Annotated in this window: 51 protein-coding genes and 1 riboswitch (2 of these 52 running past the window's edge); of the genes, 21 read left to right on the plus strand and 30 right to left on the minus strand. The window is 70.3% G+C overall.

The features are described from left to right. The 4 genes from ACTWQN_RS26490 to ACTWQN_RS26505 all read right to left on the minus strand — a co-directional run. Positions 1-506, minus strand: partial view of an XdhC family protein gene (locus tag ACTWQN_RS26490; protein WP_443206286.1) — the start only. It extends 613 nt beyond the left edge of the window; only the first 506 of its 1,119 coding nucleotides appear in the window; its start codon is at positions 504-506; its stop codon lies beyond the left edge, outside the window. A 90-nt stretch (positions 507-596) separates the two neighbouring features. Next, entirely contained in the window at positions 597-1,736 is a 1,140-nt protein-coding gene (locus ACTWQN_RS26495; RefSeq protein WP_443206287.1) for a vWA domain-containing protein, read from the minus strand. Positions 1,737-1,755: 19 nt separating this feature from the next. Further along, positions 1,756-2,640 (minus strand): AAA family ATPase, encoded by an 885-nt coding sequence (locus tag ACTWQN_RS26500; protein WP_443206288.1) that lies wholly within the window; start codon positions 2,638-2,640, stop codon positions 1,756-1,758. A gap of 48 nt (positions 2,641-2,688) precedes the next feature. Further along, on the minus strand, positions 2,689-3,264 hold the full coding sequence (locus ACTWQN_RS26505) for a TetR/AcrR family transcriptional regulator (RefSeq protein ID WP_443206289.1): 576 nt from the start codon (positions 3,262-3,264) through the stop codon (positions 2,689-2,691). 62 nt (positions 3,265-3,326) lie between these two features. Between ACTWQN_RS26505 and ACTWQN_RS26510 the strand changes: the two genes are divergently transcribed. From ACTWQN_RS26510 to ACTWQN_RS26520, 3 genes are all read left to right on the plus strand, one after another. Then, positions 3,327-3,830 carry an SRPBCC family protein gene (locus tag ACTWQN_RS26510; protein WP_443206290.1) on the plus strand — a complete coding sequence of 168 codons (504 nt, stop codon included), beginning with the start codon at positions 3,327-3,329 and terminating at the stop codon, positions 3,828-3,830. 108 nt (positions 3,831-3,938) lie between these two features. Then, positions 3,939-4,496: a suppressor of fused domain protein gene (locus ACTWQN_RS26515; protein WP_443206291.1), complete on the plus strand. Its 558-nt coding sequence runs from the start codon at positions 3,939-3,941 to the stop codon at positions 4,494-4,496. Between the two features lie 88 nt (positions 4,497-4,584). Beyond that, on the plus strand, positions 4,585-4,833 hold the full coding sequence (locus tag ACTWQN_RS26520; protein WP_443206292.1) for a PspC domain-containing protein: 249 nt from the start codon (positions 4,585-4,587) through the stop codon (positions 4,831-4,833). 54 nt (positions 4,834-4,887) lie between these two features. Here ACTWQN_RS26520 and ACTWQN_RS26525 read toward each other — a convergent pair whose 3' ends face one another. The 6 genes from ACTWQN_RS26525 to ACTWQN_RS26550 form a co-directional block, all read right to left on the minus strand. Beyond that, entirely contained in the window at positions 4,888-6,906 is a 2,019-nt protein-coding gene (locus tag ACTWQN_RS26525; protein ID WP_443206293.1) for a glycoside hydrolase family 84 protein, read from the minus strand. 127 nt (positions 6,907-7,033) lie between these two features. After that, complete coding sequence (locus tag ACTWQN_RS26530) at positions 7,034-7,696, minus strand: copper homeostasis protein CutC (protein WP_443206294.1); 663 nt, start codon at positions 7,694-7,696, stop codon at positions 7,034-7,036. 175 nt (positions 7,697-7,871) lie between these two features. Further along, positions 7,872-9,500: a chaperonin GroEL gene (groL, locus tag ACTWQN_RS26535; RefSeq protein ID WP_443206295.1), complete on the minus strand. Its 1,629-nt coding sequence runs from the start codon at positions 9,498-9,500 to the stop codon at positions 7,872-7,874. 237 nt (positions 9,501-9,737) lie between these two features. After that, positions 9,738-10,994 carry a serine/threonine-protein kinase gene (locus ACTWQN_RS26540; protein ID WP_443206296.1) on the minus strand — a complete coding sequence of 419 codons (1,257 nt, stop codon included), beginning with the start codon at positions 10,992-10,994 and terminating at the stop codon, positions 9,738-9,740. 564 nt (positions 10,995-11,558) lie between these two features. Beyond that, entirely contained in the window at positions 11,559-11,762 is a 204-nt protein-coding gene (locus ACTWQN_RS26545; RefSeq protein WP_093268692.1) for a cold-shock protein, read from the minus strand. Positions 11,763-11,989: 227 nt separating this feature from the next. Beyond that, on the minus strand, positions 11,990-12,673 hold the full coding sequence (locus ACTWQN_RS26550; RefSeq protein WP_443206297.1) for a TIGR00266 family protein: 684 nt from the start codon (positions 12,671-12,673) through the stop codon (positions 11,990-11,992). A 189-nt stretch (positions 12,674-12,862) separates the two neighbouring features. Here ACTWQN_RS26550 and moeA point away from each other — a divergent pair, with 189 nt between their 5' ends. From moeA to ACTWQN_RS26575, 5 genes are all read left to right on the plus strand, one after another. Continuing rightward, complete coding sequence (gene moeA / locus ACTWQN_RS26555) at positions 12,863-14,107, plus strand: molybdopterin molybdotransferase MoeA (protein WP_443206298.1); 1,245 nt, start codon at positions 12,863-12,865, stop codon at positions 14,105-14,107. 187 nt (positions 14,108-14,294) lie between these two features. After that, positions 14,295-16,262: a M48 family metalloprotease gene (locus ACTWQN_RS26560; protein ID WP_443206299.1), complete on the plus strand. Its 1,968-nt coding sequence runs from the start codon at positions 14,295-14,297 to the stop codon at positions 16,260-16,262. A 619-nt stretch (positions 16,263-16,881) separates the two neighbouring features. Continuing rightward, positions 16,882-17,598 carry a phosphatidylserine decarboxylase gene (locus ACTWQN_RS26565; RefSeq protein WP_443206300.1) on the plus strand — a complete coding sequence of 239 codons (717 nt, stop codon included), beginning with the start codon at positions 16,882-16,884 and terminating at the stop codon, positions 17,596-17,598. After that, positions 17,595-18,539, plus strand: a complete 945-nt coding sequence (pssA, locus tag ACTWQN_RS26570) for a CDP-diacylglycerol--serine O-phosphatidyltransferase (RefSeq protein WP_443206301.1) — start codon at positions 17,595-17,597, stop codon at positions 18,537-18,539. Before ACTWQN_RS26565 ends, pssA begins: the two co-directional genes overlap by 4 nt. A 159-nt stretch (positions 18,540-18,698) precedes the next feature. After that, positions 18,699-20,963 (plus strand): AAA family ATPase, encoded by a 2,265-nt coding sequence (locus ACTWQN_RS26575; RefSeq protein ID WP_443206302.1) that lies wholly within the window; start codon positions 18,699-18,701, stop codon positions 20,961-20,963. Here ACTWQN_RS26575 and ACTWQN_RS26580 read toward each other — a convergent pair. Next, on the minus strand, positions 20,926-21,549 hold the full coding sequence (locus ACTWQN_RS26580; RefSeq protein WP_443206303.1) for a LytR C-terminal domain-containing protein: 624 nt from the start codon (positions 21,547-21,549) through the stop codon (positions 20,926-20,928). The two genes, ACTWQN_RS26575 and ACTWQN_RS26580, sit on opposite strands and share 38 nt — an antisense overlap. Next, a complete protein-coding gene (locus tag ACTWQN_RS26585) occupies positions 21,549-21,851 on the minus strand; it encodes a DUF3263 domain-containing protein (RefSeq protein ID WP_443206381.1) in 303 nt (100 codons plus the stop codon). Before ACTWQN_RS26585 ends, ACTWQN_RS26580 begins: the two co-directional genes overlap by 1 nt. 327 nt (positions 21,852-22,178) lie before the next feature. On the opposite strand from ACTWQN_RS26585, the gene ACTWQN_RS26590 reads away from it, so the two are divergent. After that, positions 22,179-22,757, plus strand: coding sequence for a peptide deformylase (locus ACTWQN_RS26590; RefSeq protein WP_443206304.1), 579 nt, complete (start codon positions 22,179-22,181; stop codon positions 22,755-22,757). A 4-nt stretch (positions 22,758-22,761) separates the two neighbouring features. Here ACTWQN_RS26590 and ACTWQN_RS26595 read toward each other — a convergent pair whose 3' ends face one another. Further along, positions 22,762-23,418 (minus strand): Uma2 family endonuclease, encoded by a 657-nt coding sequence (locus ACTWQN_RS26595; protein WP_443206305.1) that lies wholly within the window; start codon positions 23,416-23,418, stop codon positions 22,762-22,764. Positions 23,419-23,619: 201 nt separating this feature from the next. Between ACTWQN_RS26595 and thiC the strand changes: the two genes are divergently transcribed. From thiC to ACTWQN_RS26615, 4 genes are all read left to right on the plus strand, one after another. Further along, complete coding sequence (gene thiC, locus ACTWQN_RS26600; RefSeq protein ID WP_443206306.1) at positions 23,620-25,263, plus strand: phosphomethylpyrimidine synthase ThiC; 1,644 nt, start codon at positions 23,620-23,622, stop codon at positions 25,261-25,263. Between the two features lie 106 nt (positions 25,264-25,369). Beyond that, on the plus strand, positions 25,370-26,236 hold the full coding sequence (thiD, locus tag ACTWQN_RS26605; protein ID WP_443206307.1) for a bifunctional hydroxymethylpyrimidine kinase/phosphomethylpyrimidine kinase: 867 nt from the start codon (positions 25,370-25,372) through the stop codon (positions 26,234-26,236). 226 nt (positions 26,237-26,462) lie between these two features. Beyond that, positions 26,463-28,436 (plus strand): FUSC family protein, encoded by a 1,974-nt coding sequence (locus ACTWQN_RS26610; RefSeq protein ID WP_443206308.1) that lies wholly within the window; start codon positions 26,463-26,465, stop codon positions 28,434-28,436. 43 nt (positions 28,437-28,479) lie between these two features. After that, positions 28,480-29,058, plus strand: a complete 579-nt coding sequence (locus ACTWQN_RS26615) for a hypothetical protein (RefSeq protein ID WP_443206309.1) — start codon at positions 28,480-28,482, stop codon at positions 29,056-29,058. 160 nt (positions 29,059-29,218) lie between these two features. On the opposite strand, the gene ACTWQN_RS26620 is transcribed toward ACTWQN_RS26615, so the two are convergent. The 3 genes from ACTWQN_RS26620 to thiO form a co-directional block, all read right to left on the minus strand. Then, complete coding sequence (locus tag ACTWQN_RS26620; protein WP_443206310.1) at positions 29,219-29,983, minus strand: thiazole synthase; 765 nt, start codon at positions 29,981-29,983, stop codon at positions 29,219-29,221. A gap of 151 nt (positions 29,984-30,134) precedes the next feature. Then, positions 30,135-30,335 (minus strand): sulfur carrier protein ThiS, encoded by a 201-nt coding sequence (gene thiS, locus ACTWQN_RS26625; protein ID WP_443206311.1) that lies wholly within the window; start codon positions 30,333-30,335, stop codon positions 30,135-30,137. Beyond that, positions 30,332-31,450: a glycine oxidase ThiO gene (thiO, locus tag ACTWQN_RS26630; protein WP_443206312.1), complete on the minus strand. Its 1,119-nt coding sequence runs from the start codon at positions 31,448-31,450 to the stop codon at positions 30,332-30,334. The genes thiS and thiO overlap by 4 nt, the downstream gene beginning before the upstream one ends. Continuing rightward, positions 31,441-31,546, minus strand: a riboswitch (TPP riboswitch). It overlaps the preceding gene by 10 nt. 105 nt (positions 31,547-31,651) lie before the next feature. On the opposite strand from thiO, the gene thiE reads away from it, so the two are divergent. Beyond that, complete coding sequence (thiE, locus tag ACTWQN_RS26635) at positions 31,652-32,323, plus strand: thiamine phosphate synthase (protein ID WP_443206313.1); 672 nt, start codon at positions 31,652-31,654, stop codon at positions 32,321-32,323. 38 nt (positions 32,324-32,361) lie between these two features. Here the strand turns inward: thiE and ACTWQN_RS26640 are convergent, their stop codons facing one another. The 3 genes from ACTWQN_RS26640 to ACTWQN_RS26650 all read right to left on the minus strand — a co-directional run bounded on the left by ACTWQN_RS26640 (position 32,362) and on the right by ACTWQN_RS26650 (position 35,536). Then, a complete protein-coding gene (locus ACTWQN_RS26640; RefSeq protein WP_443206314.1) occupies positions 32,362-33,486 on the minus strand; it encodes an alpha-lytic protease prodomain-containing protein in 1,125 nt (374 codons plus the stop codon). Between the two features lie 160 nt (positions 33,487-33,646). Further along, a complete protein-coding gene (locus ACTWQN_RS26645) occupies positions 33,647-34,612 on the minus strand; it encodes a superantigen-like protein SSL4 (protein ID WP_443206315.1) in 966 nt (321 codons plus the stop codon). Between the two features lie 168 nt (positions 34,613-34,780). Then, the gene (locus ACTWQN_RS26650) at positions 34,781-35,536 is read right to left on the minus strand and encodes a GntR family transcriptional regulator (RefSeq protein ID WP_443206316.1); all 756 of its coding nucleotides are present in this window, start codon (positions 35,534-35,536) and stop codon (positions 34,781-34,783) included. 328 nt (positions 35,537-35,864) lie between these two features. Here ACTWQN_RS26650 and ACTWQN_RS26655 point away from each other — a divergent pair, with 328 nt between their 5' ends. From ACTWQN_RS26655 to ACTWQN_RS26670, 4 genes are all read left to right on the plus strand, one after another. Continuing rightward, positions 35,865-37,133 carry an extracellular solute-binding protein gene (locus tag ACTWQN_RS26655; protein WP_443206317.1) on the plus strand — a complete coding sequence of 423 codons (1,269 nt, stop codon included), beginning with the start codon at positions 35,865-35,867 and terminating at the stop codon, positions 37,131-37,133. Between the two features lie 51 nt (positions 37,134-37,184). Continuing rightward, complete coding sequence (locus ACTWQN_RS26660; protein WP_443206318.1) at positions 37,185-38,060, plus strand: carbohydrate ABC transporter permease; 876 nt, start codon at positions 37,185-37,187, stop codon at positions 38,058-38,060. After that, a complete protein-coding gene (locus tag ACTWQN_RS26665; RefSeq protein ID WP_443206319.1) occupies positions 38,057-38,878 on the plus strand; it encodes a carbohydrate ABC transporter permease in 822 nt (273 codons plus the stop codon). The genes ACTWQN_RS26660 and ACTWQN_RS26665 overlap by 4 nt, the downstream gene beginning before the upstream one ends. 132 nt (positions 38,879-39,010) lie before the next feature. Further along, positions 39,011-40,060, plus strand: coding sequence for an SIS domain-containing protein (locus tag ACTWQN_RS26670; protein ID WP_443206320.1), 1,050 nt, complete (start codon positions 39,011-39,013; stop codon positions 40,058-40,060). Between the two features lie 231 nt (positions 40,061-40,291). Here ACTWQN_RS26670 and ACTWQN_RS26675 read toward each other — a convergent pair whose 3' ends face one another. Next, positions 40,292-41,134, minus strand: a complete 843-nt coding sequence (locus ACTWQN_RS26675; protein ID WP_443206321.1) for an amidohydrolase family protein — start codon at positions 41,132-41,134, stop codon at positions 40,292-40,294. A gap of 351 nt (positions 41,135-41,485) precedes the next feature. On the opposite strand from ACTWQN_RS26675, the gene ACTWQN_RS26680 reads away from it, so the two are divergent. After that, positions 41,486-42,439, plus strand: coding sequence for an N-acetylglucosamine kinase (locus tag ACTWQN_RS26680; protein WP_443206322.1), 954 nt, complete (start codon positions 41,486-41,488; stop codon positions 42,437-42,439). Positions 42,440-42,533: 94 nt separating this feature from the next. Here ACTWQN_RS26680 and dapA read toward each other — a convergent pair whose 3' ends face one another. The 4 genes from dapA to ACTWQN_RS26700 all read right to left on the minus strand — a co-directional run bounded on the left by dapA (position 42,534) and on the right by ACTWQN_RS26700 (position 46,510). After that, positions 42,534-43,376, minus strand: coding sequence for a 4-hydroxy-tetrahydrodipicolinate synthase (gene dapA, locus ACTWQN_RS26685; RefSeq protein ID WP_443206323.1), 843 nt, complete (start codon positions 43,374-43,376; stop codon positions 42,534-42,536). Between the two features lie 105 nt (positions 43,377-43,481). Further along, complete coding sequence (locus tag ACTWQN_RS26690; protein ID WP_443206324.1) at positions 43,482-44,144, minus strand: DUF3159 domain-containing protein; 663 nt, start codon at positions 44,142-44,144, stop codon at positions 43,482-43,484. 71 nt (positions 44,145-44,215) lie between these two features. Next, a complete protein-coding gene (locus tag ACTWQN_RS26695; RefSeq protein ID WP_443206325.1) occupies positions 44,216-44,950 on the minus strand; it encodes an ESX secretion-associated protein EspG in 735 nt (244 codons plus the stop codon). Positions 44,951-45,025: 75 nt separating this feature from the next. Beyond that, complete coding sequence (locus ACTWQN_RS26700; protein WP_443206326.1) at positions 45,026-46,510, minus strand: hypothetical protein; 1,485 nt, start codon at positions 46,508-46,510, stop codon at positions 45,026-45,028. Between the two features lie 493 nt (positions 46,511-47,003). Here ACTWQN_RS26700 and ACTWQN_RS26705 point away from each other — a divergent pair, with 493 nt between their 5' ends. After that, positions 47,004-47,807, plus strand: a complete 804-nt coding sequence (locus ACTWQN_RS26705; RefSeq protein ID WP_443206327.1) for an SGNH/GDSL hydrolase family protein — start codon at positions 47,004-47,006, stop codon at positions 47,805-47,807. 563 nt (positions 47,808-48,370) lie between these two features. Here the strand turns inward: ACTWQN_RS26705 and ACTWQN_RS26710 are convergent. Beyond that, positions 48,371-51,208: an AfsR/SARP family transcriptional regulator gene (locus ACTWQN_RS26710; protein WP_443206328.1), complete on the minus strand. Its 2,838-nt coding sequence runs from the start codon at positions 51,206-51,208 to the stop codon at positions 48,371-48,373. 325 nt (positions 51,209-51,533) lie between these two features. Here ACTWQN_RS26710 and ACTWQN_RS26715 point away from each other — a divergent pair, with 325 nt between their 5' ends. Then, positions 51,534-52,568: an ADP-ribosylglycohydrolase family protein gene (locus ACTWQN_RS26715; RefSeq protein WP_443206329.1), complete on the plus strand. Its 1,035-nt coding sequence runs from the start codon at positions 51,534-51,536 to the stop codon at positions 52,566-52,568. 41 nt (positions 52,569-52,609) lie between these two features. Here ACTWQN_RS26715 and ACTWQN_RS26720 read toward each other — a convergent pair whose 3' ends face one another. From ACTWQN_RS26720 to ACTWQN_RS26740, 5 genes are all read right to left on the minus strand, one after another. Continuing rightward, positions 52,610-53,110, minus strand: coding sequence for an ion channel (locus tag ACTWQN_RS26720; RefSeq protein ID WP_443206330.1), 501 nt, complete (start codon positions 53,108-53,110; stop codon positions 52,610-52,612). Positions 53,111-53,220: 110 nt separating this feature from the next. Continuing rightward, positions 53,221-54,099: a metal ABC transporter permease gene (locus ACTWQN_RS26725; RefSeq protein WP_443206331.1), complete on the minus strand. Its 879-nt coding sequence runs from the start codon at positions 54,097-54,099 to the stop codon at positions 53,221-53,223. Then, a complete protein-coding gene (locus ACTWQN_RS26730; protein ID WP_443206332.1) occupies positions 54,096-54,941 on the minus strand; it encodes a metal ABC transporter ATP-binding protein in 846 nt (281 codons plus the stop codon). The genes ACTWQN_RS26725 and ACTWQN_RS26730 overlap by 4 nt, the downstream gene beginning before the upstream one ends. A 3-nt stretch (positions 54,942-54,944) precedes the next feature. Then, the gene (locus tag ACTWQN_RS26735) at positions 54,945-55,892 is read right to left on the minus strand and encodes a metal ABC transporter solute-binding protein, Zn/Mn family (protein ID WP_443206333.1); all 948 of its coding nucleotides are present in this window, start codon (positions 55,890-55,892) and stop codon (positions 54,945-54,947) included. Between the two features lie 483 nt (positions 55,893-56,375). After that, on the minus strand, positions 56,376-56,727 hold the 3' end of the coding sequence (locus tag ACTWQN_RS26740) for an ABC transporter ATP-binding protein (protein ID WP_443206334.1). The gene runs 743 nt beyond the window's last position; 352 of the gene's 1,095 nt are visible here — the last part of the coding sequence; its start codon lies off the right edge, out of view; its stop codon occupies positions 56,376-56,378.

The raw sequence follows: 56,727 nt of genomic DNA on the forward strand, positions 1-56,727 counted from the left end.
AGCATGCCGCGCGCATCGTCGACCACCGCGTCGTCGATCCGCGACGAGCCCAAGCCGCCGCTGGTGCGATCCCGCCAAACCAGCAGGTGCGCGCCGACCCTGGCGGCGTCGGGGTGCTCCAGGACGGTGGCGATGGCTACTGGCTCCTCGGCGCGCACCGACGCGGCGACGGCGTCGAGCTCCGGGAACGTCTCCTGATCCACCCGTTCTACGAAGATGTCGAGGATCCCGCCGCAGGTCAGGCCCACCGCGAAGGCATCGTCGTCACTGACGCCGTAGCGCCGCATGACCGGCTCGGCGCCTTCCAGCACACCGGTGGCCTCCTCGTAGACCGCGCCCTCGACGCAACCGCCGGAGACGCTCCCGACGGCTTCGCCACCGCTGGTCACCAGCATCGACGCCCCCGGCGGTCGCGGCGCCGACTTGAACGTGGCGACCACGGTGCCCAGTCCGACGGCCTCGCCCGCCTCCCACCTCTTGGTCAACTCGTCCAGCACATCGCGCACAGCGCACCTCCGCTCCTCGGCGCCTCCCGGCGCTGTGTGCCAGCTTCAGGCAAAACTGGCACGCTCCCACCCGGCTTCCAGCCGCCGGTTTCAGCCAGCACTGGCCGGTACCCGGGCCGGCTCGTCCCCGCACTGGGACAGCCGCCGAACCCAGGACCACACGTCCTCCAGCGATCGCAGGCTGTGTCCGGCCACCATTCGGTCAACGTGCGGCATGGCCGCCACAATTCCGGATTGCACGGGTTGATATCCGTCGTGCCCGGCATGCGGGTTGGCCCAGATCACCGCTCGGGCCAGCCTACGCAGCCGACGCATCTGCTCGGCGAGCTCCGCCGCGTCGCCGCGTTCCCAACCGTCGGAGAACAACACGACCACCGAACCCCGCGCGATGCCCCGCTGCCCCCACCGGTCCAGGAACACCCGCAGCGTCTCGCCGAGCCTGGTACCGCCGGAGAAGTCCGGTACGGCGCGGGAAGCCGCCAACAGCGCGGCCTCCGGGTCGCGCTGCCGGAGCTGCCTGCTCACCCGCGTCATCCGGGTGCCCAGGGTGAAAACCTCGGTGCTGACCGGTGATCGCCGCACCACGACGTGCGCGAACCGCAGCAGCGCATCGGCATAGGGACTCATCGAGCCCGAAACGTCGATCAGCAGCACCACTCGGCGGGGTCGCCGAGAACGCTTCTGGCGCGGCAGCCGAACCGGCTCACCGCCGGAGCGCAGCAGCTCGCGCAGCGTCGCGCGCGGGCTGAGCGCGCCGCGCTTGTTGCGGCGATGCCGCAGCGCGGGCCGCGAGGGCGGTTCCGGGCGCAGCATCGCGAGCATGCGGCGCAGGTGCTCGCGCTCGGGCGCTCCGAGCTCCCCGAGGTCGCGGCGGCGGAGCACCTCCGCATCGCTGGCGGCGGCGGCCAGCGGTTTGTCCGCGTCGCCGTCGCCCTGGCCGTCGGTTGCGGTCAGCGCCGCGATCCGCGCCGGGCGCGGCAGCGGACGGCCCGGCTGCTCGGTGGACAGCTGGGCACCGCCGAACCAGCTGTCGAAGGCGGCGTCGTAGCGGGGCACGTCGTCCGGGTCGGAGCACAGCGTGAGGCGGCCTGCCCAGTAGACGGCGTCGCGGTCGTCGATGCCGACGTGCTCGGTGGCGGTTAGGAAGGACTGGACGCGGGTGGGGCCGCAGGCCATCCCGGAGTGACGCAGCGCACGGGCGAACCCGACCAGGCCGGTCACGGTTTGCATTTCGCCCCTTCCGGTCGACTCACGGTGCCACGATGCCCGCGGCGCGGACTCGTTCGGCGTCCTCCCGGTACTTCAGCACCGCGCCCAACGTGGTCGCGGCGGCCTCGGTGTCCAGTTCGTTCTGGTCGAGCGCCTGCAACGCCTGCGCCCAGTCCAGCGCCTCGGCCACCCCCGGCGGCTTGAGCAGCTCCATCTGCCGCATCCGCTGCACCGCGGCGGCCACCTGTTCCGCCAGCCGGGTCTCCAGCCCCGGCAGGCGCCGCCGCAGGATCGCCACCTCTCGATCCAGGTCCGGGTGCTCCAGCCAGTGGTAGAGGCAGCGGCGCTTCAGCGCGTCGTGCACCTCGCGGGTCCGGTTCGACGTCAAGATCACGATCGGCGGTTCCGGCGCCGTCACCACTCCGAACTCCGGAATGGTGACCGCGTATTCCGACAGCACCTCCAGCAGGAACGCCTCGAACTCGTCGTCGGCGCGGTCGATCTCGTCGACGAGCAGCACGCAGGGCGCCTCCTGCAACGCGCGCAACAACGGCCGCGCCAGCAGGAACCTCGGGGTGTACAGCGATGATTCGGCGGCGTCGGCGTCCAGCTCACCGTCGGAGGCCGCCTCCAGGGTGCGCAGGTGCAGCAGCTGGCGCGGGAAGTCCCAGTCGTAGAGCGCCTGCGCGGCGTCGATCCCCTCGTGGCACTGCAACCGGATCAGATCCACCCCGAGCGCCGTGGCCAGGGCCTGCGCCAGCGCCGTCTTCCCGGTGCCGGGCTCGCCCTCGCACAGCAGCGGGCGACGCATCCGCATCGCCAGGAAAGCCGCCGTCGCAATGCCATCGTCGGGCAGGTACCCGGTCTCGTCCAACGCCGTCGCGACCTCGGCCGGGGACTTCATCTCAAACGCATCCACCGCCATGCTGCCGAGCGTATGCGAACAACCGGCCCCGGGGCGATCATCCGATCATCAGGAGAGCAGGTCCCGAACCGCATCCGCCACCGTGCCGACCTCCAGGGCGGGGACCGCCTTCCCGCGCCCCAGATACCGCCGAACCACGGCGTAGGGCAGGTCCACGACCGCGAGGACGACTCGGGACAGTCCGCGCTCGTCGGTCCGCCCGAGCTGTTGGGCCAGGTCAGCCAGGGCCTGCTCGACCTGTGCGTGCCCGGTCGCCAAGCGGTCGCGCGCCTCCTGGGACCACTCGGCCGCACCGAAGGCCCCGGCACCCGCCAGCAGCACCCGCGCCTCGTCCGGATGTGCGCGACACCACTCGACCACGTACCGGGCCGCCGCGACGGCGGCTTCCGGCGGCGGCCCGTCGAGCGCCGCGAAGAACCCTTCCTGGAACCGGGAAGCGGTGCGCAGCCAAAGGCCCGACAACAGCGCGGCCTGGTCCGGGAAGCGGTGGTAGACCGAGCCGCTCGGAGCGCCCGCCGCCCGCGCGACCGCGGCCATCGTCACACCGCGCGGACCGGTTTCCGCGACGAGCGCCACAGCGGCATCGAGAAGTCGGTCGGCGTCGTGCCGGGGAGGCCTACCCATGTATTGGAGGATATGCTCTAATACGATTTTAGAGGTAATCCTCTAAAACCGGGGAGGCCGCGATGGCAATCCGAAACACGCACGTCAGACACCTACCGGTCGACGAAGGCACCGCCGGGGCGTTGATCGACTCGCTGGCGAGCTCGCACGACCGGCTGTGGCCGCACGACGATTGGCCACCGATGGAGTTCGACGGTCCGCTCGGGGTGGGTGCCGCTGGTGGCCACGGCCCGATCCGATACCGGGTCATCGCCTACGCGCCCGGCCGCTGGGTGCGGTTCGGCTTCACCGGGCCGCGCGGCTTCGACGGGTTCCACGAATACACCGTGCACCGCGAACCGGACGGCACCGCACTGCACCACCTGCTTTCCATGCACGCCCGCGGCGCAGCCCGGATCACCTGGCCACTCGTGTGGCGCCACCTGCACGACGCGGTACTCGAAGACAGCCTCGACCGCGCCGAACGCGCCACCACGGGAACGGTGCGGGCGGCGGCGCGCTGGTCGTGGTGGGTGCGGACGTTGCGCGCACTGGCTGCCGCAAGCACTCGTCTTCGAAGCGCTTAGCGCCGCTGGTCCCGGCTGGGGAACCGGGCCCTCAACCCGCGGCGGGCGAGCACTGCCCGGCCCCTGGAAAGACAGGCCTTAGGCTCTCGGGGGCTTCGGAGGTGGCGCATGAGCCGGTTCAGCGGGTTTCCCGCGCATGTCGAGACGCACATCGGCGAGGTCCGCGGGGCCGACAGCCCGAGCGCGGGTGGCCGGGAGCGCGGCTACCACCTCGTCTACTGCGACCACCCGGACGGCGCGCACGTCTCGGTGCTCACCAGCGGCCTGCGCGACCGCACCGCTGGAGCGCCGCTGCCGCAGGAACTCGTGTGCACGTTGCAGACCTCCCAGGAGCGCTACGCACGGCACCTGACCGGCGTGATCGCCGAGCTGCTGACCGAGAGCAACAGCCGCGTCGGTTACGGCGCGCTCATCATGAACGACCGAATCCTGTTGCCCGACACCGAGATCTGCGGTGCGCTGGCCGCGCCGCACCCCTACCTCGGCGACTCGTTCGACGTCCTGCTGGACGACACCGGGCAACCCGCCCTGCAACTCATCACCCTGATCCCGATCACCCGCAACGAGGCGCAACTGGTGTCGCGCTACGGTCGCGACGCCCTGTACGACTGCTGGGAACGGCACAGCAGCAACCTCCTCGACATCCACCGCCCCTGCGCCGCCTGACCCGGGCCAGGGTCGGCAAGGGTGGAATCGGGGGCGGGCCAGGGATGTTCCGGAGGTTCCCGGGGCGGCCCGAGTCCAGGCTTGGGGCATGACCGAGAACATCTCCGCCATCGGCAGCACCAACACCACCGGTGCCGGGGCCAGCGAGGCTCCGGCGCGCAAGTTCCGGCGCAGCCTGGACGACGCCATGATCGCCGGGATCTGCAGCGGCGCGGCCAAGACGTCCGGCGTGGACGCGACGATCATCCGCGTCCTGCTGGTCGCCGCCACGCTGCTCGGCTTCGGCACCGGGATCGTGATCTACCTGGTCTGCTGGCTCATCATCCCGCAGGAGTGAACCGCGCTCCCCGCCTGGCCGACAACACCGGCAGGTCGACGAAACCGCCCGGCATCAGCGCAGGTTGGGAGCCTGGTCGAGGAAGGTGTCCAGGACGCCGTCGGCCACCAGGACCTGGCCTTGGGGGCGGACCTCGCCGGGCTCGGTCCGGATCTGCCTGGCCTGATCGGCGAACTGCCGGGCGGCGTTGAAGCGCTCGGTGGCGCGCCCCTCGTCGCCGTCCGCCCGCGCCTGCAAACCGTCCGTCGTGGCCACCAGTGCGTTGCCCCAGAATCCGGTTGCCGTCAGCCACGGCTTCACGTCCGAGACGAAGTCCGCCGGCGCGCCCGAGCTGATCTGCTGCGGTGCGTCCGCGATCGACTGCGCGTAGCCGCGCAGGTCCCGCACCGCGCCCGCGCGGTCGCCGGAGTCCCACGCCGCGCGGAAGGCGTCGATCCGCCGCGCCAACTCGGGTGCGGGTGGCAGCCACGGCCGCCCGCTGGCCAGCGGCGCCATGTGCTCCAGGTCGAAGAACACCAGCAGCGCGGCGACGGTCCTGGGGTCGGCGACCAGCCCCGGCGAACCGCCCGCCAGCCGCCTTCCGGCCAGGTACTCGGCCGCCGCGTGCCACGCCCGCTGCGGGTCGAAAGCCGCGTCGTTCCAGGCGAAATCGGCCGCACCGATCTCCACGACCTTGCTCGCGGCCGCCTGGTTCATCGGGTTCACCACGTCACCCGTGAGCTGTCCGCTCAGCCCGGACTGGCGCTTGTCGTACGGCCCGAGCATGACCCGCCCAACGGAGCCGTCGAAGTCGTTGACCGGGTAGTTGTCCCACAGGAAGACCTTGCGCCCCCAGACCTTTTCGGCCTGCTGCGCATCCGCGACGGTGATCTGCCGGGGAATCACGCCGTCACCGGTCCACATCACCAGCACCCGGGGGTCCAGCGCCGAGCGGATCGCCGTCTTGTACCCGGAATCCGCCACGTCGGAGTACTCGGTCGGCACGAACTGCAGCGGCGCCACGCCGGGATGGGTGTCGACGAACTCGCGCTGCACGCGGCCCAGCAGCTCCGCCTGCGCCCGCCCGGCCGCGCCTTCGGACGGCTGGCCGTACTTCGCCTGGTCGCCGGGGCAGTTCCAGCGGGTGTAGGAGATGTCGTCCAGCGGCACCGAGAAGTCCCGCACCCCCGAGTCGTACATGACCTGCAGTTTCGCCACCAGGGCGCGGAAATCCGCGTCCTCGCTGTAGCAGATCGAGGTGCCCGGCGAGAGCGCGAAGGTGAACTTCACGTGGTGCGCCCCGGCCTGCCGGATCAGCTCCTGCACCTGGGCGAGCTTGTCCGGCGGATACGCCTCGCGCCACTGCTCCCGGTGGTAGGGGTCGTCCTTGGGTGCGTAGATGTAGGTGTTGAGCTTGACGTCGCCGTAGAAGGCCAGCTGGTCCATGCGTTCGGCGTGCGTCCAAGGCGGCCCGTAGAAGCCCTCGACGCTGCCGCGCAGCGGCATCGACGGGTGGTCCACGATGCCCACCCCGGCGATCCGGCCCGGCGAGGCGATCTGCCGCAGCGTCTGCACGCCGTAGTAGGCGCCAGCGGCGTCCGAGGCGCCGATGAACAGGGTCGGATCGCCGCCACCGCGCCCGGCCAGCACGTAGCCCTCGGCGGGCAGCGGCGCGGGTGCGCCGTAACCCAACTCCTGCAGGCCCTTGACCACCGAGGGTGACACCCGGTCGCCGATGCGGATGCGCAGCGTGGCGTCTTGGGCGGGCTGTCCAGGATCGCGCACCACGACGTCGCTGGCACCAGCCAGCCGCAGCACCTGGACGGCGAGGTCGCGGGTCGGCTGGTCGACGAGCGGATCGACGACCACTTCGACCTTGCCGTGCACCGGGATGTCGTCGCCGAGCCGCTCCATCTCCTGCGGCTGCGGGGTGACCTGCGGCAGACCGGTGGCGGGCAGCGACTCCTGCTGCGACTCCTGCCGCTGCGCGGTCGGCTCCGGCGCCTGCGGCGCGGTGTTCGTGCAGCCCGCCAGCACGGCGCACACCAGTGTCGCGGCTGCCGCGAACCGCGGCCGGGCATTTCGACCGAGCATGGCTCCTACCTCGTCTGGACTCCCATCCGGCCCCCAGGAGATCACACGCCGGTCTTGGTCGCCGCCGCACCCGAAGCTGACACCCGGCAATCATTCACACTGGCAACGATTCACCGGGGCCGCCCGCTCAGGCGGCGAGCAGCGACCGCCAGCCGCGCACCAGATCGGGGCGCACCGATCCGTTCGCGCGAGCGCCGCCGCCGATGTGGAAGGCGCGCACTCCGGCGGCCCGCAGGTCGGGTACGTGTTCCTGGCGCAGGCCGCCACCGGCCAGCAACGTCACCCCGTCGATGTCCTGCTGGGCGGCGAGTTCGCGCAGGTTGGCGATGCCCTCGCCGACACCGTCGGGATGACCGGCGGTGAGCACGGTGTCCGGGCCGAGCGATACCGCGTGGTCCCAGGCGAGCCGGTAGTGGGCGGCGTGGTCCACGGCCCGGTGGAAGGTCCACGGGCAGCCGTCGAGCTCGGCCACCACATCGCGGGTGGCGCCGACGTCGACCTGGCCGTACTCGTCGAGGAACCCGAGCACGAACTCCCGCGCCCCGGCCGCCCGCAACTCATCGACCCGCCGCCGCAGGGCGGCGACGTCGGCGGCGAAATCGGGCTGGTCGCGCACCATGACCCGCACCGGCAGGTCGGTGGCGGCCAGCACGCCGCGCACCGTCGCCAGGTCCGGTGTGAGCCCATCGGCGGCCAGATCGCGCACCAGCTCCAACCGGTCGGCCCCGCCCGCCTGCGCGGCTTCCGCGTCGGCGGCGTCCACGACGATCACTTCCAGCAACCCACCCATACCCGCACCATAAAACCCGTCCTTGGACTTGTTCCGGGTGCCGATGCGGGTGGCGGCCGAGCCGCCCACGACCGCTTCGAAGCGAAGCACCGCCGGAAACGGGAACGGCCGCCAAGACGCCCGAAGGGCCGCCCCCTGGACGGGGACGGCCCTTCGAAAGTGACAGCGACGTGGATCAGAAGTCCATGCCGCCCATGCCACCGGTCGGGTCCGGAGCGCCGGCCTTCTCCTTCTCCGGCTTGTCCGCGACCACGGCTTCGGTGGTCAGGAACAGCGCGGCGATGGAAGCGGCGTTCTGCAGCGCCGAGCGGGTGACCTTGGCCGGGTCGAGCACACCGGCCTGGATCAGGTCCTCGTACTCACCGGACGCGGCGTTGAGGCCGTGACCGGAGGGGAGACCCTTCACCTTCTCCGCGACAACGCCACCTTCCAGGCCGGCGTTGATGGCGATCTGCTTGAGCGGAGCCTCGACAGCCACCTTCACGCTGTTGGCGCCGGTGGCCTCGTCACCGGTAAGGTTCAGCCCGTCGAAGGCAGCCTGCGCGGCCTGCAGCAGCGCCACGCCACCACCGGCGACGATGCCCTCCTCGACGGCGGCCTTGGCGTTGCGGACCGCGTCCTCGATGCGGTGCTTGCGCTCCTTGAGCTCGACCTCGGTCGCCGCACCGGCCTTGATGACCGCCACGCCGCCGGCCAGCTTGGCCAGCCGCTCCTGCAGCTTCTCGCGGTCGTAGTCGGAGTCCGAGCGCTCGATCTCGGCGCGGATCTCGTTGACCCGACCGGCGATCTGCTCGTCGTCGCCAGCACCCTCGACGATGGTGGTCTCGTCCTTGGTGACCACGATCTTGCGAGCGTGACCCAGCAGGTTCAGGTCCGCGTTCTCCAGCTTGAGGCCGACCTCTTCGCTGATGACCTGACCACCGGTGAGGATGGCCATGTCCTGCAGCATCGCCTTGCGGCGGTCACCGAAGCCGGGGGCCTTGACGGCGACCGACTTGAAGGTGCCGCGGATCTTGTTGACGACCAGGGTGGCCAGCGCCTCGCCCTCGACGTCCTCGGAGATGATCAGCAGCGGCTTGTTGGCCTGCATGACCTTCTCCAGCAGCGGGAGCAGGTCCTTGACGTTCGACACCTTGGAGCTCAGCAGCAGGATGTACGGGTCCTCCAGGACCGCCTCCATCCGCTCCGAGTCGGTGACGAAGTAGGGCGAGATGTAGCCCTTGTCGAAGCGCATGCCCTCGGTGAGCTCAAGCTCCAGCCCGAAGGTGTTGCTCTCCTCGACGGTGATGACACCTTCCTTGCCGACCTTGTCCATCGCCTCGGCGATCAGCTCGCCGATCTGGCGGTCACCGGCCGAGATCGCGGCGGTGGCGGCGATCTGGTCCTTGGTCTCGATCTCCTTGGCGTTCTTGAGCAGCTGCTCGGCGATCGCCTCGGTGGCCTTCTCGATGCCGCGCTTCAGCGCGATCGGGTTGGCCCCGGCCGCGACGTTGCGCAGGCCCTCGCGCACCAGCGCCTGGGCCAGCACGGTGGCGGTGGTGGTGCCGTCACCCGCGACGTCGTCGGTCTTCTTCGCGACCTCCTTGACGAGCTCGGCCCCGATCTTCTCCCACGGGTCTTCGAGGTCGATTTCCTTGGCGATGGATACGCCGTCGTTGGTGATGGTCGGCGCGCCCCATTTTTTTTCGAGCACGACGTTGCGGCCCTTCGGGCCTAGCGTCACCTTGACGGCGTCGGCGAGGGTGTTCATGCCGCGCTCAAGACCGCGGCGGGCGTCCTCGTCGAACGCGATCATCTTGGCCATTGCGGTGTGGTCCTCCACCTGTCTGGACGCCGCGGAGGCGGATGCGCGCTCCACGGCAGGACTCGTGCGTGGCCAGGCTCGGTGCCCGCGACGGACGACCGCGCGGCGGTACCGTCTGGTGGTACCGCCGGAGACGGCCTCACCGTCCCGACCTGGCACTCAACCTTGCTGAGTGCCAGTACCGTGTTTAGCACTCCCACTGGGCGAGTGCAAGCGAAGCCCCATCCGGTCGACCGGTCAGTTGTCGTAGGTCGGAACCGATGTGGGCAGGTCGCTGTCGTTGTACGAGGACGTCTCGGACGTCGTCGAATCGGTGCCGCTGCCACCGGAGGAGCCGTTGCCGAGGGAGCTGGCCATCACGATGAAGATCACCACGATCACGATCAGCGCGATACCGGCCAGCACCGGGACGATCCACTTCGCCGAACCGCCCGACTTGGTCCCGAACGACGACGAACCGGCCGGAATGGGCGGGCGCAACCGCACCGGGTCGCCGCTCGGCGGCGGCAGCGGGCGCGGCGGCTGCTGCTGGAAAGGTGGCCGGTAACCGGGCGGCCCAGGTGGACCGGGCGGACCGGGCGGCGGGTACTGCACCGGTTGCGGTCCGGACATCGGACCGGCGACCGGCATGGCCTGGCGGGGCGGCGGCGGGGTGTCCCCGGCAGCCGGGCCGAGCGCGACCCGCGCCGCGGCGATGAGCTCCTTGCAGGTGCCGTAGCGCTGGTCGGCCTTCTTGGCCATCCCGGCGCGCAGCACCTCGTCGATGCCGCCGGGCAGCACCACCAGCGACGTGGCGCGCGGCGGCTCGGCACCCAGGTGGCCCTGGATGACCTCCTGCACCTGGCCTTGGAACGGCGGCCGCCCGGTCAGGCAGGCGAACAGCATGCAGCTCAGCGCGTACAGGTCGGTGCGGCCGTCCACCGGCTCGCCCCGCAGGTGCTCGGGCGCCGCGTAGGTCGGCGAACCGAGGAAGTCGCCGCTGCTGGTGCGGTGTCCGGTCGCGCCGCGCCGGGTGAGGCCGAAGTCCGCCAGGTAGACGTGCTCGTTGGCGGATTCCCGCGAGGTCACCAGCACGTTGGCCGGTTTCAGGTCGAGGTGCACCAGACCGCGCTCGTGCAGCATGTCCAGCGCTTCGGAGACCTGGGAGAGCAGTTCCAGGGCGCGCCCCGGCGAAATGGGCCCGTCCTTGATCAGGCTGGCCAGATCGGATCCGTCGACCAGCCGCATCGCGATGTAGAGCATGCCGTCGACCTCGCCGAAGTCGTAGAGCGGCACGATGTTGGCGTGGTCGATGGCGGAGGTGTTGCGCGCCTCGTCGACGAACCGCTCGCGGAATTCCGCGTCACCGGTGATGTGCTCGCCCATGACCTTGAGCGCCACCTTCCGGCCGAGCCGGATATCGGTGGCGCGGTACATCACGCTCATGCCGCCGCGACCGAGCACTCCATCGATCTTGTAATGGCCGAGGCGCCGCCCGGTGAGGTCTTCCGACACGCGAAGCAGCCTAACGTTTCGAGATCACGCCCGTCCTCGGGTTCGACCACACCGTGACGACATCGACGCCCAGACCAGGGAGCACAGATCAGGGAGCACAGGCCAGGGAGCACAGGCCGGAGAACACAGGCCAGCCGGACGCCGAACGGTCCGGCCCCGCTCAGCGGGAACCGGACCGCGCGGATGACGTTCTCGGTGTTCGTCTTCGAAGCGGCGCAGCCGTTTCAGCCAGCGCGCAAGGTGGTCGCTCGCGAGTTCTCCGACGTAGTCGGGAGCCCGCGGACCTCAACTGGCGTGACACCAGGTGACCACCTACGTCAAAACAGTCAGGAACAGCCCCTGAGAGCCTGTCGCCGAGCTCGTTTTGCCTTGCGGTGCGAGTAGCGGAACCTCAGACGCCGTCTCGACTCCGCCGATCCCCGACATCATGTATGCCCATACACCATGTCGAGGCAGGCCTCGCGGAGAACGGCAGTGGGCAGAGCCTGAGAACCCGCGGCAGTGCAAGCGCCGTACGTGGACTAAGCGGCTGCGCCGCTTCAGAACAAAACCAAAGACGGCCCCTCAGACCTTGCGGACACCGTCTGCTTGGGTGCGGCCGTCACGCCCCGCTTTCACTTCGAATTCGACCCGATCCCCTTCGGAAAGGGTTCGGAAACCAGACATGTTGATCGCGGAGTAATGGACGAACACATCAGATCCACCGTCCGTCGCGATGAATCCGTAGCCCTTCTCCGAGTTGAACCATTTGACCGTGCCGACCGCCACGGCGTCCTCCTCATGGAAAAAGTGATGCACGACGCGCCAGGCGCCGCTGGAGCAACGGACACGCTACCCCAGAAATCAAGCCTCGTCGCGGGTTCGGCAATGCGACTTTTCCGTTAAACGCTGGGCCGAATGGGTGTCTTTCTCGGCCACTGTCCGTTATCGGAGTGGGTATAACCGGCGAAATTCCCCCGAGTGCACGAATCCGTATTGCGCCCTCGGCGAAATTCTCAGGATCGGGCGCCTAGGCCATTTGCCTGCAACCAGCTGACGAGTCCTCGGGGATTGCGAGTTTGGGTCAGCACCTGGCCCGGCCCGGCGAAATCGAACACCAGGCCTTCACCACTCTTCAGCGATTGGGTGATGCCCTGGTTCATCTGGCGCAACCGGGTTTGCACCATATCGGCGTAAGCCACCACGTGACCGGTATCGATCGTCACGTACTCACCGGGCTGCAACGTCACCACGTCCAGCGCGCCGTAGCAGCAGACCACCACCGGGCCCTGGCCGCCGACGTGGGTCATGAAACCGCCCTCACCGCCGAAGAGGTTCTGGAACCCGCCCCACTGCGTCTCGACGTGCGCCGTGCTCGCCGAAGCGAGCCAGCAGCCCTTGGTCACGCACCAGCCGACCCGGCCGTCGAGTTCGAGCACGTTCAGGTCGCCGGGCAGGTTGGGCGCCACATCGACCCAGCCGCCCTGCTGCGGGGCCGTGTAGGTCGACACGAAGAACGACTCGCCACCGAGCGCGGCCCGGGCCAACGACTTCAGGAAACCGCCGTGCGCCCGCGCCTCGACGGTCACGCCGTAGCTGGTGGCCAGCATCGCACCGGATTCGACCTGCACCGGCTCACCGGGCGCGAGCACCAGCCGAGCCACCCCGAACGAAGGCGTGTGACGAGTGCGGACCTGCACGGATACCTCCTAGGGCAGACTGCGGGGGTCGCCTTGCACCGGTGGTCGACTTACGTGCGTGCAAAGGCGCTCGCCTGACGTCAAGCAGGCCAGACCGCCCGCTCCTCGCGATCTCGCGACCGTCACACGAGTCTGCCACGGGCGATCGGTGCGACGATTCGCACGCCGGTAGGGACAGCAGGGGGCTGGATGACCGATGATCGGGGCGTGTCGCACGGAACCGAACCCTCTGCTCTGACCGCGGTCGCCGATCACCAGGCGAAGGTCGCCGCGTTGCTGCCCCCGACGCCGGTGCTGGCCAAGCCGTTGGCGGACTGCCTCGGGCACGCCTTGGCCGAAGACCTGACCACGCCGATCTCGCTGCCGCCATTCGACAACTCGGCGATGGACGGCTACGCGGTCCGCTCGGTCGACCTCGCCGAAGCGACCCAGCAGCACCCGGTGAAGCTGCCCGTCCACGAGGACATCCCGGCTGGCCGGATCGACGTGCCACCGCTGCAACCCGGCAGCGCACACCGGATCATGACCGGTGCTCAACTGCCGCCCGGCGCGGACGCGGTGATCCCGGTGGAACGCACCGACGGCGGCACCGAGCAGGTGCAGCTGTTCACCCCGGTGCAGCTGGGCGCGCACGTGCGGCGCAGCGGCGAGGACGTCGCGGCGGGCGACACGGTGCTCACCGCGGGCAGCACGCTGGGGCCCGCGCAGCTGGGCGTTGCCGCTGCCGTCGGGGCCGCGCAGCTGTCCGTGCACCGGCCGGTGCGGGTGCTGGTGCTGTCCACCGGCTCGGAACTGGTGGCGCCGGGCACCGCCCTGCAACCCGGGCAGATCTACGAGTCCAACGGCCTGATGCTGGCCGCCGCGGTGCGCGAGGCCGGTGGCACGGCCACCCTGCTGCGCTTCGTGCCGGATGACGTCGAGGCCTTCCACGCCGCGCTGGCCCCGCACCTGGACTCGACGGACCTGCTGATCACCTCCGGCGGGGTCAGCGCCGGGGCGTACGAGGTGGTCAAGGACGCGCTCACCGGCAACGGCGTCGAGTTCACCAAGGTCGCGATGCAGCCGGGCATGCCGCAGGGCTGCGGCCGATACCGCGGCGGCGTCGCCGTGGTGACGCTACCGGGCAATCCGGTCAGCTCGATGGTGTCCTTCGAGGTCTTCGTGCGGCCCGCGCTGCGCGCCGCGGCCGGGCACCGGAACACCCAGCGGCCGGTGCGGCAGGCGACGCTGGTCGAGGCGCTGACCTCACCGGCGGGCAGACGCCAGTACCGCCGGGGCAGGTTCGACCCGGCCACCGGCACCGTGGTGCTGCAGGGTGCGCCCGGCTCGCACCTGCTGGCGGAGCTCGCCAGGGCGAACTGCCTGCTGGCGATCCCCGAAGACGTCACCGAACTCGCCGCGAAGTCCACAGTGGACGTGACGTTGCTGGACTGACACCGGCGCCGATCCGGACAGCTGCCGAGACCCGTCCGGAGCCGGGATCGCACAAAACCGGCACAGCTGCTGGTTTTTGCGGTTCCGCAACGGAAACGAGCTTGGCGCGCCTTCTTATTGACGGATCCCACCGGCTTGGCCAAGACTGCACCACCGTCCCAAACCATCCCCTCCGGAGTTCTGCACCGTGCGTGGCCCCTGGCGCGCCTTCCTGGCGCTGGCGTTGCACATCGGCTTCTTCCTCGCGCCGATCGCGTTGGTCCTCGGGCTGCTCGCGATCGCGGCGTTCACCTTCCGATACGACCACGGCAGCGGGCTGAAGGCCGCGCTGGCGGCAGTGGTGGTCGGCTCGATGCTCGCGATCGGGCTGCGCGCCGTGCTGCGCTCGCGGGTGCGGCCACGGGGTGTCCCGCTCTACCGCGAAGAACAGGCGCAGGTGTGGCGGATCGTGGCGTCGATCGCCTCCACCGCCGACGCCCCGCCACCCGATGAAATCCGAATCACCTCCGAGCCGAACGCGATCATCCGCGAGGACACCGCGCTGCTCGGCCTGCGCACCCGCACCCGATACCTGGAGATCGGGTTGCCGCTGCTCGCCGCGCTCAACGTCAGCGAACTGCGGGCCGTGGTCGCGCACCAGCTCGGCCGCCTGACCGGCCGCAACCGGCTGACCGTGACGGCCTACCGCGCATCGGCCAGCGTGGAACGCACCGTGTCGAGCCTGACCGGCGGCCCGGTCAAGTGGTTGTTCGCCGGTTACGCCCGACTGTTCACCGCGATCGCGGCCACCACCGGGCACGCCCTCGAATTCGCCGCCGACGCCATCGCGGTCCGGGAGGCGGGCAGCCGCGCCGCCGTCACCGCCCTGCGCAAGGCGGTCGCCATCGAAATCGGTTGGCGGGAGTACTCGGAGGAGTACCTCAGCATGGCCACCGCGATCGGCCACGCGCCGGACGTGCTGCTGGGGTTCCGGTCCTTCATGGAGCACCCGACGCGCAAGCCCCAGCTGGCCGAACGCGTCAAGCGGACCATCGTCGAAGAACGCGACGGCGACCGAACGCACCCGCCCGTCCGCCAGCGCATCGACGTGATGCGGCGGATCAAGGTCGCCGAGCAGGAACTCGACGAGCGGCCCGGGTTCGCCGTGCTGCGCAACCCGCGCAAGAGCGTCCCCGAACTCGAAGATCGCCTGATGATCGACGGCCTCAAGCGTCGGCTGGCCTGGCCGGAACTGGCTCGGCTGGCCGGTGCGGCGCACGTCGCGGACCAGGCCGCGCTGCTGAGTTCGGCCGCGGCGCAGAGCGGATTGCCGGTGGAGCCGACCATCGGCGGCATCCTGCCCGCCATCCACCGCGGCGAGGGCCTCGACCTGATCAACCCGGTGCTCAACCCCGGCCTGTCCCCGGAACGCATCGAGCAGGCCGCCGTCGACACGCTGACCGAGCTGCTCGGTTGCGCCGTGGTGGACGCGCTGATCTGCGCCCGGCGGGCGCACCACGAACTGGACTGGGGCGGCCCGTCGACGGTGCGGCTGGCCAACGGGCACCCGCTGGACCCGGACCGGCTGGTCCGCCCCGCGATCACCGATCCCCGGCTGATCCCCGGGCTGCACCGCGCGCTGGTGGACCTCGGGGTGCCGCTGACCCACACGCGCCGCCCGGCCGCCGAACCCGAGCCCGAGCTGGCCGGAATAGTCAGCCCGGTGCAGTGCCCCGGCGGCAGCTATGACCTGTTGGTCACCGATCGGGGGCTGGTGCTGCTGCCCAGCTCGGCCAGCACCACGAAACGCCTGTTGGCGGGCACCCTCGCCCGGCTGCGCCAAGCCGAGCAGGAACAACTCGGCGAGCTGGCCGCGACGCCGATCAGCGAGCTCCGCGAGCGGCCCGACGCGCAGTGGGTGGACAGCCGGGACGTGGCCAGCGCCCGGTTGGACCAGGACCGCGCGGGCTGGTCGCTGTCGGTCGAGCTGTACCTCGACGAGTACGCGGTATCGGAGCTGGACAGCGATTGCGTGCACAGCGAAGCGGACGGCGTTTGCGCGTTGGTGCTGCGCAGCACGGCCGATGGCGTGGAGCACGGCGACCCGTATCGAGGCCTCGGCGAGCTGATGGGGGCGCGGATGAACCTGGAAGACCCCGTTTACACGAACGAGTGAAACGAGTCCGGAACTTGATGACGCTTCGTCATGTAACGGGCCGCAAAGGTCCTCCAATAGCGGCTACGGACTTTTTGTGAACTCAATTACACTGGAAACCGCGTAACGAACCGTCGATCAAATACATCTCCAAGACGTCCGCATTTCCCACTCCTGCTTGCCGGTGGGGCGGACGTGCCGAGGACCGTGCGCCGTCGGGGGGTGCACGGACCCGCACTAGAGGAGGCCGTTCGGCGTCTACGGGGAGGCGCCGAACGGCCCCCTCTTCTTGGTAGTGACCGAAATACGTTCAGCTCGACCCAACGCGTTGAGCAAATGCCCGCTGGCGCCCAGCTGCCGCACCCCGGTTCTCGGCGAATGGCCGGGCGGACTTGAGCAGGCCAGTATCTATTCACCCGACCGGGTTACGCAGAGCGCGGCTTGGCGGTAGCATCCCGGATCTAAATAAACGCAGGTCAGCAGGGTTGTTCTTGATCAACTACGCCCCCTGGCGTCAGTTGGCCCGAGGCGTCCGCGATGCTGTACCCGACGACGGCGCCGGTCGGCGCTCCCCGTTCGTCAGGGGACGGCGACCGCGATCGCCGCACCATGACCGCCGACGCAGGGGCGAAGCACCTCGATGAGCACCGCGAAAGAACCGAACAAGAACCCGCTGGCGCACCTCGCCGCGCTGGCCCGCGACACGATCCCGCCGATGCACCCCGCAGGCCGCCCGTTCGTGCTCGGCTCCGCCATCGCGACCCTCCTGCTCGGTCGCCGCTGGCGCACCGCAGGCCTGCTCGGCGGCATCCTCACCGCCTGGTGCGCGTGGTTCTTCCGCGAGCCGGTACGCACCGCGCCCAGCCGCGACGGACTCGCCATCGCCCCCGCCGACGGCACCATCTCGAACATCGAACCCGCGGTGCCCCCGGCCGAACTCGGTCTCGGCGACACGCCGATGACCCGCATCAGCGTCTTCCTGACGATCTTCGACGTGCACGTCCAGCGAATCCCGTTGAGCGGCAAGGTCGAGACCATCGCCTACCGGCCCGGCAAGTTCCTCTCCGCCGACCTGGACAAGGCCAGCGAGGACAACGAACGCAACTCGCTGGTCATCCGCGCCGACAACGGCACCCAGGTCGCCGTGGTGCAGATCGCCGGACTGGTCGCGCGGCGGATCGTCTGCTCGGTCGCCGAAGGCGATGTGCTGCAGGCGGGCAGCACCTACGGGCTGATCCGGTTCGGCTCGCGGGTGGACCTCTACCTGCCGACCGGCAGCCGGATCCTGGTCGAGCCCGGTCAGCGCACCATCGGCGGGGAGACCGCGCTAGCCGAACTACCGCAGGGCGCCTCATGAGCATGCGCACCACCCCCGGCGTCCGGCTGCTGCCCAACGCGATCACCGTGCTGGCGATGTGCGCCGGGCTGTCCGCGGTCCAGTTCGCGCTGAACGGCCACCTGACCGGCGCCATCGCGGCCGTCGCGGTCGCCGCCGTGCTCGACGGTCTCGATGGGCGGATCGCCCGACTCCTCGACGCCACCTCCAAGATGGGTGCCGAACTCGACTCGCTGTCCGACGCGATGTCCTTCGGCGTCGCCCCGGCGCTGACGCTGTACGCGTGGCAGTTGCAGGACAACCGGGCCGGTTGGGTGGTCGCGCTGATCTTCGCGGTGTGCATGGTGCTGCGCCTCGCCCGGTTCAACACGCTGCTCGACGACACCGAACAACCGCCGTACGCCAAGGAGTTCTTCGTCGGCGTGCCCGCCCCGGCCGCCGGGCTGCTCGCGCTGCTGCCGATCGTCCTGACCGCGCACTTCGGCTACCCGGGCTGGTGGGCGGACCAGAACCTGGTGATGGTCTGGATGGTGCTGATCGCGGCGCTGGCCGTCAGCCGGGTGCCCACGCTGTCTCTCAAGACCGTCAAGGTGCCGCCGCGCGCTGCCGCCCCGCTGCTGGTGCTGGTCGCGCTGCTGGCCGCCGGGATCATCATGTTCCCGCTGATCTCGCTGGCGATCGCCATGGCGATCTACCTGCTGCACGTGCCCTACGCGGTCTACCGGCACAACTGGCTGGCCAACCACCCGGAGGCGTGGGGGATGCCGCCGCGGGAGCGGCGCGCGATCCGGCGGCGCGGCCAGCGCCGCCTCGGCCTGCGGCCGCCGCTGCGCCGCCGCGTGGCGGGCGCCGCGCGGCGGGTGCGCCTACCACGGCGCTACAGCCATCCCGACGGCCCGCGCCGCAGCTGGCGCCGCCTGGAGCTGCGCCGCAGCCGCAACGACGGCGCCCCGCGCCAGTGAACTTCCCGAGGTGAAGGGCACCTTCCACCAACTAAGTTGGCGAAAGGTGCCCTTCACCTACCAATCTCTTGGGTGGCCCGGGACAGGCCGGACCGCGGGCCCGCGCGGCGCGCCGGGATCGGCTGATGGTGGCGGCGCGGCGCGGCTAAGCTCGCGGCCGTGCCGTCCATCACGCTGACCGCCCGCCTTTCCCCATCGGCCAAGGACACCCGGCGCGGGGTGGTGCGCATGCACCCGGAAGTCCTCGACGCCCTGGGGTTGCGACCGTGGAACGCCGTGCGGCTGACCGGGACTCGGATCACCGTCGCCCTCGCCGCCGCGGCCGAGCCCGGCAGCGCGACCGGGGTGCTGCTGCTCGACGACGTGGCCCTGATGAACCTCGGTCTCACCGAAGGCGCCGAGGTCGGTGTCTCGCCGGTGCAGGTCGCGGTCGCGAAGCGGGTGAGCATCGCCGGTTCACAGCTCGCGCGCGCCACCGTGGCCGCCGAGACCGTGCGATTGGCGTTGACCGGCAAGGTCTTCGGCACCGGCGACACGGTGTCGCTGCTGCCCCAGGACATCGGCCCGGCGACCACCGCGAACGCCGGTGAGGTGCGTCGCAAGCTCTCCACCGCGATCGGGATGACCTGGACCAACGAGCTGATCACCATCGCGGCCACCGAACCGGCCGGCGCGGTGGCCGTCCAACCGTCCACAGTGGTCGAATGGCGGGACGGCGCCACCTCGGAGCCGATACCTGCCATACCGGCGGTGCCGGAACCAGCCCGGCCGGTCGAGACCGCGATTCCGGTCGCCGACCTGGTCGGTTCCCGCGATGCGGTGAAGCGGCTCACCGAATGGCTGCGGCTGGCCTTCGACCAGCCCGAACTGCTGCGCCGCCTCGGCGCCGAACCGCAGCTGGGCGTGCTGCTCAGCGGCCCGGCCGGGGTCGGCAAGGCGACCCTGGCCCGCGCCGTGACCGGCTCGATCGGCGCCGAGCTCGTCGAACTCGCCGCGCCCAGCGTCGCCGCGCTCGAATCCCGCGCCGCCGCCGCGCGCCTCCAGCAGGCCATCAACCGCGCCACCAGCGCGACCGGCAACTGCGTGCTGCTGCTGACCGACGTCGAGAGCCTGCTGCCGGGCACCGAGCCGCCGCCGCTGGCCACCGTGGCGCTCGATGCGATCCGCGGCGCGATCGGCGCCGACCGGCTCGCCGTGGTGGTCACCAGCTCGCAACCGCAGGCGATCGACCCGAGGCTGCGCGAACCGGGGCTGGTGGACCGCGAACTCACCCTCGGTCTGCCCGACGACGCCACCCGCACCGACCTGCTGCGGGTGCTGCTGCGCAACGCGCCGCTGGCCACCGACGTCAAGCTGGCCGAGGTCGCCGAGCGCACGCCGGGATTCGTGGTCGCCGACCTGGTGGCGCTGTGCCGGGAAGCGGCCGTGGGCGCCGCCCTGCGGCACCAGGACGACACCGCCGACCCCCGCATCCGGCAACAGGACCTGATGGACGCGCTGTCCTCGGTCCGGCCGATCTCGATGTCCACATCGGACAACCTGCAGACCGGCGGGCTGGTGCTCGACGACGTCGGGGACATGGCCGAGGTGAAGCAGGCGCTCACCGAAACGGTGCTCTGGCCGTTGCAGTACCCGGATTCGTTCACCCGGCTCGGCGTCGAGCCGCCGCGCGGCGTGCTGCTGTACGGGCCGCCGGGCTGCGGCAAGACCTTCCTGGTGCGGGCTCTGGCGGGCAGCGGGCGGCTGAACGTGCTCGCGGTCAAGGGCGCGGAGCTGATGGACAAGTGGGTCGGCGAGTCCGAGCGCGCGGTGCGCGAACTGTTCCTGCGGGCCGCCAACGCCGCTCCGGCGCTGGTGTTCCTCGACGAGGTGGACGCGTTGGCGCCGCGCCGCGGGCAGTCCTCGGACTCCGGGGTGGCCGACCGGGTGGTGGCGGCGCTGCTGACCGAACTCGACGGCGTGGAGCCGATGCGCGACGTGGTCGTGCTCAGCGCCACGAACCGACCGGAGCTGGTCGACCCGGCGCTGCTGCGCCCCGGCCGCCTGGAGCGGCTGGTGTACGTCCCACCGCCGGATACCAGCGCCCGGGAGGCGATCCTGCGATCGGCGGCGAAGAACACACCACTGACGTCCGATGTGGACCTGGCAGCGCTGGCCGGAGACCTCGACGGCTACTCGGCAGCCGACTGCGCCGCCCTGATCCGCGAAGCCGCCCTCACCGCAATGCGCGAATCCCTAGCCGCAGCCCAAGTTTCCGCCACCCACCTGACCGCAGCCCGCAACGCGATCCGCCCCTCCCTCGACCCAGCCCAACTGGCAGCCCTGGAGTCCTACGCCGCAAACCGCCCCCCAACCAAGCGATCTTCACCCAGCACTCGAATGGGGGTTACTTGGTGTTGGTGGTGCCCTTGTAGTCGTTGGTGATGATGGCGATCAGGCCTGGGGTGGCGTCCTGGATGCCGTCGAAGCGGGGTTCGGCGCGTGCGCCGAATTGGGCGGCCAGGTCCTTGGCCTGGCGCTCCTCGTCGGTGCCCGGCCGGAAGTAGACCGTCGTGGTGGGGATGCGCCCGGCCGAGTAGTTGCCGACCTCCGGCACGTCGTAACCAGCGCGGCGGAAGTCGTCCGCCGCGCGGTGCGCCAGCTGGCTGATCGTGCTGTTGTTGTACACCCGCACCACGATCTTGGTCGCCGCGTCGCCGGAGCCGACCGGCACGTCCTGGTTCGGCGTGGTCTGCGGCGGGGCGAGCTGCTGGGTGTCCGGCACGACCGGCGGCGGCGTGTTCGCGGGCGGCGGCAGCACGGCGGAGTCGACGGGCGGGATCGGGGCGGGTGAGGTGATCGGCGGGTTGGTGCCCTGTTCCGGGGGCAGCGGCCGGGCCGAATTCGCCGTGTCCCCACCGGAAACCAGCGTGGCGATGCCGACGACGCCCGCGATCGCACCGACCCCGATCAGACCGAAGCCGATGATCTTGGCCTTGGCGGGTCCGGCGGACGGTTCCCCTGAAGTCATCAGTACAACTCGATTCCCAGTCGTTGGGCGGCCCGCGCGCGCTGCCGACCCGCCCGTCCCTTGCGCAGCCGTTTGATCAGCATAGGGTCTGCCCGCACCGCGGCCGGACTGTCCACCAGCGCGTTCAGCACTTGGTAGTAGCGCGACGCCGACATGTCGAACAGCTCGCGGATCGCCCGCTCCTTCAGGCCGGAGCGCTTCCACCACTGCGCCTCGAAAGCCAGGATGCTGCGCTCCCGGTCGGTGAGTTCGATGAACCGCGTCGACGGTTGGGGTGACGGCGGTGCCGGCTGGGGCGGCACCGGCGGCGGATCGACGATCCGCTCGATCGGCTGGGTGATCGGCTCGGCGAGTCGCAAGCGCCGAACGTCCGACGATTTGTGCCGTTGTTGCAAGCGCGCCAGTTGCTCGCACTGACGAGCGATCTCCTGCGCGGTCAGCATTTGAGCGGCGTCCATCTGGCTCCTCGCCTCGCGATTCGGGACTTCCCGCCTTCGCCGGAATCACATGGCTGTGATTCCGTCTTAATTACACCATGCCCAGATTCGCGGTGTGAGCGGATCACATCGGCGGGTAGCTGGCAAGAGCACCTCGCTGCACCGGGCACGAAAGCCGCTAAAGTCCCGCCCATGGCTGTTCACCCGATTCGTGTCGTCGGCGACCCGGTGCTGCACAACCCCACCCGTCCGGTGGAGCGCTTCGACGACGAACTTCGCACCCTCGTCGACGACATGTTCGAGACGATGGCCGCCGCCAACGGGGTCGGGCTCGCGGCCAACCAGATCGGCGTCGACCTGCGGCTGTTCGTCTACGACTGCCCGGACGACGAGGGTGTCCAGCACCGCGGCCTGGTGGTCAACCCGGAGCTGACGACCTCGGAGATCCCGCAGACCATGCCGGACCCGGACGACGACTCGGAGGGCTGCCTGTCGGTGCCCGGCGAGACCTACCCGACCGGCCGGGCGAGCTGGGCGAGGGTCATCGGGTCCGATGTGGACGGCAAGCCGGTCGAGGTCGAAGGCACCGGCTTCTTCGCCCGCTGCCTGCAACACGAAACCGACCACCTGGACGGCCACCTGTACCTGGAGCGGCTGACCGGTCGCTACGCCCGGGCGGCGAAGAAGATGGTCCGGCGCAACGGTTGGGGCGTACCTGGCCTGTCCTGGGACCCGGCCGAAACCGGCGACCCCTTCGCCGAGGAGGACTGACGCTTCAGAACTCCTTGGTCTCCAAGGTGAAGTCGAACGGCTCCGGCAACTCGATGGGGTCCCCAAAGGGAACACGGTGCAAGCGTCGATAACGCCCGTCCAGAGGCTCGGAATACAACAGCACCGAAGGCCCATCCGCAGCGAAACGATCGATCAACAGATACAACGGCACACCCGCGTGGGCATAGTTCCACAGCTTCGTTTTTCTATCCCTCTCCGCATTGCTCTTTGAGGTGATCTCGACGGCGAGCAGCGCCTGCCCTGCAGCAATGGGCGTCGGATCGTCGTCTGTCGGCATCACATCCAGTGGAATGACCACCACGTCAGGGATAAAAAGACTGCTCCGCAACGGGATCGCAACGCCAGAAGTTTGGAAGATCGCCCACTCATCGGGAATTTCACGCGAAAGGGCACGATGCACCTGATTCGCGATCAAGTTGTGGCCGTGTCCTGGCGGCGGCGTCATGACGATGCTCTCCTCGATGATCTCCGCGCGCCAAGCCCTGTTGGGCAGATCCAGGTGCTCCCAGACCTGAACCAGTTCATCCCACGTCGAGCGTTCGAACGCCGGGGCAGCAGTCATAGCGCGGTCACCTCCTGTGTCGATGTCATCACGCACCGTACTCACCACCCCTGACAACGTTGCGATCTCGCTGGTCATGAGCCTAACGGCAAATCGCGCTGCCGTCATCGGAGTGAACGGGGTTGGCAATGCCGCGGGGCTGCCGCTAGCGTCTGGCGGCGTCAAGAGAAAACCGCGGGAGCTCGCACCAACAGCGGGCTGAGAGGGCGGCTGGAGAACTCCGGGGCCGCCGACCGCATGAACCTGACTGGGTAATGCCAGCGTAGGGAGTGGGTGGCAGTGGCCGACGTGCGTTCGAACTCTTCCAGCAGCGCAACCGAAATCACCACCGGGCCGATCAGCGGTTCCCGGAAGGTGTACCGCAACACCGAATCCGGCCTGCAAGTGCCAGCCCGCCGCATCGAGTTGAGCAACGGCGAGCACCTCGACGTGTACGACACCTCCGGGCCGTACACCGACGAGAACGCCGCCATCGACGTCCACAGTGGACTTCATCGGATGCGGTCGGGATGGGCCGACGGCCGGGAGCACCGAACCCAGCTCGGCTGGGCGAAAGCCGGTGTCATCACCCGGGAAATGGAGTACATCGCCGCGCGCGAAGGTGTGTCGGCCGAGCTGGTCCGGGACGAGGTGGCAATCGGCCGGGCGGTGATCCCGGCCAACCGCTGCCACCCGGAGAGCGAGCCGATGATCATCGGCAAGAAGTTCCTGGTGAAGGTCAACGCCAACATCGGCAACTCCGCGGTGACCTCCTCGGTCGAGGAGGAGGTGGAGAAGATGGTGTGGGCCACCCGGTGGGGCGCCGACACCGTCATGGACCTCTCCACCGGCAAGCGGATCCACGAGACCCGGGAGCGGATCCTGCGCAACTCCCCGGTGCCGATCGGCACCGTGCCGATCTACCAGGCACTGGAGAAGGTCAACGGCGATCCGGCTGCGCTGACCTGGGCGATCTACCGCGACACCGTCATCGAGCAGTGCGAGCAGGGCGTGGACTACATGACCGTGCACGCCGGTGTGCTGCTGCGCTACGTGCCGCTGACCGCGAACCGGGTCACCGGCATCGTGTCCCGCGGCGGGTCGATCATGGCCGCCTGGTGCCTGGCGCACCACCAGGAGAGCTTCCTGTACACGCACTTCAGCGAGCTGTGCGAGATCCTGCGCGCCTACGACGTCACGTTCTCCCTCGGCGACGGCCTGCGGCCCGGCTCCATCGCGGACGCCAACGACCGCGCGCAGTTCGCCGAACTGGAGACCCTCGGCGAACTGACCCACATCGCCCGCGAGCACGACGTGCAGGTGATGATCGAAGGGCCCGGCCACGTGCCGATGCACAAGATCGCGGAGAACGTGCGGCTGGAAGAAGAACTCTGCGGTGAGGCGCCGTTCTACACGCTCGGCCCGCTGACCACCGACATCGCACCCGCCTACGACCACATCACCTCCGGGATCGGCGCGGCGATGATCGCCCAGGCGGGCACCGCGATGCTCTGCTACGTGACGCCGAAGGAGCACCTCGGGCTGCCCAACCGGGACGACGTCAAGACCGGCGTGATCACCTACAAGATCGCCGCGCACGCCGCCGACCTGGCCAAGGGCCACCCGCGCGCGCAGGACTGGGACGACGCGTTGTCCAAGGCGCGGTTCGAGTTCCGCTGGACCGACCAGTTCAACCTGTCGCTGGACCCGGACACCGCGCGGGCCTTCCACGACGAGACGCTGCCCGCCGAGCCCGCCAAGACCGCGCACTTCTGCTCCATGTGCGGGCCGAAGTTCTGCTCGATGAAGATCACCCAGGACGTCCGGAAGTTCGCCGAGGAGCGCGGCCTGACCAGCGTCGAGGCGATCGAGGCAGGCATGCGCGAGAAGTCCGCCGAGTTCGCCGGAACCGGCAACAAGGTCTACCTCCCCCTCGCGGACTGAACCGGGGTGAGGGGCACCCGTGCCCCGGTTACTGGGTCACGGGTGCCCCTCACCCCGCGAAAACGTCCCGGAAGATCGCCAGGACCAGGGCCGTAACATGAGCTGGATGCACGAGATCTCGGCCGGGCACGAAAGTCGGCCCGCGAACGACACCGCCCCTCCGACCGCGCTGACCATCGCCGGGTCGGATTCAGGTGGCAGTGCCGGGATGCACGCCGACCTGCGTACCTTCTTCGCCTGCGGAGTCCACGGGATGACCGCGGTCACCGCGGTGACCGTGCAGAACACCGTCGGCGTCACCGGGCTGGTGGAGATCCCGCCGGAGACCGTCGCCGCGCAGATCGACGCCGTCGCCTCGGACATCGGGGTGGACGCCGCAAAGACCGGGGTGCTCGCCTCGGCGGCCACCATCGAGGCAGTGCTGGAGGTCTGCGACACCCACGGCATCGGGCGAGGTGGCCGCACCCCGTTCATCGTCGACCCGGTGGCCGCCTCCCGCAGCGGCGAACCGCTGCTCCGACCGGACGCGCTGGATGCCTTGCGGTACCAGGCTTTTCCGCGCGCCACGCTGGCCACCCCGAACCTCGACGAGGTTCGGCTGCTGACCGGGATCGACGCGCGCACCCGCGCGGACCTGCTGGACGCCGCGAAGGCGGTCTTCGACTTCGGGCCGCAGTGGGTGCTGATCAAAAGCGGTCACCTGGCCGACGACCCGGAATGCGTCGACCTGCTCTTCGACGGCACCGAGGCGGTCGCGCTGCCCGGTCCGCGATACGCGACGGTGCACACCCACGGCGCGGGCGACGTGTTCGCCTCGGCGATCACCGCGGCCCTGGCGAAGGGGGCCTCGGTGCCGGACGCGGTGCGCAGCGGGAAGCGGTTCGTCACGCGCAGCGTGTCGCACGCGTATCCGCTGGGCGCCGGGGTCGGGCCGGTGTCTACGTTCTGGCGGGTCAGCCCGCGGTCGTTCTGACCTCGCCAGCGCGCGCTGACGAAGACGCACGTCGAGCATGCCCACCCCCAACCGGCCCCCTAATAGAGTGATTTCGGTCCCGGATCTGTAACCCGAATGGCGTTGCTCATCGACATACTCGTCAAGAAGCGCGTAATTCCCAGACTGCGGGCCACCGGCGGCAGGCGGTTTGCTTCGCGCTGCGCGCACTAGGACGACAGGGGTTTTCAACAGCGTGGCTAAATCGGTGTGGACACGAGTGCGGCAAGGGCTGGCCACCGAATCAGGCGCACCGGACCCTCGGCAACACCAATACGCCGTGCTGGTGCTCGTCGCCGTGGTGGCCGGGGCCGCCATCGGCTGGCTCTTCGAACTGCAGACCCCGGCGCTGATCGCCGGGTTGACCGCGGTGCTCGCGCTGATCGCCACCAGCGGTCAGTCGCTGCGCTCCGACCTGCACCGGTTCGTCTGGTTCACCCCGGCGCTGGTGCTCGTGATGACCGTCGGCCCGCTGCTGGTGAAGATCCCGGTGCTGGCCGGACTGGCGGTCGCCGTGGTGGTCTTCGGCACCGGCATGCTGCCCGCGCTCGGCGAGCACTACCGCATCGGTGGCCAGACCTTCGCCGCCGCGACGCTGGCGGCCACCACCACCGGGATCGGTGCTGACCAACCGGTGCTGGTGCTGCTGGGCGCAACCACCACCGGCGCGGCATTCGCGCTGGTCCTGCGGGTGATCATCGGCCTCGGTGACCCGACCAGGGCAACGCGCGCGGCGGTCGCCCGGACATTGCTCGAACCCGGTCCCGGCGTGGTCGAATCCGCTGCCGCCGCGTGGCGCGCCGATGGCTCCTGCACCTGGCTGGGCCAGGTGCTGGCCGGGGCCGCCCGGTTCCGCGCGGCGCGGGAAACCCTGCTCACGCAGGCCCAGCAGAGCGACCGGACGGAAGCCGGACGACTCCGGGAGATCGTCGCGCAGGCCGATCAGGTGGCCGCCGAACTCGCCCGCGCGGTGCGCGCCCGCGCCTGCACCGGATTGCCCGCGGTCGCTCGCCGCGACCCGGCCCAGGCAGTGCTGGCGCGCGGCGGACGACAGGACCTGCCGGACGCGGTGCGCCGCATCAACGAGGGGCTCGACCGGATTCGGGCGGCCGTGGTGCAGCGCGTCGAGACACCGCTGCCGCCGCAGGCTCCCGGCGCGCGCCGGGAGCGGTTCGCCGGTGCGGTACGGGCACACCTGTCGTTGCGGTCGTCGCTGTTCCGGCACGCGCTGCGCTGCACGCTCGCGGTCTCCATCGGCATGGTGATCGTCCTGCTGCTGCGCGACCCGTCGGCGTCCGGTCTGCTGCTCGCGCTGTACGTGGTGCTGCAACCGGCGGCCCGCGACAGCATGACCGGCGCCTTGGAACGCACCGGGGGCGCGGTGCTCGGCGTGACCGCGCTGGCGTTGCTGATCACCCTGCTGCCGGGCGCGTTCCTATTGGTACCGCTGGTGATCGGCGGCATGTTGCTGAACATGGCGCGGTTGCGCGGCGAGTACCAGACGCTGCTGGGTTGTCTGATCGTGGTGACCGTGGTCGATCAGGCGTTGCGGCTGGAGCGGCCGCCGGTGAACGTGGCGATCAGCTTCGCGGCGAACACGGCGGTCGGCGCGGCCATCGCGCTCATCGTCGGCTACGTCAGCTATCTGGTGCTGCCCAGCAGCATCCTGCCGGACGTGCGCGGCGCGGTGCGCTCCACGGTGTGGTCGGTGTCGGAGCTGCTGCGCAGCGTGCGCGCCGCTGGCCAGGGCGTCGATCTGCCCGCGGCGTTGCAGGCGGCGAACGTGCTCGCGTTGCGGCGCACCCAAGATCTGCTCGGCATGCCCGCGCTGCTCGACGGGATCGGCGAGGAGACCGACGACGACCGCGCGACCCGCGCGGCGGCCATCGCGCTCGACGCGTTGCGGCAGGACGTCGCGACCCTCGCGTTCCGGCCGGAGGCCGAACAGGCGGTCGCGGTCCCGGCGCTGCGCGCGGTGGACGACCTGCTGGCCGGCAAGCCGACGGCGCGGATCCCGGACGTGCCGGAGGGCAGCGCCCCGGCCACCGAACTGCTGGCGAGCTCGCTGGTCGAGAACGCCCTGCACGCCCGCCTGGCCATCGACCGGACCTTCGGCTACGACAGCCCGTGGAAGAGCTACACGATCACCTTCGTCCGCCCCCAACGCCTCCACATCCGCTGACCGCCCACCGAGGCCGTCGGCACTGACGGCTACGCTCAGTGAGATGATCACACTCAGCGCGTTCGGCGACGAATCCGTGCTGGAAGCCTCAGCGGGAGGTTTCTACGTGCTCGCTGCAGTGGTGTTCGACGTTGGTGTTCATGAGGTGGCGCGCACTGCGTTGGCGGGGCTGCGCGGGAAACGCCCCAAAATGAAGCTGCACTGGAACGACATGGATGCCCAGCAGCGGCGCAGCGCGACGAAGGCCATTGCGGACCTGCCCGGATTTCACGTTGTCACGGTCGGAACCCCGGTGCCGTTGAAACGTCAGGAACGTGCCCGCGCGGCATGCCTGACCCGGTTGGTGGTCGAGTTGCACGATTTCGGTGTCAACGAGTTGTGCTTGGAAAGCCGCACCACGGCACTCAATGCCCGAGACATCGCCACAGCCCGCGGGGCCCGCTTCAGCCTTCCCCCGGGTGCCCGTTTCCACGTGGTGCATCTACCTGGCAAGTCGGAACGGCTGCTTTGGGCAGCCGACATCGTTGCGGGCGCGGTACGAACCGATCGCATGGGGATGAGCGGCTATCGGGAATTGCTGAATGACCGCATCTACGAAGTCGAAGTGCCAACCTCGTGTTGATCAGCCATGGCATGCGTACGGCCGGGGTCCCGGTATGCCCCGGGTGCACCCGACCGTGCGACTCGCCCGATGCCCACGGCACCGAACTCCTGCCAAAAGGCTACACCACCGGCGGAATCAGCAACATCATTCGTGCTGGTGACGCGTGCTTGGAACTACCTCACCGGGTCGGGTGGCCGGGGCTGGAGGCTTGGGCCCAGAAGCGTTGTGGGATTCGGCCCGCCAGGGACGCCAGGCGACCGGCTTCGACCGCCGCTCGCATCGCCGCCGCCATGCGCTCCGGGTCCTGGGCTCGGGTGACCGCGGTGGCCAGGAGCACCGCCGAGCAGCCGAGTTCCATGGCCAGCGCCGCGTCCGAGGCCGTGCCGATGCCCGCGTCCAGCACGATCGGGACCGACGCCCGGGAGACGATCATCTCGATGTTGTGCGGGTTCCGGATGCCCAGGCCGGTGCCGATCGGCGAGCCCAGCGGCATCACCGCGGCGCAACCGACCTCTTCGAGCTTCAGCGCCAGCACCGGATCGTCGTTGGTGTAGGCCAGCACCACGAAACCCTGGTCGACCAGCTGCTCGGCGGCGTCCAGCAGCTCGACCGGATCGGGTAGCAGGGTGTCCTCGTCGGCGACGACCTCCAGCTTGACCCAGTTCGTCTCCAACGCTTCGCGGGCCAACTGCGCGGTCAGCACGGCCTCGGCCGCCGTCCGGCAGCCCGCCGTGTTGGGCAGCGCCTCGATGCCCAGCTTGCGCAGCAGGTCGAGCACCCCGGTGCCGCCGCCGGCATCGGCGCGGCGCATCGCCACGGTCGTCAGCTCGGTTCCGGACGCGATCAACGCGCGTTCCAGGACCGCGAGGTTCGTCGCCCCGCCGGTCCCGGTGATCAGTCGCGAGCCGAACTTCCGGTCGGCGATTACCAACGGGTCGTCCATGAGTCTCCTAACGACGGGACCGCCGACTCCGGGCGGCGCGGGTATCGGTGCCGTGGTTCGGTATGCCTCCGTTGCCCCGCAAGGGGTCGATTCGGGCTGGGCCGCAACCTTTCGGGTTGGAAACCCCTCCTCCGGGTGGGGCGGCGTCACGTCACCCTCCTTGCACTGCGGTGAGGACCTCGATGGCGGCATCGGGGCGCAGCGTGGTCTCCGGCCACTGGGCTCGGGGCACCACCGCGCCGTCGAGCGCCACGGCCACTCCCCGCTCGGGCACCCCGAATTCGCGCAGCACCGATGCGAGCGTGGCGTCGGTGGCGGTCTCCCGTGGTTCCCCGTTGAGCACGACGTTCACTGCTGTCCTCCCCATCGACTCGGATCGGCGACCTTGACCTCGGCGGCGGGCTCCTCGCCGCGCAGCAGGGCGAGCACCGCGTCGACAGTGGCCGGGGCGAGCAGGAAGCCGCCGCGGTGGTGCCCGGTGGCCGCCAGCACGCCGGGCTCCAACCAGCCGAGCACCGGCAGGTTGTCGTCGGTGCTCGGGCGCAGCCCGGCCGCGGCCTCGACGAGCTGGTACTCAGAGATGCCCGGCACCAGCTGCTCGGCGTCGGCGATCAGGTCGCGCACCCCGCCCACCGTGACCTCGGTGTCGAAGCCGACTTCGTACTGGGTGGCGCCGAGCACCAGGCCGCCGTCGTCGCGCGGCACGAGGTAGACCGGACGGCCGTGCACCGGACCGCGGACCGTGCGGCTCGGCGGCGGCAGTGCCGTGGCCCGCGCGCGCAGCCGGAGGATTTCGCCCTTCACCGGCCGGATCCGGTCCCGCAGCACGGGATGCAGCGCACCGGAATGCGCACCGGCCGCGATCACCACCATGTCGCAGTCCACAGTGGATTCTTCGAGCTGCACGGCGCCGGGCCGCACGCTCTTCGCCTTCGCCGCGACGAATTCGACGCCCGCCGCGGTGGCCGCCGCGCGCAGCGCGCGCAGCGCCACCCGGTTGTCGACCGCGAGATCACCCGGCACTTCGAGCCCGCCGCGCACCGCCGGGCCCAGCGATGGTTCGAGTCGGCGCAGTTCCCGGCTGGACAGCCGGTTGACGGTGCGGCCGAGCCTGGCGAGGTAGTCGGCCAGGTTGTCCAGTTCGGCCCGGTCGGCGCTGTCGACCCCGACCACGAGGGTTCCCTCGCGGCGCAGGCCAGAAGGCAGCCCGGCGGCGCGGCTCAGCTCGTCGGCGAACGTCGGCCATTGCCGCAGCGACGCCGCACCCAGTTCCAGCAGTTCTTCTTCGCCGGGCCACGCCTCGGCGATCGGCGCCAGCATGCCACCGGCCACGTAAGACGCCCCGGATGCCGGTTCGGCGTCGACGAGTCGCACGCGATGTCCGGCGGCGGCCGCCCGCCAGGCGACGGACATGCCGATGACGCCGCCGCCCACTACGACGACGTGATCGGTTCGTTGTTCAGACACTCCACGCTCCCTGCGCCGGCATGACCCGGATCAGGTTCGACGGTCGGGGCCAACGCCCCCTCTCAGCCCGGTGTCCGGACTCCCGTGCTCACCGAGTCCACCGTACCGGGCGAGGATCTCGACGTCAGTGCCTGTCCCTGAACTCGTTTCACGAACCTGTGCGCTCCGGCGGCGGTGGTGCCAGCAGTTACCCTGTGGAACATGCCTGGATTGGACGGTTTCGGCATCCGCGCTCGCCTCGGCGAGGCACGGCTGTACCTGTGCACCGACGCACGCAGCGAGCGCGGTGACCTCGCGGAGTTCGCGGAGGCCGCGCTCGACGGTGGAGTCGACATCATCCAGTTGCGGGACAAGAACCCGAGTGGCGCTCCGCTGGAAGCCCGCCACGAACTGGCCGCGCTGGAGGTGCTGGCCGAGGCCTGCGTGCGGCACGGTGCGCTGCTCGCGGTGAACGACCGCGCGGACATCGCCATGGCGGCCGAGGCCGACATCCTGCACCTCGGACAGGACGATCTGCCGGTGGAGATCGCCCGGCGCATCGTCGGAGAGCACATCGCGATCGGCAGGTCCACGCACGACGTGGTGCAGGCCGACGCCGCGGCCATCGAACCGGGGGTGGACTACTTCTGCACCGGCCCGGTGTGGACCACGCCGACCAAACCGGGTCGACCGGCGGCCGGGCTGGATCTGGTGGAGCACGCCGCGGAGCACCGGGGACACGGTCGGCCGTGGTTCGCCATCGGCGGCATCGGCCCGGACAACCTCGACGACGCGCTCAAGGCGGGTGCGCAGCGGATCGTCGTGGTTCGCGCGATCACCGAGGCCGAGGATCCCCGCGCGGCCGCGCGGAACCTCCGCGACCGCCTGCCGTGATCGCGGCACCCACGACCGTTGTCGGTACCGGTGACCGGTTAGGTGAGCAGCGTCAGGCCGTAGGCCTGGAGGATTTCGTTCACCGGCTGGAAGTAGGTCGTGCCGCCGGACGAGCAGTTGCCCGAACCACCCGAGGTCACGCCCTGGGCCTGGTCACCGGAGAGCCAGGAGCCACCCGAGTCGCCGGGTTCGGCGCAGACGTTGGTGCGGGTCAGGCCGGACACGGTGCCCTGCGGGTACTGCACCGTCTGGTTCTTGGCCTCGACCGAACCGCAGTGCCAACCGGTCGTCGAACCGGAGCGGCAGATCGACGCACCCTCGGCGGACTCGGACGAGCCGGCGACGCCGACGGTGCTGCCGTCGTACCGGTTCACCGCCGGCTGCGGGGTCTCGCCGGAGCCGACCGCCACCCAGCCGTAGTCGTTGCCCGGGAACGACGAGCCCTCGAACTGGCCGGTGGGCTCCGAGGTGCTGTCGCCCTCGCTGCCGCAGTGCCCGGCGGTCACGAAGCCGCCCTGCACCGAGAACCCGACCGAGCAGCGGCTGCCGCTGCCGATGTAGTAGGCGTTGCCGCCGATGACGTCGGCGTAGGTCCGCGGGTCTTCGAGGGACTCGACGACCCGGACCGCGTCCACCAGGACCCCGGCCGCCCGCACGAACTGCGCCGCCTGGAGCTCGGTGCCCGGCCTGGTGGTGACGACAACGGAGTTCTCGCTGCCGTCGGCGTACCAGCCGGAGACCCCGTCAGGAGCCAGCGTGCTGTACGAGTTGAGGCCTTCGACGACGCCGTTGAGCTCCTCGATGGTGAAGTCGACCTGCCTGGCTTCCGCGCCAGCCGCGCGGATCTCGTCGAAGCGCGCCGGGTCGGTCACGCCGACGACGAGCTTGCCGGACTCGGCGTCGAAGTAGGACCCGCCGAACGTCCCGGCCAGCGAGCCGCGCAGCTGCTGGTCCGCGCGGTTGGCGGCGGCCTCCTGGGCGAGCCGCTCGATGGCCTGGTCCCGGGTCAGCCCGAAGTCACGCTGCATCGCGTCCAGCAGAGTCGCGCTGGCCGGGGTCGGCGCGGTCTCTTCAGTCGCGGTGGCCGGCATGGTCAGCGCTGCTACCGTTCCCGCCGCCAGCAGCACGGTCCCGGCCATTCGGGCCGCGAGTCTGCGCTTCATCTGGTATCTCCCTCGCTGTGAGCTGGATCTCAGGGCCCCCGTCGCCGATCCAGTATCAAAGGAGATCACCAGTCCCACATCCACCTTTCGCCGCATCTCGCCCAAAACGCCCGCTACGCAACTCGATCGAGCTAGCGCAACGGGCGTATAACAGGGCCTCTTACCGCCCAGATGGGTACTGCCGCAACACGCCGGTCTCGGCTGCCGGGTCACGCGGCTGGTCCATTCGCGAGTTCGGCGCGGAGGTCGGCGACTGCTGCGATGGCTGCGGCTGGGTCGGTTCCCAGGTGGGTGCGGGCTGCTCGGTCGTCGGCTGGACGGTCGGCTGCTCGGTGGGTTCCACCTCCGTCGAGGGCGGCGGCTGCTGGCTGTGCGTCCGCTGCGGCTCATCGGTGTCGGCCGGGGCGGTCGGGGTCTGCTGCGGATCCCGGTGCAGCACCTGCCCGAGCGTCGTGCCGCCTTCCCCGCCGGAGAGCGGCTTTCCGAGCACTCCTTCGAAACCGGTGATGACCAGCATGCTCAGCGCGAAGGCCAGCGCGCAGCTCGCCGCCACCATCGCCCACCGGACCTGGCGCTTGCGCCGCCACGCGGTGTCCGGTTGCGCATCAGCCGACTGCGCACCAGCCGACTGCGCACCAGCCGGCTGCGCGGCCGTGGCACCGTCCCAGCGCAGCTGCCGGGTGGCGGCTTCGGCGTCGACCTCCGCCGCGCGGTCGTCGAGCTGCCGGGTCGGATCGTCCACGACCCGTTCGCCGCCCGGCCAGTGCATGCCGGGCGCCAGGTGGATCTGCCGGGTCGAAGCGATCTTTCCGTCCTTTGTGGACACATATCGCACGACCTCGGTCCGCTTGGCGCGCTTCCCCGAAGCCTTGGCCGCCGCGTCCACCGCCTTCTGCTTGGCGTTCTCGAACGAGCGCTGGTAGAGCGCACCGCCGACGGTGATGATCACGCTGGTCAACCCGGCACCGACCACGGTGCCCGCGACCCCGATCCGCGAACCCAGGAAGGCCGCCGTCACCGACGCCAGCGCCGCACCCGCGACCTGCGGCGGCGACAGGTCCAACCTCTTGGACTTCGCCTCCTCGCCCGGATCCGACTGCCTGGACTCCACATCCTTGCTGACCATGGCTCCCACGCACGTTGAAGGCATACTCTCCCGGCACGTTCCAACGAATGATCACGGAGGTTTTCTCCAAATCGTTGTCGAACCGTGAGAACCCCCACTCCGAGTAACGCCGGAAAGCCGAAGGGCACCCCGGCCGGGGTGCCCTTCGTGCGGCGGAGGCAGCGGTGATCAGGTCGGCGGGTTGAGCCGCGCGACGAACTTGTAGCGGTCGCCGCGGTAGATCGAGCGCACCCATTCCACCGGGCGCCCCTCGGTGTCGAAGGAGTGCCTGGACAGCAGCAGCATCGGCAGCCCGACGTCGGAGCCGAGCAGCTCCGCCTCCTCCGGGCTGGCCAGGGCGGTCTCGATGGTCTCCTCGGCGTGCCCCAGCTCGACCTCGAACTGCTCGCGCAGCACCTGGTATAGCGAGCCGCCGGATTCCAGCCGGTTGGTCAGCCCGCGGAACCGGGACAGCGGCAGGTGGGTGGTTTCGATGGCCATCGGCTCGCCGTCGGCCAACCGCAACCGGCGCAGCCGCAGCACGGTCGCGCTCGGCTTGGTGCCCAGCAGCGCGGCCAGCTCCTCGGCGGCCGGTTCCTCGACGACCTCCAGCAGCCGCGAGGTCGGCTGGCGCCCCTGGGCGCGCATGTCCTCGGTGTAGCTGCTCAGCTGCAGCCGCTGGGCGACCTTCGGCTTGGCCGCGAAGGTGCCCTTGCCCTGCACCCGCAGCAACCGGCCTTCCACGGTCAACTCGGCCAAGGCCTGGCGCACCGTGGTGCGCGAGACGTCGAACTCGGCGGCCAGCGAACGTTCGGTGGGAATCGGCGCGCCGGGTGGTAGGGACCGGAGCATGTCCAGCAGATGCTGTTTGAGGCCCCAGTACTTCGGTTCGCGTTGGGCGCGTCCGGGCGAGTCCGCCCCGCCGGACACGGACGTTTCGAGCATCGTTCCTCCTACCACCGCAACCCTGCCGCCGTTGGTTCCGCTCCCCGAGGCGTCGTAGTCGCCGCCCTCCCGAGTCGTCCAATACTTCAGCATGCCCGAAAGTCGGCGGGCTGAGCGCAGCTGGTGCGCAGGTTTCCGCCGCGCTGGGTCGGCGTGAAGATCAAGACAGCCCCACTCGTGCGGGAACAGTAACGCCGAAAAGTCTTGACATTGAGTGTCATGCACCACAATCCTCATCGCATTGGTCTACACCAAACAGCTGCGGGTCCCGCCGACCCTGACGGCGAGACCCGCAACTCCGCGTCCGTCGCGGAGGAAGGGGCGAACGTTGAAAACCTGGAGAGCGCTCGCGGCGGCGGCCGCGTTGTCGTTAACCCTCGCCGGCTGCGGCGGCGCGTCCGGCGGTAGCGACAACACGCTGACGGTCTGGCTGATGGACGGATCCGCGCCGGACGTGCTGGTCGACGAGCTCAACAAGGAATTCGAGCAGAGCCACCCGGGCATGACGGTGGACTACCAGATCCAGCAGTGGAACGGCATCCAGGACCGCCTGACCACCGCACTGGCCAGCAACGACCCGCCTGATGTGATCGAACTCGGCAACAGCCAGAACCCGCAGTTCTCCGCCGAGGGCACGCTGCTGGACCTCACCGCGGACGCGGACGGTCTGGACAAGGCGCAGTGGGTACCGGCGTTGGCCGAATCCGGCGCGTGGGACGGCCAGCAGTACGGCGTGCCGTTCTACGCGGCCAACCGAGTGGTCGTCTACAACGAGGAACTGTTCCAGCAGGCGGGCATCACCCAGCCGCCGACCACCCGCGACGAGCTGCTCGGCACCATCACCAAGCTGGAGCAGACGCACGGCGCGGACCCCGAATTCCAGTCGCTGTACCTGCCCGGCCAGTCCTGGTACGCGCTGCTGTCGTTCATCTGGGACTCCGGTGGTGACATCGCGGTCCGCGACGGCGCGAACTACCGGGGCGCGCTGGACACCGCCCAGACCCGCGAAGGCGTCGAGTTCTACCAGCAGCTGGTCCAGACGTCGGCCACGTCCGCCCCGGCCGACACCGACGAGGCCGAGCCGCAGCAGGCGGAGGTCTACGCCAAGGGCAAGGTCGCGATGATGATCGCGCTGCCCTGGGAGGTGCAGACCGCCGCGGAGACCAACCCCCGGATGCCCGAGATCTCGGGTGCCTTCCCGATCCCGTCGAAGTACCCGGGCAAGACCGCGCCGGTGTTCCTCGGCGGCTCCAACCTCGCGATCCCGGCGGGCAGCGCCAACGCGGCCGCGGCCAAGGACTGGCTGAAGCTGCTGACCAGCCAGAAGTACCAGACCAAGCTCGCCGAGAGCGGCGTCGTGCCCGGCGCTTCGCAGGACACCAGCGCGTTGGAGGGCAACCCGATCAGCGCCGCGATGGCGATCGCGTCGAAAGCAGGCAGGGTGCCGCCGCCGGTCCCGCAGTGGGCGGCCGTGGAAGCCGGGCAGAACCCGTTGAAGGACATGATGACGGCCGTGCTGACCCGCCAGAAGACGGTCGTGGACGCCACCATGGAGGCCAACGCCAAGATCACCGAGGCGCTGGCGGCGACCAGCTGATCATGACCGCAACGCACACCCGACCGGCGCCGTCCGCGAGCCCGGAACTCGATGCCGTACCTGCTGCTCGCGCCCGCGGTGCTCGCGCTGATCGTCCTGCTCGGCTGGCCCGCGGTGAACGTGATCGTGACCAGCTTCCGCAAGCTCGACCTCGGCGAACTCACCCGCGGTGAGGTCACCTGGATCGGCTTCGACAACTACACCGAGATCCTCACCGACTCCGAGTTCTGGACCATCGCGGTCCGGACCGCGGTGTTCACCGCCAGCATCGTGGCGGCCACCGTGTTCATCGCGCTGCTGCTGGCGTTGCTGATGAAGCACGTGCCGGTGCTGCCTCGGGTGGTCCTGCAGGTCAGCCTGCTGCTGGCCTGGGCGATGCCGCAGCTGGCCGCGACCACGGTGTTCCAGTGGATCTTCGACCAGCAGTACGGGATCTTGAACAAGACGCTGGTGCGGCTGGGCTTCGAGTCCTTCGCCGGGTTCTCCTGGTTCGCCACCGGCGCCAGCACGCTGACCGTGGTGGGCATCCTGATCGTCTGGCAGGCCGTGCCGTTCGTGGCGATGACGCTCTACGCCGCACTGCTCGGGGTGCCCAGGGACCTCTACGAGTCGGCCGGGATCGACGGTGCGGGCGGCTGGCAGACCTTCACCGCGATCACCTGGCCGCACCTGAAACCGGTGCTGATGATCGTGACGTTCCTGTCGATCCTGTGGGATTTCAAGGTGTTCTCGCAGGTGTGGGCGATCCGCGAGGGCGGCCCCAACGGCGGTAGCACCACGCTGCCGGTGATGCAGTACCTCGAAGGCATCGCGGGCAAGCACTTCGGGGTGGCCGCCGCGGTGAGCGTGCTGATGGTGCTCGTGCTGGTCGTCGTCTGCGCGCAGTACCTGCGGTTGCTGCTGCGTTCCCAGGAGGTGGAGCTGTGAGGACCCGCCGGATCGCGCTTTCGGCGCTGGCCCTGGTCATCGCGTTGCTGTTCGTGTTCCCGACGTACTGGATGTTCACCAGCTCGCTCAAGCCGCGCGGCGACGTGCTGTCCACCTCCTACGACCTGGTGCCGAGTTCCATCACGGTGCAGAACTACAGCACCGCTGTGCTGGAATCGGACTTCCTGCGCTACCTGGGCAACAGCCTGCTGGTCACGCTCACCGCGGTGGCGTGCTCGCTGGTCTCCGGCGCCTTGGCGGCGCTGGCGATGAGCCGGTTCCGGTTTCGCGGGCGCAAGGGGTTCCTGCTGCTGATCCTGGTCGCGCAGATGGTGCCGTTCGAGGCGCTGATGGTGCCGATGTTCCTGTTCATGCGGGATCTCGGGCTGCTGGACCGGCTGCCCGCGCTGATCCTGGTCTACTGGATCACGACGCTGCCGTTCACCATCTGGTCGCTGCGCGGGTTCATCGACGGGATTCCGATCGATCTGGAGGAGGCCGCGATGGTGGACGGCTGCGGCCGGGCCGAGGCGTTCCGCCGGGTCACCCTGCCGCTGCTGGGGCCGGGTCTGGTGGCCACCTCGGTGTTCGCGTTCATCACCGCGTGGAACGAGTTCCTGTACGCGCTGGTGTTCATGCGTTCCCAGGATCTCCAGACGCTGCCGGTCTTCCTGAAGAGCTTCCAGAACGCCTTCGGCACCGACTGGGGTGCCACGATGGCCGCGGCGACCTTGTTCACCTTGCCGGTCCTGGTGTTCTTCCTGGCAGTGCAGCGGAGAATGGTGTCGGGAGTCACTGCGGGAGCGGTGAAGGGCTGACAACCTGTCCCTGTGTTCGCGGGCGACCGCCAGTTCCTCCGGCACCAGCACGTGGAGTTCCGCCGACGGCATCCGGGCTACCGCGACTTCCAGGTACGATTGGTCTAGACCTCAATCGAAGGGACGGACCCGATGACCGAGGCCGCCGCAACCCCCGGCCGCAACATGACGGACGAAATCGCCCAGCAGCCAGCCGTGTTCGCCGAACTGCTGGCCGGTCGGGGCGCGATCGCCGAGGTCGCCGAGCGCATCGCCGCACGCCGACCGCGCTTCGCGCTGCTGGCCGCGCGCGGCTCCAGCGACCACGCCGCGCTCTACGCCAAGTACCTCATCGAAGTGCTGCTCGAACTGCCCGTCGGGCTGACGTCACCATCGACGACCACGCTCTACGGCGCACGACCGGACCTGACCGACGTGCTGCTGATCTCGGTCAGCCAGAGCGGCGGATCACCGGACCTGCTGGAGGTCACCGAGTCCGGTCGGCAGCGCGGCGCGTTGACCGTCGCGGTCACCAACACCGCTGATTCCCCGCTGAACTCCGCCGCCGAACTGTCGGTGGACATCCGCGCGGGTCGGGAACGGGCGGTGGCCGCGACCAAGACCTACAGCGCGACGCTGCTCGCCCTGTACCTGCTCGTCGACGCGGTCCGGGGCGGCACCGGCGCGCACGCCGAGCCGATCCCGGACCTGGCGACGACCGCCCTGGACACCGGCCGCGAGGCGGTGGCCGAGGCGGTGCGCAGCTACCGCTTCGCGGAACGGATGGTCACCACCGGGCGCGGCTATTCGCTGGCCACCGCCAGCGAAGCAGCCCTCAAACTCGCCGAAACCAGCTACCTCTCGGCCCGCGCCTACAGCGGCGCCGACCTGCTGCACGGTCCGGTCGCCGCGCTCGACGCGGACACCGCGGTGCTCGCGCTGTCCAGCAACGGACGCGGCGGCGACGCGATGCGCGAAGTGCTCGACGCGGTGCACGAGCGTGGTGCGGACATCTGCGCCATCGGCTCGGCGGCGTCGAACGTGCGGGCCTCGCACCGCATCCCGGTGCCCGCCTGCGCCGAAGAACTGGCGCCGGTGCTGGAGGTCCTCCCGGTGCAGCAGCTGGCCCTCGGCCTGGCCCTGGCCCGGGGTTTCGATCCGGACAACCCGAGAGGCCTGAAGAAGGTCACCCGCACCCGCTGACCCCGCAACTCCCTTTGGCAGGCCGGAGGCGGACATACATGAGTCGGGGATCCCGGAGACGAGAAGGCCTCTGAGGTTCCGCCGCCCGCACTGCAAAGCAGAACAAGTTCAAGGACAAGTGCTAAAAGCCCGCCTCACCGAGGGGGCGGGGCGAGGCGGGCAACGTCAGGTTACGCCGAACGGAGCAGGCTGCAAACGTCGGGGCGAAGCGAACGGCAGAGGCAAAAGTCCCTAAATGTCGTATACCTCGCGAGCCGTGGTGTCGAAAACCGCCGAACGCTGGCGATGATCGAGTCCGACGATCAGCTGCCGGGCCAAGTCGATGACCTGCCCGTACTCGGCGGCGAGCAGGCACACCGGCCAGTCCGAGCCGAACATCAGCCGCCCCGGCCCGAACGCGTCCAGCACCACGTCCGCGTAAGGCCGCAACCGTACCGGATCAGGTTGCCGGGCCCAGTCGTCCTCGGTGACCAGGCCGGACAGTTTGCAAACCACGTTCGGAAACGCCGCCAGCGCGCGGATCCGGCTCGCCCACGGCTCCAGCTCGCCGGTGGCCACCGCGGGTTTCGCGCAGTGGTCGAGCACGAAGGTCAACTGCGGGAACTGGCTGACCGCCTTGATCGCGGCGGGCAGCTGGTGCGGGCGGACCAGCAGTTCGTAGACCAGACCGGCGTCCTCGACAGCGGCCAGTCCGTTGAGCACGTCCGGGCGGATCAACCAGTCCGGGTCCGGTTCGTCCTCGACCTGGTGCCGGATGCCCTTCAGCCAGCGGCCGGAGGGATGGGCCTGCAGGCGGCCGATCCGCTTGCGGGCGTCGCGGGCGGTCAGGTCGACCCAGCCGACCACCGCCGCGATGCGATCCACGGTGTCGGCCAGCACCAGCATCTCCGGGGTTTCGTCCGGATCGGAGACGGTCTGCACCAGCACCGTGGCGTCCACCGCGGCGCCCTTCAGCGCGGTCTGCAGATCAGCGGGCCGAAAATCGCGGCGCAGCGCCGCCATTTCGGGTCCGACGATCCACGGTTGGTCCCGGACGTCGAGATCCCACAGGTGATGGTGGGTGTCGACGGTCATCGAACTCCCCCGCTCACCCTGCAACATCCGGCGATATCATCGTCCACATCGGACATTTCGCGGCCCGCGGGCGCGGCGCGGCACAACTCGGCACGGTCGGCCATGGTCTTCTCCCCGACTGATCAAGCGACGCCTCGATATATAGCCGCTCGACGCACCAGAAGCCATAGGTTGGCAAGAACGGTCGCGCACGGGTTCGACCCATGCGCCTCGTTTCGCGCAGTGGCCCCGAATCGGACCCGGAACGTCGTCGGGCCACCGGATCCCGAGGTCTGCCGGATCCCGGGGTCGCAGTTGGGGACTTGCCCATCCGCACCCCCACCAAACGCCCGCGACGGGTACAAAGGGCGCATGCAGTGCGACGAAGCGGCGCTCGTCCTCGGCTTGGACATCGGCGGCACCAGCAGCCGGGCGTTGGTCAGCGACCTGTTCGGCGCGGTTGTCGGCAGCGGTGAAGCCGCTGGCGGCAACCCGAACTCGCACCCGGCCGACCAAGCGGTGCAGCAGATCTCCGAAGCCGCGCGCACCGCGCTGCGCGACGTCGACCCGGCGGCGGTGCGCAACTGCGTGATCGGCATGGCCGGTGTCAGCAAGATGGCCGACCCGGAGTTCGCCGAGCTGTTCGACGATGCGTGGTCGCGGTTGGGCCTGCACTGCCCCAAGCAGGCCATCAGCGACTGCGAGGTGGCCTTCGCCGCTGGCACCCCGGAACCCGACGGCACGGTGCTGATCGCGGGCACCGGGGCCATCGCGGCCCGCATCGAAGGGCACCGGATGGCCGCGATCGTCGGCGGCCACGGCTGGCTGCTCGGCGACGAGGGCTCGGCGTTCTGGTTGGGGCGCGAAGCGGTCCGCGCCGCGCTGCGCGCGCTGGATCGCGGTGCGCCGCTGCACGGCCTCACCGCGGCGGTGCGCGATCGGCTCCTGCCCGGCACACCGGACGCGCAGCGCAAGCAGTTGATCAGCGCGGTGAACGCGGCGCCGCCGATCCGGCTCGCGGAACTCGCGCCGCTGGTCACATCGGCCTCGGACGAGACGGCCCAGGACATCGTCCGGCGCGCGGCGCGGGTGCTCGCCGACACCGCGGCGGCCACCGGCGCCGCCCGCGACACCAGCCCGATCGTGCTCGCCGGTGGACTCGTCGCCGCCGGGAACCCGGTCGGCGAGGCGCTGCGCGCCGAACTGGCCGACCGGGGATGGGGTGTCCCGCTGACCGCCGGGCCCGGCGCGGCCGGAGCCGCCTGGCTGGCGGCGTCGGACCTCACCCACGACCCGGCCACCCTGCACAAACACCTGCTCGGCTGAAACCTGTCGCCGAACTCGTTCTGCGTGGCGGTGCGGCTAGCGGGACCTCGGACGCCGTCTCGACTCCGCCGATCCCCGAGCGTCGGGTTGGCGGTCAGAGGAGGCCGACGTCCTGCAGGCCCTTGCGGATCACGGCGCGTTCCGATTCGTCCGCCTCGACCAGCGGCAGGCGCACCCCGCCGACGCGCTGGCCGACCAGGTTGAGCGCCGCCTTGACCGGGATCGGGTTGGTGGTCACCGACAGCGCGGCGTAGAGCGGCTTGAGCGAGGCGTCGATCTCGGCGCGGCGCTCCGGCTCGTCGACCATCCGCCGCATCTGGGGCCCGACCAGATGGCTGGCCACCAGGATGCCGCCGAGGCCACCGAGGTCGAGGGCCTGCGCGAAACCGTCGTCGTTGCCCGCGTAGAGACCGAGACCGTCGATCTGGGCGAGCGCCGCGTTGTCCGCTTGCTTGACGTAGTCGATGTGCTCGATCTGGGCGAGCTCGGCCAGCAGATCACCGGGCAGTTCCAGGCCGATCCGGGACGGCACGTTGTAGAGCACCACCGGCTTGTCGGTGGCCCGCGCGATCTCGCTGAAGTGCCGGACCAAACCGCGCCGGTTGGGGCGGTTGTAGTACGGGGTCACCGACAGCACCGCGTCGGCGCCGAGTTCGGTCGCGCGCTCGGTCATCTCGCAGGCGTGCGCGGTGTCGTTCGACCCGGTCGAAGCGATCACCGTGACGCCGACCGGGCGCTGCGCGCAGGCGAGCTCGATGAGCCGCAGGTGTTCCGCGGCGGTGAGCGTGGGGGCCTCGCCGGTCGTCCCACAGACCACGATGCCGTCCGAGCCGTGGTCGATCAGGTGGCGGAACAACGACACGAAGGCGGCTTCGTCGACGCGGAGTTCGTCGTCGAACGGGGTGACTATCGCGGTGATCACGCTGCCGAGAGACATGACCGCATTCTGCTCGCGCGGACCAGCGGTGTCACGTCAGATCTTGTCCCCGAAACGGCCGAAGGGCGCGCAGCCGCAGGCGATTTCGCGCGAAATCGCCGGTTCCTATCCGACCGGATGCCGCAAGCCCGGGTGATCCGACGGCAGCGATCGGCGCAGCACCCACCAGCTCGCGGCCACGCAGACGGCCACCAACGGCCAGGTCAGCACGAGCTGCGCGATGGTCAGCGCGCCGGTGGCGTCCAGCAGCCAAAGCGGGATGAACACGACCAGCCGCACCACGTACTGCCCGACCCAGACCCAGCTCGCCCGGCCGTACGCGCGCAGCAGCGACGGATCGCGACGCCACCGCCGCCCCTGGCCGAGCGCCGTGCCGACGACCACGCCGAGCAGCGGCCAGCGGATCACGATGCTGGTCATCCAGGCCAGCGCGCTCAGCGCGTTGGTCACCAACCTGGGCAGGAAGAAGTCCGCCGCGTCGCCGGTGTACAGCGCGATCAGGGCGCCGAGCATGACCGCCACCAGGCTGATCAGCACGGCCAGCGGCCGGGCGCCCTGGTACAGGCGCCACCCCGCGATGAGCGCGCCCAGCACCACGGCCACGCCACCGCCGATGGCGATCGACTCGCCGCCGAAGTACCACCCGAGGCCGAACGCGATCGGCGGCAGGCTCGCGTCGATCGCACTGCCGCGGCCGCCGAGCAGGCGCATGAACGAGTCTCGGTCATCGGGGTTGGCGACGATCTCCGTCTGCCGGTCGTGCGTCACAGAGTCAAGCCTGCCCTAACCGACACCCGGTTGGCACCCACCCGTGGCGCGCGCCTCCACCACCCGGCTGTTCAGCGCTGCCGAGTGCGGTCGAGGAGTGCGGCCAGTTGGCCCGCAATGCGCGGTTTGTCCGCTGGGCGGCAGGTGACCACGTCCTGGCCGTCGGCTCGTTCGCCTTGCAGGGCGTAGCGGCCGTGGTCGTTGTCGAACCAGATCAGGTTGGGCACCCGGCCGCGCGGGCCGCTCCGCCGGTCGCCGGTGACCACGAAGTGCCCGAGCCGGAACTTCTGCCGCGAGGTGATCGCCCGAAGCTCCGCCAGCCCGTCGATGTCGGCGTCCGCCGGGTGCCCATTGCTGCGATCGGCCACCGCGCGCACCGCTTCACCGGTGCCGGGCGGGGCGTCCGGCAGCAGGTCGGCGCAAACCCTGGGCAAGGTGTCCGGTGCGAGGAAGCTCATCCGCAGCCCACGGCCATCGAGCAACCCGACCACCCCGACCTCGCCGGTCGCCACCACCCGCGCGGCCAGCCGGTGCCCGGCGCGCACGTCGACCAGCCCGGCGGCGGCGATCGACACCTCGGAGCTGCACAGCAGGTAGAGCGCGTCCTCGACCTCCGGCTCGGGGCGGCCGTTGCGGGCCAGGCCGGTGGACTCCAGCTCGTGCCACACCTGGTGGACGAGCCGGTTGCGGTCCTCCCCCAGCTCCCCGCTGCGGGGGAGGTCGAAGGGGTACTGCCGCACGGTGAGGTTCAGCTGCTCACCGAGCACGTCGACCGCGGGGATCGACAGGGTGATCGTCTCGACCATCACACGCTCATTTCGAGTCTTGGTGCGCCGCTCGGTGCCCGGCCAGGCGCGCTGCCCGGGCACCGGTCGGGCCCGCTAGAAGTCCCGGTAGCTCGACGGCGCCTCGCCCAGCACCGGCGGGGCGACCAGTCGACCCGCACCGTCGTCCTCTTCGAAGAGTTCATCGGCTTCGACCAGGAATTGCGGCACGGCACCGCTGCCGCTCTCCCCCGGCTTGTAGTTGGCGCCGACGCGCAGGTCGTCGTCCTCCCGCCGTTCCTCCTTGAAGTCGTCGGCCGACCACGTCATGTTCCGGCCGTAGCCGCGGCCCGACGAACCCGAGCCCCAGGTGCCCGCCGAACCCGTCGGGCCGAACCCGCCGTCGGCGCGCTGCGTGGGCTTCGGCGCCCTGGCCGGTTTCGGCGCGGGCCGCGGCGGTTCCTGGCGAGGTGGTGGCCCTGGCGGGCCAGCCATCGGAGGCGGTGGGCCGGGGTTGGCGGGCAGCGGAGCGCTCGGCGGGCCATCCGGCCGGGCCGGTGGTGGCGGGTGCTCCAGCGGGCGCGGCGGACCGGACGGGCGCCCGGCGCGCGGCACGTCGGGCGGTGGGCCAGCCGCGGCTGGCGGCCGGGGCGGCGGAGCGCCCATCGGCGGCGCGGGGTTGCCCACCGGAGGCGATGGTGGCCCCTGCGGGACCGGGGGACGCGGCGGTTCGGCCATCGGCGGTCCGTCGACCGGCGGTGGCCCGGCCAGCCGGGGCCCGGCTGGCGGCAGCGGGCCGTCCGGTGGCGGGCCGAGCTGCGGCAGCGGACCACTCGGCGGCCCGTCGAGTGGTGCGGGTGGCCCGTCGGGCCTCGGCGGTGCGGGCGGCCCGTCGTGGCGTTGTGGTGGCCCAACCTGCGGCAGCGGTCCGACCGGCGGCGGGGCGACATTCGGCGCCGGAACATTCGGCGGGCCGTCCTGCGGTACTGGAGCGGCTGGCGCGCGTTCCGGCGGCGGCGGGCCGCTGGGCGGTCCGCCGCGCGGTGGTGCGGGCGGCGGCGCGTCGTCCTGCGGCGGCGCGGGCGGCGGCAGCGAACCGCTGAGGCCGCCGGTGAAGCCGGTGGGGCGCTGCGGGGTTTCCAGCGGCTCCGGTTCGAGGGAGCCGAAAAGCTCCGCGGCGGGTTCCGGCCGGGCGGGCCGGGGCTCCGGCGGTTCTTCGAGCCCGCCGAGGTCACCCGACAACGCCGAGACCCCGCCGGTCGGCTGCTTGAGCGCTTCGGGCCGGTCCGGCGCGGGCGCCGACCGGCTGTCCTGGATCTGCCTGCGCTGCTCGTGCTCGAAGCGGTCGGGGAGCTGCTCGGCGCGCTGCCAGAGCGCGAACGGATGCGGTTCGGCCGCCAGCGCGGCGAACTCCGCTCGCATGTCGAAGCGCATCGGGCGCGGTGCGGACCGGGGCCCGCCCGGTGCGGGCGGCACCTCACCGCCGAGCGAGCCGCGCATCGGCGCGTCCGCGCGGCGTCGACCGCCGGGACCAGCGGCGCGCTGTGGTCCGTCGAAGCCCGCTGGCCCCGGCGCGGACGCCGGATTCTGCGGTGACGTCACGATTCCCCCAGATATTCGGGACGGCCGGGGTACCGCACCGGGTCCGGGCGGACCCGGCCGATGGGCGCATTGGAACCGACGCGGTGGAGCATGCTGTCGTTCCCCAAATCAACCGGCCGCGATGGCGCGAAAGGACGGACGACGCTGCGTCTCCCCGAACGCACATCGAGCTGTCACCTGCATCGATCGCGACATCGCGGGCCCCCTCATTGCTTCTGCTACCGCCGATGGACAGTAGCAGCTGCCGTTCACCCGTACCGGTGTTTCGGGGAATAGCCGCTCAGTTGCCGACGCGATGCTGGAAAAGTGCGGTGCGGCAACGGAATACGCCAAATTCGAGCAGCGCACCGGGCGAACCGGACAAAAAAACTAGACCATTCAGTGCCGTTAATCACTCGGGCGGAACCAACGGTGGCGCAGGTGCCGCATCGAGCGCCAATGTGGTTTCGGATCAACGCAGTACGGGGGAATCGCCAGGAAGGACACATCGCCGATGGAATCGCAGCGCAACGTCGGCACGGCACGCTGGGACAGCTTTGTCGCGCTGGGAGACAGCTTCACCGAGGGACTGGCCGACGCCGACCCGAATGGCGGCTTCCGCGGCTGGGCGGACCGGCTGGCCGAGCACCTGACCGCCGTGAACCCCGACCTGCGCTATGCCAACCTCGCGGTGCGCGGCAAGCTGGTCCGCCAGATCGTCGCCGACCAGGTGCCGCAGGCCATCGCGCTGCGTCCCGCGCTGGTCGCGCTCAGCGGCGGCGGCAACGACATCATCCGTCCCGGCACCGACCCCGACGAGATCGCGGAACTCTTCGACGCCGCCGTCGGCGAACTGCGCGCCACCGGTGCCGATGTGCTCATCGGCACCGGTTTCGACACCCGCGACACCCCGGTGCTGCGCCGCGTCCGGGGCAAGATCGGCACCTACAACTCGCACCTGCGAGCCATCGCCGACAAGCACGGCTGCTACGTGCTGGACCTGTGGTCGATGCGGGTGCTGCGGGACGCTCGCGCCTGGGGCGACGATCGACTGCACCTGTCCGCGGCAGGCCACCGCCGGGTCGCCCTGCGGGCCTGCGAAGCGCTGGGCGTGCCGGTCGAGGCCGACTGGAGCGAGCCGTGGCCAACAGCGCCCTGCTTACCGTGGCGGGCCCAGCGCGCCCAGGACATCCGGTGGGCTCGCGCGTACCTGGCGCCGTGGATCGGCCGTCGCCTGCGCGGCGTGTCCAGCGGAGACGGCCGCGGCCCGAAGCGGCCACAACTGGAAAAACTCACCGCAGGCCAGCCGTCGCGGTGAGGCCCGCAGGCACCATCGCCTCGGCAGGAACCCGCGAGTGAGTGGGTCCGATCCTCATCTTTGAAGCGGCGCCAGCCGCATAGTCCGCTCTCGCGAACCGGCACCGCCGCAGTTCTCGGACTCTCTGCCCGCTGCCCCTGCCCACTGCCTCTGCCCCACTGCGTTCTCTGCGAGACCTGCCACGACGTTGGTGAATCGGCATTCACGATGCCGGGGATCGGCGGAGTCCGGCGAACTCGGGAAAACGAAGTGCGGACCTTCGGCAGGATCACCCAACTCCCGCAGCCGAAAGCCCGCACTCACCCCCAACGTCCATCCGGGAGGAATCACCCCGAATGTCGACCCCCCTTGCGGCCGCCCCGGCCGACACGAGTGCCGACCGGGACGACCGGGCGACAATCCCCCCTAGGACTCCCCCCAGAGCCGCCCGTTCGTGCGGACCATGCACGGCTTGATCCGCACGCCACAAACTTCCCAGCGCGCACTACACGCCCGCTAAACGTCGACTAAACGCCACTCGGTGGGTCGTGCCCGGAAATTCCGGTCGCACTGCGGACGATCACTCAGCGGGCCGCGGCGGCGAGGTCTTCCAGCCGCTCGCGGACGTCGGTCACCCGTGGCGAGCCTTCGGCTTCGAAGATCGCCAACGCGGTCTCCCAGCGGGTCCGGGCCACCTCGCGGTCGCCGCGGGAGCTGGCGGCGTCGCCGAGGCCGAGGTAGGCCGAGGCCTGCCGCATCGCGGAACCGCACTTCAACGCGACGTCCAGGGCCTCGTGGTGGAAGCGCTCGCCGTCGGCGATCCGGTCCAGCTCGATGCTGACCTCGCCGCAGTTGTTCAGCACCATCGCCAGCGTCTCCAGGTCGTCGGCGTCCCGGTACAGCCCCTCGGCCTCGCGCAGGTGCGCCAACGCCTCGGTCAGCTCGCCGTTGACCTGCTCGACCATCGCGAGGTTGTTCAGCGCCCCGGCCACGAAGTACCGGTCCCCCAGCGATCGGTAGACCCGCAGCGCGTCCTGGCAGTGCACCTTCGCCTCTTCGTAGCGCTTCAACCGGAACAGCACGCTGCCCATGTTGACCTGCGTCATCGCCAGCCGGGCCGGGTCACCGGTCTGCACCGCGACGCGGTAGGACTCGTCGTAGTGCGCCAGCGCCGCGTCCAACTGCCCGGACCGCGAGTACGCCACCCCGAGCCCGGCCGACATCAGCACCTTGCCCGCCGGATCGTCCACCGCGCGGGCCGAGGCGAGCCCGTCGGTGTAGACCCGGATCCATTCCTCCCATGGGCAGCGGACCATCAGGTAGTTGAACTGCAGGCGCACCAGCGGCCAGGCGAGCTCGTGCATGCCTTCGGCATTCGCGGCCCGGACCGCGGCGACCAGGTTCGGCCACTCGGCGTCGAACCACGCCAGCGCCTGGGACCGGTCGGCGATCTCCGGCCGGGGCGCCTCGGGACCGATGGAGAAGTCCAGGTCGTCGCGGGCCGGACGGAGGAAGCGGCGCGCGTGGTCGGCCGTGACGAGGTAGTGGGTCAGCAGTCGGCGCAGCGCCTTGGTGTCGGCCGGGCTCGGCGGGGCGAGCAGGTCGCGGGCGTACACCCGCAGCAGGTCGTGCATCCCGAACCGGTCCGGCGCCTGCTCGGTGACCAGGTGCGCCAGGGCCAGCGCCCGCAGCCGCCGCTGCGCGCTGGCGGCGTCGGTGCCGCACAGGGCGGCGACGGCGTGCGCGGTGAAGGTTTGCCCCGGCACCAGTCCCAGCAGCCGGAAGGTGTCGGCGTGCACCGGGTGCAGGCTGCGGTAGGAGATGTCGAAAGCGCGGCGAACGCTGGTATCGGCGTCGTCGATGTCCAGCGCGTGCAGCCGGTTGCGCTCATCGGTGAGCTCGTGCACCAGGTCGGACACGCCGCGGGCCGGGTTCGCGGCCAGCCGGGCGGCGGCGATCCGCAACGCCAGCGGCAGGCCGCCGCACAGCTCGGCGAGTTGGGCCGCGGCGGCCGGTTCGGAGACGGACTTGCCGGGCACCCCGGCGCGGTCCAGCAGCTCGATCGCGGTCGCGGTGGGCAGCGTTTCCAGCGGCAGCACCCGCGCCCCGCTGTACACCACCAGGCCGTCCAACCGCCGCCTGCTGGTCAGCAGCACCAGCGATTCGGTGCTGCCCGGCAGCAGCGGCCGCACCTGCTCGGAGTCGCGCGCGTTGTCCAGCAGCACCAGCACCCGCCGCTTGGCCAGCAGCGACCGGTACAGCGCGGTTCGATCATCCAGCTCGACCGGGATCGCGTTCGCCGCGACGCCGAGCGTTTTCAGCATGCTGGTCAGCGCCTCGCCGGGGGGTAACGGCTCGCGCTGGGAGTCGAATCCGCGCAGTTCCGCGTAAAGCTGGCCGTCGGGGAACTCGTGCTCGACGCGGTGCGCCCAGGTCAGCGCGAGCGCGCTCTTGCCGACGCCGGCAGTGCCGGTCACCACCGCGAGCAGGCTGGCGCCGCGTTCCCGCTCGGCCAGCATCCGGTCCAGCTCGGCGAGCTCCCGCCGGCGGCCGACGAAACCGGCCGGGGCCGGGGGCAGTTCGGCGGGGATCGGGCGCCCGATGCCCAACGCGGGCTCCGGACGGCGCTGCGGGTTGCGCAGGGTGGGGTCGTCGCGGAGCAGCCGTTCGTAGAGTTCGCGCAGCTCGGGGCCGGGGTCGAGGCCGAGTTCGTTGGACAGCCGCTGGCGCAGCGCGTGGTAGCGGGCCTGCGCCTCGGCGCGGTGCCCGGCGCGGTAGTTGGCCAGCATCAACTGCCCGGTGAGCCGTTCGCGCAGCGGGTACCGGTCGACCAGGGTGGACAGTTCCAGCACCAGCTGGTGGTGCCGACCGAGTTCCAGGTCGGCCGCCACCCGTTCCTCCATCGCGAGCAGGCGCAGCTCGTCGAGGTTGGGGGCGACCATGCGGTACAACCGGCTGCTCACGATGTCCGACAGCACCTGTCCTCGCCACAGGGTCAGCGCCTCGGACAGCACCCGCGACCGTTCGGCCGGTCGCAGGCCGTGGGCTCGGCCGATCAGGGCTCGCGCGCGGTGCGCGTCGATCCGGTCGCTGTCGACGCGCAGCAGGTAGCCGGGTGAGCGGGTGACGATCTCGGGTCGCGCTGGCCCGCCGTCGGCGAAGAGCCTGCGCAGCCGCGAGACGTAGCCCTGGATGATGGTGCGCGCGCTGGCCGGTGGGTCGTGGTCCCACAACGTGTCGATCAGCCGGTCCATCGACACGACCTGGTTCGGTTCCAGCAGCAGGCAGGCCAGCAGGGCGCGGACCGGAGTGCTGCCCAGTGGTTGTGCGGTGCCGTTGACACGCACCTCAAGCGGGCCGAGCACGCGGAATTCGAATCCGGTGCTCGGTGCTTCGATCGGGCTGCCGTGCGGCGCCATCATCCCCAAATCCGACTCTCGTTCGTATTTTTGTTGAGCCTTCATACAGTCTCGGTCAACGCACACACCGAGTCCACACCCCAGACCGCCCGCACCGACGCGGGCTCGCACCCCCGAAGCCCGACACACCGTAACGACCGTCCGCCAAAAGTGGCCGGATCCCCTGTCCGCGTTTCACCCCATTGGAGCCATGGCCGTTTTTCGCCGAATAATCCCATTATCAGATTCGCCGTTGCGGTGAACATCTCCCGGCGAGCGGATACGCCAAGTAAAGTCTGAACAAGGCTGATCACCCGTCCGAGGACACTGTGGAAGGAGAGCTCCGCCTGTGCCCACGCCGTCCACAGTGGCCGATCGCGCGGTGGCCTGCCTGCTCGGCGGGGCATTGGGCGACGCGCTCGGCAGCCCGGTCGAGTACGCGCAGCTGGACGACATCCACGCCGAGTTCGGCCAAGGCGGGGTCGCCGAACCACCGCCGCAGGCCCTGCTGGGCGACGCGACGCAGCTGTCGCTGTTCACCGGCGAGGGCTACCTGCACGCCTGGACCACCGGCAACAACGGCGGGCAGTGGCGCCCGGTGGAATCCACGGGCGCGGCTTATCGGCGCTGGCTGATCACGCAGCAGGAGGACAAACCGCCGCCCGGCGTCACCGGACTGCTGGCCGAACCCGAGCTGTACGCCAGTCGGGCACCCGGCCTGACCAGCTTGCGCGCGCTGCAAGAACCCGACTTCGGCACACCCGATCGGCCGCGGAACAGCTCCAAGGGCTGCGGCGGGGTGGATCGCAGCGCGCCGCTGGGCTTCGCGCCAACCGCCGAGATGGCCTACCAACTGGCCTGCCAGTGCGCCGCGCTCACCCACGGCGGGGTCGGCGGCTGGGCATCGGCCGGGGCGTTGGCGCTGATCGTGCACCTGGTGGCGGTGCAGCAGCGGCGGCTGTCAGCCGCGGTGGACCAAGCCGCGGGGCGGGTGCTCCGCGAGGACGCCGAAACCGCCGGAGCGCTCGCGGAAGCGTCCACACTGGCCAGATTGGGCACCAGCGTCGGCCACATCGAGCGGCTCGGACAGGGCTGGATCGGCCCGGAGGCACTGTCCATCGGCGTCTACTGCGCACTCGCGCTGCCGAAACCGGAGCAGTTCACCGACGCCCTGCGGCTGGCGGTCAACCACTCCGGGCACAGCGACTCCACCGCGGCGGTGACCGGCAGCATCCTCGGCGCCCGGCACGGCACGGCGGTGCTGCCCCGCTCCTGGCTGGCCCGGCTGGAACTGGCCGACGTGATCGAGCGCATCGGCTACGACCTCGGCGCCTCCTGCGCGGGCGAGAAGTTCAACGAACGCCGCTACCTCGGCCTCAGCTGACCCCTGCCTCGTGGTCGTGCGCGAAATTGCCGGTGCACCGATCACGTGCGTCTTGCCCTGCCCCGGACGATGGCGACGGCCGCGCCGAGGAATCCGATGTTGAAGGCCATGTGCACCGCGGCGAGGCTGCGGGCGAACTGGGAAACCGCGTGCACATCGCCGAAACCGACCGTGCTGGTGATCGACAGCGCGAAGTAGAGCGCATCGGTCTTGGTGCGCAGCCCCGTGATCGATCCCGGATCGTGGTACGCGAGTCCGAAGTAGACGGCCGAGAAGAACAACACCGCCAGGTACAGCGCGGCGACCACACCCGCGATCGAACTGCCCCGGCGCGCATCGCCGATCCGGAACCGGCGCACCTGGAACACGATCAGCGCGGAAACGGCGAGCAATCCGACGGCGAAGACGACGACCCAGTTCACGGTGCCGCCGACACCGAACCGGCCGATCGGCAGCAGGTAGTACCCGACGGTGCTCAGCACCACGGCCGTCAGCGCGGTCGCCAGGTTGATCAGGACCCTCTTCCGGACTCCTCCGGGCACGGCCGCCAGCCTGGGCCACCACCGAACCGGCCGCCATTCGGTCCGCGTCCGAGGTCCCGCCCCACGTCAAACGCGTCGAGCGCGACTCCACCTCAGGCGACGACGGTGCCTCAGGCGGCGACGGGGGTGCGGGTCAGGCGGGCCAGGCGGCGGGTTCCGATGATCCGGCACACCAGGTAGATCACGAACGAGATGATCGTGACGAAGGCGCTCACCGGGGCTCCCGGAGCCAGCGACAGCAGGATGCCGCCGAGCACCGCCACCTCGGCGAACACCACGGCCAGCACCGTCGCCTTCACCGGGCTCGCGGTCACCCGCGCCGCCGCGGCCCCCGGCGTCACCATCAGGGCCAGCACCAGCAACGCGCCGACGGTGTACACGCCGAGCGCGGTCGCCACGCCGACCAACACCGCGAACAGCGGCGTCAGCACCCGCGCGGGCACACCTCGGGCGGCCGCGACATCCGGGTCGACGCTGGCGAACAGCAGCGGCCGGTACACCAACGCCAGCACCACCAGCACCAGCGCCGCGCAACCGGCCAGCAGCAGCACGTCCGAGGAATCGACACCGACGATCTGCCCCACCAGCAGGCTGAACTTGTTCGCGGTCCGCTCCGGGTTCAGCCACAGCAGCAGCACTCCGACGCCCAGCCCGAAGGACAAGATCGCGCCGATCACCGAATCCCGTTCGGTGCCGCGCTGACCCAGCAGGCCCAGCAGCAAGGCGGCGACGATGGCACCGGCCAGCGACCCGACACCGACACCGACACCGATCAGCAGCGCGGCGGCCGCGCCGGTGAAGGCGAGTTCCGCGGTGCCGTGCACGGCGAAGGACATCTTCCGCGCGACGACCAGCGGCGCCAGGCAGCCGGAGACCAGCCCGAGCGCGGCAGCGGCCAGCAGCGCCTGCTGGACGAACGGGTAACCGAGCAGGTCAAGCGTGGTCGAGAAGTCCAGGATCCTGCCCAGCGCCTCGATGAATGCGTTCACGCCTCGTCCGCCTCTTGCACGTGGTGATCGTGATCGTCGGTGCCCGCCACCACCAGCCGACCGCCGACACGAGCGACCTCGACGTTCGTGCGGTACAGCTCGGAGAGCGTGGCGGAGTTCATCACCTCGTCCGGCGGGCCGATCCGGAACCGGCCGTCGACCAGGTAGAGCACCCGGTCGACCAGCGGCAGCACAGGGTTGATCTCGTGCGTGACGAACAGGACCGCGGCACCGGTCAGCCGTGCCTGGTTGGCGATCAACCGGCTGACCTTGCGCTGGTGCGAGATGTCCAGGGACAGCAACGGCTCGTCGCACAGCAGCACCGCCGGATCGCCGACCAGCGCCTGCGCCACCCGGAGCCGCTGCTGCTCACCACCGGAGAGCAGGCCCAGCGGCATCCGGGCGTACTCGGTCGCCTCGACCGCGCGCAGCGCCGCGGCCACCCGGCGCTTGCGCTCCCGGCGGCTGCGGATCCCCATGCCCCAGTGGTGCCCGTCCAGCCCGAGGCCGACCAGATCGCTGCCGCGCACCGTCACGGTGGCTTCCAGTGCGCGCTGCTGCGGGATGTAGCCGATCCGGTTGTTGCCGCGGCGGGCCGGTTCACCGGCGATCTCGACGCGGCCGGTGCTCAGCGGCTGCAACCCCAGCAGCACCCGCAGCAGGCTCGTCTTGCCGGATCCGTTCGGTCCGAGCACGGCCAGGAACTCCCCCGGCGCCACGTCCAGGTCCAGCCCGGACCACAGGGCGCGGCGGCCGTAGGAGAGCCCGGCGTCGCGCAGCCGCACGGCGGGCGCCGTGTCGGTGCGCGCGGCGACGAGCTGGGTTTCTGGTTCGGTGGTCATAACTCAGCGATTCTGGCTCAAGGCGCTCTGCAACGCGGTGATCTGGGCGTCCATCCACTGCACGTAGGTCTTGTCGGTCGGCAGCGTCTCGGTCATCTCCACCACCGGGATGCGATTCTGCTCGGCGGCGGCGCGCACGTTGCGGGTGACCGGCGATTCGGTCTGCGGGTTGTAGATGACCGCGACGATCTGCCTGGCGTTCACCACGTTCTGGACCTCGGCGACCGCGGCCGCCGACGGGTCGGTCTCGGCCTCGATGGCGTTGACGAACGACGGCGGGGTGATGTCCTGCAGCTTCGCGGCCTCCACCAGGTAGTGCGCGACCGGTTCGGTGACGATCACCTGCTTGCCCTGGTTCGCCGCCGCGATCTCGCCGACCCGGCCCTGCAGTCCGCTGACCTCCTGCTCGAACCGGTCGGCGGACTGGTTGAACTGCGCGGCCTCGGCGGGCCGGAGCTCGCCCAGCTCGGTGGCGACCTGGTCGGCCACCTGCTGAACCACGGGCAGGTCGTACCAGACGTGTTCGTTCACCGCGTGGTCGTGACCCGCTGGCTCGCCGTGCTCTTCGTGCGCGGCGGGCTCGCCCTCGTGCTCGTCCTCGACGGCCTCCACGGTGGGTTTGCCCTGGCCGCTGCTGCCGAGGATCTGCGTCATGAACTCGTCGTAGCCACCGCCGTTGAGCACCACCAGGTCGGCGTCGGTGACCTTGGCGGCGTCCTGCGGGCTGCTTTCGTAGGAGTGCGGGTCGGCGCTGGGGTCCTTGATGATCGGCTCCACCTCGACCCCGTCACCGCCGACCGCCTGCACGACGCTGGCCCACACGCTCGTGGAAGCGACGACCTTGATCTTGTCCTCGCCGGGTGCCGCCTGCTGGTCGGTACCGCAGGCGGTCAGGGCTAGGGCGGTTACGGCCAGGCTGGCTAACGCGGCAGCGGGGCGGCGGACGGTCATCGGATGCACTCCTCGGTGATGGGCCTCTGACACAGCAGACTGACGGCCAACTGCGAACGGTAACGGAAACCGTTGTCAACTGCAGTCTAAGCATCCTTCGGCTCAACGTTCCACCGACCGGGTTAGAGCTCACGCGGATTGGGCTCGACGTGGTCGTCAGGCAAGCGGCGTGAGCCGCTTGCCGCCACCTTCGCAACTCGCACCGCCGCGGGTTCTCGGGCAGTGCTATGCGGGGACACCCCGCACCCCGAGCTATCTCGCGAGGACAGCCCCGACGTGGTGTATCGGCATACATGATGTCGGGGATCCCGGAGCCGAGAAGGCCTCTGAGGTTCCGCTACCCGCACCGCCACGCAAACCAACCCGCACACCCTCTTATTTCAGGTGCACGCACAACGACGCCCCCGCTAGGACCAGCGGGGGCGTCAGCCACGGGACGAATCAGCGGAAATGGCGGCCGGAGCGGCCAAAACCACGCATCTCTCAGGCAGTCAGGCGAACTCCCGTCACCGGGTGGAAGAGGTGGATCTCACTGGTGTCGCGCAGCGCCACGGTCACCTGCTGGCCTAGCGCGGGCGGCGTGCGGCCGTCGCCGCGGACGACGAAGCGCTCCTGGCTGCCGTTGATCTCGATGGCGCCGTGGATGAGCGCGTCCGCACCGAGCTCCTCGACCAGCTCGACGGTCATGGCCAGTCCCTCGTCCCCGCTGGAGGTCAGGGACAACGCCTCGGGACGAACCCCGAAGGTGATCTCCTTGAGGTCACCGGCGGCCGCGATGGCCTCGCGCGACAGCGGGATGGTGGTCCCGTCCAGCACCGCCCCTTCGCTGCTCAGC

The organism is Saccharopolyspora antiqui (assembly GCF_052246905.1).
Classification (GTDB): domain Bacteria; phylum Actinomycetota; class Actinomycetes; order Mycobacteriales; family Pseudonocardiaceae; genus Saccharopolyspora.

Bases quoted from the DNA above. Each gene is read 5' to 3' on its own strand.
- ACTWQN_RS26495 (WP_443206287.1), bottom strand. From the start codon at position 1,736: ATGCAAACCGTGACCGGCCTGGTCGGGTTCGCCCGTGCGCTGCGTCAC.
- ACTWQN_RS26500 (WP_443206288.1), bottom strand. From the start codon at position 2,640: ATGGCGGTGGATGCGTTTGAGATGAAGTCCCCGGCCGAGGTCGCGACG.
- ACTWQN_RS26505 (WP_443206289.1), bottom strand. From the start codon at position 3,264: ATGGGTAGGCCTCCCCGGCACGACGCCGACCGACTTCTCGATGCCGCT.
- ACTWQN_RS26510 (WP_443206290.1), top strand. From the start codon at position 3,327: ATGGCAATCCGAAACACGCACGTCAGACACCTACCGGTCGACGAAGGC.
- ACTWQN_RS26515 (WP_443206291.1), top strand. From the start codon at position 3,939: ATGAGCCGGTTCAGCGGGTTTCCCGCGCATGTCGAGACGCACATCGGC.
- ACTWQN_RS26520 (WP_443206292.1), top strand. From the start codon at position 4,585: ATGACCGAGAACATCTCCGCCATCGGCAGCACCAACACCACCGGTGCC.
- ACTWQN_RS26525 (WP_443206293.1), bottom strand. From the start codon at position 6,906: ATGCTCGGTCGAAATGCCCGGCCGCGGTTCGCGGCAGCCGCGACACTG.
- ACTWQN_RS26530 (WP_443206294.1), bottom strand. From the start codon at position 7,696: ATGGGTGGGTTGCTGGAAGTGATCGTCGTGGACGCCGCCGACGCGGAA.
- groL (WP_443206295.1), bottom strand. From the start codon at position 9,500: ATGGCCAAGATGATCGCGTTCGACGAGGACGCCCGCCGCGGTCTTGAG.
- moeA (WP_443206298.1), top strand. From the start codon at position 12,863: ATGACCGATGATCGGGGCGTGTCGCACGGAACCGAACCCTCTGCTCTG.
- ACTWQN_RS26565 (WP_443206300.1), top strand. From the start codon at position 16,882: ATGAGCACCGCGAAAGAACCGAACAAGAACCCGCTGGCGCACCTCGCC.
- pssA (WP_443206301.1), top strand. From the start codon at position 17,595: ATGAGCATGCGCACCACCCCCGGCGTCCGGCTGCTGCCCAACGCGATC.
- ACTWQN_RS26580 (WP_443206303.1), bottom strand. From the start codon at position 21,549: ATGACTTCAGGGGAACCGTCCGCCGGACCCGCCAAGGCCAAGATCATC.
- ACTWQN_RS26590 (WP_443206304.1), top strand. From the start codon at position 22,179: ATGGCTGTTCACCCGATTCGTGTCGTCGGCGACCCGGTGCTGCACAAC.
- ACTWQN_RS26595 (WP_443206305.1), bottom strand. From the start codon at position 23,418: ATGACCAGCGAGATCGCAACGTTGTCAGGGGTGGTGAGTACGGTGCGT.
- thiD (WP_443206307.1), top strand. From the start codon at position 25,370: ATGCACGAGATCTCGGCCGGGCACGAAAGTCGGCCCGCGAACGACACC.
- ACTWQN_RS26615 (WP_443206309.1), top strand. From the start codon at position 28,480: ATGATCACACTCAGCGCGTTCGGCGACGAATCCGTGCTGGAAGCCTCA.
- ACTWQN_RS26620 (WP_443206310.1), bottom strand. From the start codon at position 29,983: ATGGACGACCCGTTGGTAATCGCCGACCGGAAGTTCGGCTCGCGACTG.
- thiE (WP_443206313.1), top strand. From the start codon at position 31,652: ATGCCTGGATTGGACGGTTTCGGCATCCGCGCTCGCCTCGGCGAGGCA.
- ACTWQN_RS26640 (WP_443206314.1), bottom strand. From the start codon at position 33,486: ATGAAGCGCAGACTCGCGGCCCGAATGGCCGGGACCGTGCTGCTGGCG.
- ACTWQN_RS26645 (WP_443206315.1), bottom strand. From the start codon at position 34,612: ATGGTCAGCAAGGATGTGGAGTCCAGGCAGTCGGATCCGGGCGAGGAG.
- ACTWQN_RS26650 (WP_443206316.1), bottom strand. From the start codon at position 35,536: ATGCTCGAAACGTCCGTGTCCGGCGGGGCGGACTCGCCCGGACGCGCC.
- ACTWQN_RS26660 (WP_443206318.1), top strand. From the start codon at position 37,185: ATGCCGTACCTGCTGCTCGCGCCCGCGGTGCTCGCGCTGATCGTCCTG.
- ACTWQN_RS26670 (WP_443206320.1), top strand. From the start codon at position 39,011: ATGACCGAGGCCGCCGCAACCCCCGGCCGCAACATGACGGACGAAATC.
- ACTWQN_RS26675 (WP_443206321.1), bottom strand. From the start codon at position 41,134: ATGACCGTCGACACCCACCATCACCTGTGGGATCTCGACGTCCGGGAC.
- ACTWQN_RS26680 (WP_443206322.1), top strand. From the start codon at position 41,486: ATGCAGTGCGACGAAGCGGCGCTCGTCCTCGGCTTGGACATCGGCGGC.
- dapA (WP_443206323.1), bottom strand. From the start codon at position 43,376: ATGTCTCTCGGCAGCGTGATCACCGCGATAGTCACCCCGTTCGACGAC.
- ACTWQN_RS26695 (WP_443206325.1), bottom strand. From the start codon at position 44,950: ATGGTCGAGACGATCACCCTGTCGATCCCCGCGGTCGACGTGCTCGGT.
- ACTWQN_RS26705 (WP_443206327.1), top strand. From the start codon at position 47,004: ATGGAATCGCAGCGCAACGTCGGCACGGCACGCTGGGACAGCTTTGTC.
- ACTWQN_RS26710 (WP_443206328.1), bottom strand. From the start codon at position 51,208: ATGATGGCGCCGCACGGCAGCCCGATCGAAGCACCGAGCACCGGATTC.
- ACTWQN_RS26730 (WP_443206332.1), bottom strand. From the start codon at position 54,941: ATGACCACCGAACCAGAAACCCAGCTCGTCGCCGCGCGCACCGACACG.
- ACTWQN_RS26735 (WP_443206333.1), bottom strand. From the start codon at position 55,892: ATGACCGTCCGCCGCCCCGCTGCCGCGTTAGCCAGCCTGGCCGTAACC.